This is a genomic window from Photobacterium sp. TY1-4 (assembly GCF_025398175.1).
Classification (GTDB): domain Bacteria; phylum Pseudomonadota; class Gammaproteobacteria; order Enterobacterales; family Vibrionaceae; genus Photobacterium.
Map to the genome: position 1 here is coordinate 2,242,474 of NZ_CP099734.1, position 57,671 is coordinate 2,300,144.

Consider the following 57,671-nt stretch of genomic DNA (forward strand, 5'->3'; position numbering starts at 1 on the left):
TCAACGGTCGTCGTTTGAGCCGCAGTGGCTGTTTCAGCAGACTGCTGCGCCGGGCAGTAACGGTAAATCGCCTGATACTCCCGCCACAGCGCACTGGCACTGAACTGAGTCTCCACCCGACGTTGCGCCCGGCGTTGAAAATCCTGCCACAAACCGGGCTCCCAACCGGCGATCACATCAATCAGCGCCGGGATCTGCTGCCAATCGGGCTCTGGCACCAGAAAGCGGTGATCGACCAGCTCACTGAGTTGCCCCACCTGCGTCGCGATCACCAAGGTGCCATGGGCCATTGCTTCAATCGCCGCCATCGGCAACCCTTCCTGGCGGGACGGCATGACCAGCACATCAATACCCGACCAGTACGTTTCCATGGAAGCCACAGCGCCGTGAACCATACAATTCTGTGCCTCGTTCAGCAGTTCAGCTTGTGGCCCATCGCCAAACACATGCCATTGATGCTCCGGAAACAGCCGGGCACAGGCCAGATAGCGGTCCAGCCCTTTTTCATGGCTCAGGCGGCCGACAAATGCAAATCGTAACGGGGACTGACCGCCGGTGCGCTCGGTGCACGGAAGCACCTGCCGGGTATCGATAAAGTTACGGACCACCTTGCAATCCCGGCCCACCCGCGTCCGGATCGACTCGCTCACCGCCAGGTTATCCGACAGCGGCGCGGTGAGGCGATTGAGCCATTCATAACAACGGACTTTACGATCGCCGGTTTCCCCGGCATGAAAGGTCGTCACCACCCGAGCAGCACACAGCGGCTTGAACAGCCGGGCCAGCACACTGGCTTTATAACCATGTGCATGCAGGGTATCCATCGCCGCCAACTCAGACAGCATCCGACGAACAACCCGCAGTGATCCCCGGGCAAAACGATAGCAAATTCCGGCCTGAGCCAAGCGGGCATACAGCGGATGGCGGGGATAGTGGCGGAAGAACATCACTTCAACCGCAACCTGCCGCTGGTGCAGCATCATGGCCAATTGCAGCACATGCGATTCAATTCCACCAAAACCCGACGAGTCCAAAAACAGCATCACTTTCATCACAACCTCCTGATCCCGAGCCCATCTTGTTGACCCAGAGCCGATGCGTCACCGCTGGGCGCTGACCAGCGCTGGATCATGGCCAGCAATTGCGCCTTGCGAACCGGTTTGGTCAGGTAGTCATCCATCCCGGCCGCCAGGCTCTGTTGCTGCTCTTCTTTCATCGCATGAGCTGACAATCCAATAATCGGACACTGGTGTGCTCCCGCCTGCGCTTGCATGGCTCGGATCGCTGCCGTCACTTCATAGCCGTTTTTGATCGGCATCGAAATATCCGTCAGCACCAAATCCGGCTCGACTTCAGCGTAGCGGGCAATCGCCTCTGCCCCATTTTCCGCCATCACCAGTTCAGCCGGTGTATGCGCCAGCATTTTCTCAACCAGCAGTCGGTTAATCGGACTGTCTTCAGCCAGCAAGATGGTTAACGGGCCGACCGCTTCCGGTACCTCGGTGTCACTGGGTTGCGTATCCGGCAGCCCCTGGCCCGTGCCTGACAGCTCTTGGCTCGTGCTTGACTGCCCGGGAAGCGATGGCCGGGTAAGCACCGTGTCTGCCAGCAAAGCGACCAGCTTGGCAGCCGTGACCGGCTGGTTGAGCACCCGCCAGGGCCCCTGTGGTACCTGTCCCTCGTCGACCGGTCCATGATTGAGAACGATCAACGGGATCTGTATCCCTGTGCGGCGACACCAGGGCATATTGCCGGTCAATGCCTGCTGACCGACCACCATGAAAGCAGCCTTGGTCACCGCACCAGCCTGCTCTGCCGCTTCCACCGACGGGAACGACGCAACGTCAGCCCCCAAGCGCTCCAGAACTTGCCGGGTCACCTGTTGCCGCGGCGCATACGCATCAACTACCACCACGGATTGTTCGGCCAGGATCGGCGCTTCCCGGCCAACGGTCTCGCCGTCATGCGTCAGGGTCATTTGAAATGAAAAACACGATCCTTGTCCCGGTGTGGAGCGCACCGTCAGTTGTCCCCCGAACAAGCCAACCAGGCGCTTACAAATCGCCAGGCCCAGTCCGGTGCCCTGATATTCCCGAGTGGCAGAATTATCCACCTGCTCAAATTTATCCATAATATGCGGCAGGCGATCAGCAGGGATCCCAATGCCGGTATCTTCCACCGCAATGCAGTAGCGGCTTTGGTGCCGGCTGCTCACTTCCTCTGTCACACTCAATTTGACATGGCCGGATTCGGTAAACTTGATCGCATTGCCAAGCAGATTGATCAGCACTTGATTAATCCGGCCTTTATCGCCCATCACCCGACCCGGGAAGGCCGCTGGCAACGACAACAACAAATGCAGCCCTTTCTGCCCGGCCTGATAAGCGCACAGCGCAAGCGCATGCTCACACACCTGCGGTAAATCGAATGGCTCATGCTGCAAGGTCAGCTTACCGGCTTCAATTTTGCTGTAGTCGAGAATGTCATTGATAATGGCGACCAGATTATCCGCGGACTGGTGGATCAACCGGAGCTGAGCCTGGTGATGGGGCTCGGTGATTTCTTCCAGCAAGAGCTCACTGATCCCCATGACTGCATTCATCGGCGTACGGATCTCATGGCTCATATTAGCGAGAAATTCAGACTTGGCCTGAGTCGCTTTGGTCGCACTCTCCAGCGCCGCTTCCAATTGACGTTCGACCCGGTACCGCTCGGTGACATCCCGCTGCACGGCGATAAACCGCTCCACCCCCCCTTGTTCATTGAACACCGGTGAGATATCCAGCTCGACCCAATACGGCATCCCGCGCTTGTGATAATTGAGGATTTCGACCCGCACCGGTTGGTTGTCGGCCAAACTGCGGCGAATCTTCGCCACGGTCTCCGGATCTGTGTTTTGCCCCTGCAACAGCCGCCCGGGTGTTTGACCATCCAGCTCCGCCAAGCGGTACCCGGTCAGTTGCTCAAAGGCACCGTTGACCCAGGTGATCTCCCCGTCAGCATTGGTAATGACAATGGCATCCCGGGCGCACTCCGCGACCTGAGCCAGTTCTTTCACCTTGGCAGCTAACGCGAGCTGATGGCGGTGCTCCAACTCCAGCGCCTGCTGGGCTTCCGCCAGAGAGCGGGACATCCGGTTAAATGCCTCGCCGACCCGGCTGACCTCATCGTTGCCGTTGATTTCAATTTGCGTTCCCGGTCCACAGCGCCCGACTTCCTCCACCCCGCACTTCAGGCGATCCAACCGGGTCATCAGGTACGTCCCTAAAGCAAGAGAAAACAGGGCGACCAGCACCATTTCAACTCCGGCCAGAATTAAGCTGGACTGGGCGACATGATTCAGCAACTGCTGCAACCCATCGACCCGAACCCCCATTTCGACCAGGCCGAAGCTGTGACTGCCGACTCGGATCTCACTGGCGACATCATAAACCTCATCCTGAGCATCAACAGGCTTCACCTGCCGATCGACCCCCTGATAGTCACCGTGAACCGCCAGCTCCGTCCCGTCGCCATCTGTGATACGGATATAAGCCAGATTATGCTCACTGACAATCGAGGCCGCGAAACTGTCCAGATACGCCAGGTCGGATGCCAGCACCGCATCGCGAGTCGCTTTGGCAAACACACTAACCAACTGCCGACTACTGGTTTCCAGCCGTTGCTCATTGGAATCTTTCAGCCAGTGCATTCCGGAAACAATCAGTACCGCCAACACCAGCGCCTCGATCAGTGCGATCCCGAGGATCGTCTTCATTCGCAGGGTCATTGTTCATCCTTCTTGCTAGCGCTGGATCCCAAGTGCGGCCACATCATCCCAGTCGTGATCCGCGGCCAATTGCCAGCCCTTGATATTGAGCTGGGAGAAAGCCATCGCAGCCCCCGCCTGCTGATCCAAGAGCGCAATACTTTGCCGAAGCCGGGAGACCGTCGCGGCGTCCAGTTTGGGGTGATACGCGACAGCGTGAGGGGTATAGCGCGCAGTATGGTGGATCACCATCAATTCGCTCCGGAGCGCATCCGGCAAACTGTTGAAAGTGCGGATCACCCCGCCCCCGGCGGGAAACAGTCCTTTTGCGACCGAGAAGTAAACCGAATCATGAGAACCAACATACTGAGGCTGGTAGTGGATCCCGGCGGCATCGAGCTCAGACTGAGTCAGCACGGTGGCCGCAAAAGCCCGGGGCGCCGGGAAGGCCAGGGTCTGGCCTTCCAGCTGTGTTAAATCCCCCTGCCAGCTTTTTTTCGCCACCAGAATCCCGGTGATCCGCTTATCCCTGGCCCGTGCCAGCGCCCGGTAACCCGGCGATTGATGGAACAAGGTGAAGTGATAAGGGTTCATATACGCCAGATCGTACTCGCCGGCCTTTAATCGGGCTTCAAAAGTCGGAATATCCGGCGCCGTGGCAAACCGAAATTCGACGCCGACCATGTCCCCCCACACATCCAGCAGCGGCATCCACTGGGCTGCCAGCCGGGCCGCCGACTGCTGCGGCACCACCCCAAACACCAGAACCGGCCGCACCGCCAGCACCGGAAGTGACAGCAGTGCCACCAATAGCAGAGAAAATCTCAAAATCCAGCGTCGGTATTGCCTATACATGTGCATGTTGCTCTCCTGTCTTGAGCGGCCAGCGGACCGGCGTCGTTCGCGCCAGGCGGCGGTGATTCAATTCTATTCAGGAAAGTCTCAATTTCTGTGCCAATCTGGCTGAGGTAGATAACTCGCTCTATTCAGGAAATATCACAATGATTTAGGCCCGAAAGAAAACCGGGGGATAGAAATAGAGTATTTGCACTTCAATATTGCGAACTGTCTCGCACTGAAGCGGCAATTTGCAACAAGATTTTCAACGTGATCCATCGTGCTCAAATTCAGATTTTCACTTGATATCACCCCTAGCTGTTACTTTTCCATGGTCCATTCTTGCATTTTCATGCAATTATCCTTTTTGTTATTGCATTATGATGGAAGAGATATCGAAGAATATTCCTTCCGTTGATTATTTTCTGGAATATTCCGGGCAATATCGATTTTTGTATATACACTATATATACAACGTAAAGACATATTGCAGAGGCTTGGCTGCCATGGCCGAAAAGACGAAACGCATCAAATTTGGCAAGAAAGACAGCCAGCTGGTGATCAGAATTAACAGTGAAGAGCGGGACACCTTCATCTCGCTATGTGAACAATTGGATACGAGTGCTGCACGCGAAATTCGCCGCTTTATTCGCGGGTTTCTCGCTGAGCACCAGGAGGATGCGCCGCCCTCATTGAGACCATAAATGGCGGTGTCCCCGTATGATTCGCATCCGCCGGCCTGGGGATCCATACATCCCGCGGGCTCGCGGCAGTCGCGAACTTGACCGGCCATCGGGCCGATTTACTCACGAAGAAAGGAGATACAACAATGGCAAAAGTATCAAAGAAAGTGAAGTCACTGAAAAAAGAGATCAAATCACGCAAAGCTAAAGTTGCCAAGCAGCAAGGCAAACTGAAGAAGCTGAAAAAAGCGCTGAAAAAAGCCGCTTAAGTAGATCTCTTACCATCACCTCGGCATGCAGTGCCTCTGCCGAGGTGATGGTACTGGAACCGGCCAAGGTCCCAGTTGTCGCGATTACAACCGCAATCCCCAGGCGTCATTAGCCTGAGTTTTCACCTCAACCTTCGCGCATTTTCTCACCATCTGTTGTCATCCTCAAACCGTTGCAACTTACGTGTCACAATTCCCGCATACAATGCGTCTCGCCTTAAAGAGTTAGCCATTGAACCGTAGCGAGATCACGTAGGTATGTGCAACGCCCGAAACGAAACACTGAAAGAAGCAATCACTCGAATTTACTCAGCATTTCCGAATCTGAGCTACAAGCCGCGTCCCGATGACGTGAAGTTACTGGCAGCCTATATGAAAAGCCAGAACAATGATTACCCGGCCAGCCTGGACTTTCTGCTCAACGTCAGCAACCGGGAAATCGAGCTGGAGCTGCTGCGGCATAAGCGCCATTGACCGCTATCGTCACGTCCCTTAGTGCCCGCGACACACTTCCCTCCTGCGAACTTGTGAAGTGACTCCCAAGATCTGTATTTCTTACTGTCGCGGCTTTCCCCGCCACTCTTTTCTATCGCTTTTCCACCATACGTCCCCGCCGGAAAAAACCTGAACAGGTTCGTCCGGGTTTATCTCCGCTGATTTATTTAATTTGATGAAAAATATGTTCACCTTTTACACGTAAAATTGAAAAAATACGCCAAAGGAATGACATGAAGCGCTTTAACGGTAAAAGAAATATTATCAAGCCTGTTAATAAAGGCGAATTGAAATATATTAATTTCACCTATTGAAATTAATATACAACGAGACCAAAATACCTCTCTAGCAAACCCAAGCAATAACTTCAGACAGTATTCCAAATAAATTGAATTGTGCCTTCAAACAGCTATTCACTTTATTTTCAAACAGTTTTAAACCTGCAACCTCAATGGAGTTAACAAGCCATGAAAAAACGTATTTTTGATCTTACCCGCCAGGACATTGCGACCATGGGCCGGAAAGAAATCGTCAATTGCATCAAGATTTCTGAAGGTCGGACCATGATGGTCGAGAATGTGGTGTCGATGGAGCCCCCTCTGGATCTGGTCTCCGGGGCTGAAATCGCCGCTGCGTTCGGGGCAGATATGATCACGTTGAACGTGCTGGACCTGATGGATCCACGAGCGGCCGTAAACGGTGCCGAAGCACATGGCGTGGCTGACCACTTTACGGTTGCCGATCTGAAACAACTGTCCGGCCGTATTCTGGGGTGTAATCTGGAGCCGGTCCCTCAGGGCTTCACCGACATCACACCGGGACGTGCGCTAAGTGCCGAGACCGTTGAGCGTGCCGTGGAGCTCGGCCTGAACTACATTATGCTCACCGGGAACCCGGGGATGGCTGTATCCCAGGAAACCATCCTGGATGCGATTGCCCTGACCCGCTCAATCTCGCAAGACATCGTGATCATTGCCGGTAAGATGCACGGTGGCGGTGTCGGCAACGACTACAACACTGACTTTATTCCGCAGTTCGCCGAAGCCGGTGCCGATATCATGATGTTCCCGGCGCCGTTCACCACCCCGGGGATGAATCCGGCCCTGGCGACCTCACTGATGACTGCCGTCCACGAAGCGGGCATGCTGGGCATGCTGGCGATCGGAACTTCCCAGGAAGGGGCGAGTGAGAGCTTCATCGAGAAAGTAGCTTCCGAATCCAAAGGTGCAGGTGCCGATATCGTCCATATTGGTGACGGCGGCTACGGCGGTCTGGCGGTGCTGGAAAATATCATGCGGATGGGCATTACCATCCGAGGCCGTCGCCATCAGTTCAAACGTATGGCGAACCGCCGCTAATCGCGATCTAAGAACCGCATGCTCCAACACAAAAAACGCCTCCGGTTTCGGAGGCGTTTTTTATGGGCCGTGTGCCTTGGCCGAGCACAGTGAGCCAAGAGGATAATACGACTAGAAGCTGATGGGCTTGCGTCCAGTGGTCTGATCCGCGGGGCCGGATTTTTTCGGCGACGATTGTTTACGTCCGGCCGATTTCGACGCCGGTTTAGATTTCGACGTCGATTTGGGTTTAGACGGCTTTGATGGTTTCGGCTGCTGTTGCGATTTTGTCACTTTCTCGACTTTAGGAGTCAATGGCGCCTCAGCCACCGGCTGATCACAAATCACCAGGTAGAACTCTTCATTAAACTCAATCACATCCCCGTCATAGACTTTACGTCGCTTGCGTAGTTCGAGTTCGCCGTTGACCGCCACATAGCCTTCTGCAATGGCAAACTTGGCTTCTCCCCCACCGCTCACGGCATTGGCAATTTTCAAGACTTTGTAGAGTTCAATCGGTTGACTGGAGACTTCAACCCCTAACGCTTCTACTTCGTATTCATTTTCATGATCAGACATAGGATTAACCGGAATAAATAGTTTCGCCGTAGTTTACCCTATTCAAGCCAGACCGCACACGGAGAATTCCCAACCGAAGACGCGGGCCGATCGACATCGCATTGACATCGGATTGACATTGTATCACCGTCAAAATCGACCAGCTCAGCATCTACGCCTCCCTCCGCCTCCCTCCTCCTCCCTATCCGTCGCAATCGAGGGTGATGTTTTTTTAACCACATTGCGACAGCATAAGCGCCACATCCATTGTAAGAGGCCCCGACCATGCTGATTTTCAATAAAGCCTATGTATTGATCCCCTCCCTGACGGAAACCTCTCCGGCGCATGCTGCGACTGGGCACATACCAAGAACTGCTGCTCATATCCCAGCAAGCGATACATTATCAGCCAACGTTCAACCGACCATCACTCAAACGACCACCGCTCAATCGACCGCCGTCCAAGCTGCCGCCGTGCATCATCAAACGCTGCATCGCGAAGCGCTGCGACAAACCCTGCTTGCCCAGGCCCAGCTGGCCGGCGGCTGCGAACGACCGACGGTATCCGCATTGGCTGGCGTATAACACCTTATTCATCCGGAGGTTACTGACTTAATGGCGGACTTTTCACAGGCGGTGCCTCGCATTTCAGTCAAGAGATCTGATAGGCTGGGTCAGATTGAAGATGTTATCAAAATGAAATGAAAGGATTATGTGATGACCCGATGGCTTTGGTCTTGCCTGCTCATTGTCCTGCTGGCCCTGCCGGCTTGGGGAGAGGAAAGGTATGCAGAGGAAAGTATTTACGATAAACCCCTGATGGAGCGATACGTTCTGGATGAACTCAAATCCCTGCGCCAGGACCAACAGGATTTAGAGCGGCGGCTGACGATTCAGATCACTGACCGCGAACTCGGCGTTGCCGATAAGTCCATGAACTATGCCAACGTCACGGTTACCTACTTCTTCTATCTGATCGCCGGTGCCGCATCACTGTTCGCCCTGATCGGCTGGCAATCCTTCCGGGAAATCAAAGAAAACACCAAACAAATGGCCGACCGGCAATTGCAGGAAGTGGCCCAGCAGTACGAAAAGAAATTCCAGTTGCTGGAGCGGGATCTGAAACGAAAAACCCGGATCATTGCCCAGAACAACAAGGAAATTGAAATCATCAACGAAGTCCATAACCTCTGGCTCCGGGCACAAAGCTCACAAACCGCCGAACAGAAAATCGAGATCTATGATGAGATCCTGAAAATCCGTCCCGGCGATTTGGAAGCCCTAACCTACAAAGCCGATGCTGCGATGGAAATCCGCGAGTTCCACTGGGCACTGAGCATCTGTAACCGGGTGCTGGAGGTCGACAATACCAACGCGCACGCGCTCTATCAGCGCGCCTGTGCTTATGCGTGCCTGGGGGTCGAGGAACAGGCGATTTCTGATCTCGAGCGGGCAATTCTTGGCAGTGCATCCCTGCGCGAGCTGGCCAGCGAAGAGCAGGACTTCGAGTCACTGCGTGGCAATGAGCGATTTGAAGAGCTGATCAACGCCTCAGAGTAACGCCCTGAGGAGCACCAAACGACACTGAACGGCCCCCTGCAGACGAGCTCAGAATCTTCAGGGGGCCGGCCCGTTCACACATCAAAGTTTATCTTCACGACAAAATTTATTCGTTAGACTCCCGCACCGTTTTGCCCGTTAATACGCGCGACGCAACAGGCGTCAGGTGTGGCTCAACTTGTGCTTTCAGGTTGGGCCTTGTTTATGGCTATGCCCCGATGTGGCAATCCACCGGGCATCTGCTGACTGAGAAGATAAGTGGAAAACGTATCCAAACTAGATAGCGTTCGTGCAGATTACAACGTTGATTACTGGAGCCAGGGATTCTTTGGCATTGATGACACCGGCGAAGTCTATTTTTCGCCTACCTGTGACAAAACACGCGGACTGGCACTGAGCAAAATCGCCAAACAAATCGAAGCAACCGGCCTAAGCATGCCGGCTTTGGTACGTTTCCCACAGATCTTACACCAACGCGTGCATAACATCTGCCAGGCATTCAATCAAGCGATTGAAGCGTATGACTACCCGAATCACTACCTGTTGGTGTATCCGATCAAGGTCAACCAGCAGCGTGAAGTCGTAGATGAGATTCTGGCCAGCCAGGCGCAGTTGGAAACCAAGCAGCTGGGTCTGGAAGCCGGCAGTAAACCAGAACTGTTGGCCGTGTTGGCGATGGCGCAAAAAGCCAGCTCGGTGATCGTGTGCAACGGCTATAAAGATCGCGAATATATCCGTCTGGCACTGATTGGCGAAAAGCTCGGCCACAAAGTGTTTATCGTGCTGGAGAAGATGTCCGAACTTGATTTGGTGCTGCGTGAAGCAGCCAGCCTGGGGGTCAAACCCCGGCTGGGGATCCGGATCCGCCTTGCTTCTCAAGGTGCCGGAAAATGGCAGGCCAGTGGTGGTGAAAAATCCAAATTCGGCCTGTCGGCCTCGCAAGTGCTGCAAGTGATCGCGCGCCTGAAAGAAGAAGATCAGCTGGATGCGCTGCAACTGGTGCACTTCCACCTCGGCTCGCAAATGGCGAATATTCGCGATGTGCGTAACGGCGTGAACGAGTCGGCGCGCTTTTACTGTGAGCTTCGGGCCATGGGCGCGAAAATCCAGTATTTCGACATCGGCGGCGGGCTTGCGGTCGACTATGACGGTACCCGCAGCCAGTCGTCCAACTCGATGAACTACGGGCTGGATGAGTATGCACGCAATGTGGTCAGCACCGTCAGTGATGTCTGTCAGCATTATGAGCAGCCGATGCCGGTGATTATCTCCGAATCCGGCCGCTCGCTGACCGCGCATCACGCCGTGCTGATCACCAATGTGATCGGAACAGAAAGCTATCAGCCGGAAACGGTGGTTGAGCCGCTGATTGAAGATCCGGTCCTGCTCCAGAATATGTGGCGGAACTGGGAGATCCTGCAGGATGACAGCAATGCGCGAGCACTGATCGAGATCTACAACGACACCCAGAGCGATTTGTCTGAAGTCCACAGCCAGTTTGCCATGGGGCTGCTCAACCTGGAACAGCGCGCCTGGGCTGAACAGTTGTCACTGCGGATTTATTTCGAGCTGAGCCGGAAAATGAATACCCGGAACCGCTTCCACCGCCCGATCCTGGATCAGCTTCATGAGCGACTGGCGGACAAGTTCTTCGTCAATTTCTCCCTGTTCCAGTCCCTGCCGGATGCCTGGGGGATCGATCAGGTGTTCCCGGTGCTGCCGCTCTCCGGACTTGAGCGACTGGATGATCGCCGAGCGGTGATCCTGGACATCACTTGTGACTCAGATGGTGCCGTGGAGCAATATGTTGAAGGGCAAGGCATTGAAACGACGTTGCCGGTGCCGGCCTGGACCAAAGACGAAGCGTACCTGATGGGCTTTTTCCTGGTCGGCGCCTATCAGGAAATTCTGGGCGACATGCACAACCTGTTCGGGGACACCCACAGTGTGGTGGTCAACATTGACTCGGACGGTGAAGCGGAGCTGACCCTGATCAACGAAGGCGACAGCGTAGAAGACATGCTGCGTTACGTTCACATTGACGTCGAGCAAATCCGCGGCCATTACCGCGAGCTGGTTGCAGCGCGCGTGTGCTCGCATGAACAACAGGCAATTCTGGATGAGCTGGAACACGGCTTGAACGGATATACCTATTTAGAGGACTTTTAAATGAATGATTTGTTTACAAAAACTGATTATTCTCTGTACTCAAACGCCATGAGTTTTCTGCGCCGTCCATACGTGCGCAACCCCATCGACACCGATGCTGATCTCGTGGTGCTCGGTGTTCCGTTGGACATGGCCACCTCGGGCCGCCCGGGCGCGCGCCTGGGGCCCGATGCGATCCGCCGCGCGTCGGTCAACCTGGCGTGGGAGAGCAAGAAGTACCCGTGGGACTTCAACTTGTTCGAAAAGGCCAACGTGATTGATGCCGGCGATCTGGTGTTTGATTGCGGGGATGCCGAAGATTTTACTTATCGGCTGGAAGCGGCAACCGGTGAAATTTTAAAGAGCGGCAAAACCCTACTGGCGCTGGGCGGTGATCACTTTATCACCCTGCCGATCCTGCGTGCCTCCGCCAAGCATTATGGCGAGATGGCTCTGGTGCATTTTGATGCCCACACGGATACGTATGCCAACGGCAGCGCCTATGATCACGGCACCATGTTTTATCATGCGCCCAAAGAAGGGCTGATCTGTCCGAAGCATTCGATTCAAATCGGGATCCGGACGCAATATGAGCAGAAGCAACACGGGTTCAACGTCATTGATGCAAGCCAGGCCAATCAGATGAGCGCCGACAGCATCGTGGCACAAATCCGCGATGTGGTTGGCGATAAACCGATCTATGTCACTTTTGACATCGACTGCCTGGACCCGGCGTTTGCACCGGGCACCGGCACACCGGTCTGTGGCGGACTCAATTCCGACAAAGTGCTCAATATCATCCGCGGCCTCGCCGGGATGAACATTGTCGGCATGGATGTGGTCGAGGTCTCGCCGCCGTTTGACCAAAGTGACGTCACGGCCCTGGCCGGGGCCACCATCGCTCTTGAGCTGATGTACGCCTGGGCCAGCGGACGGGAAACCGCAGCGTAATCACTCGCATCGGTCTCTTGAGCACACCGTGCTCAAGAGACCTTTCCGGTTCAGCAACGCTATGTAGCGAAGCTATCGCTTTACAACTGACCCAACTGCGCTGGCTGCTCGAACAGATACGTGGGCGCAACCTGGCTGAGCTCTGCAACCGAGCCATAACCCCACAAAACCCCGGCGGTTTGCAGGCCATTGCGCTGACCGGCCGTGATATCCACCGCCCGATCCCCGATCATCACCGCCTGCTGTGAAATCACGCCATCCCGACGCAATGCTGCCAGCTGTTGCCATTTCTCGATGCCGATATCCCCGCCGCTGACAAACTCAAACCGCTCACGAAGGCCGAACATTTCAAGAATTTTATCGGCAAAATCTGCCCGCTTGGAGGTACAAACCCCAAGCCGATACTGACCGGCGTCCGCCAGCTGCGCCAGCACTTGCGCGATCCCCGGATACAACCGGTTCTCGCGATAGCCGATCTCGGCATAACGCTCGCGGTATTTCGCCACCAGCAGCTGGATCAGGTCCAGCTCATGGCTGCCGACCAACTGGATAAACGTCTGATCGAGCGGCGGACCGATATAGGCGGCAATGTCTGCATCGGGGCGAACCGGCAGATCAAACGCTTGCAACGCATAGTTAAACGAGCGAACAATCCCGTCTTTGGGATCGCTGATGGTGCCGTCCAAATCAAAAATCAACCACTCATGTTTCACACCACACTCCTTGTTATTCGCAGTTTTTATTCTTCACGGTTTTCGTGCTTATTTCTTGTCCGTTTCTTTCGTACTGCTTTGTCGTGCCCGTTAGGAATCAGGCGTCTGGCTGCTATCCGGCGCTCCGGTGCCGAATGCTGCATTCAGCGCCTCGCAAGCCGCTTCAAACGCCGCGGGCAACCGGGCGATCAGCCCATCCCGTAACTCGCCCTGCTTGGCCGTCACTTCCAAGTCGAGGCACAGGTGATAGAGTTGTTTGAGCCCCAGGCTCCCGGCCGCCCCTTTGAGGGTGTGGGCCAGGTCTGCCACCAGCGGCGTCTTGCCTTCGTCCGCCGCAACCTGCAATTTGGCCACCGTCTGAGCAGACGAATCCTCAAACAGCGTGATCAGCTTCAGCACCTGCTTCGGGCCCAGCACTTTGGCATCCGCGGCCAGCACTGCAGGGTCCAAAACCGGGGCTTCCGGCTCACGCATCCGCTCCGGCTTATCATCATGGGTCTCTGTCATCACTTCGTCCTGCGGTAAAGGTTGTTCCACATCAAGTACCCGGTGCTCCCCGGACAGGACGCTGGCCATGGTTTCCACCAGCTGAATTTCGGTCAGCGGCTTGGGCAGAAATCCGGCGAACCCGGCGGCCAGATACGATTCGACCTCTTCACGGAACACATGGGCGGAAAACGCAATCATCGGGGTATGCGGGCCTTTCTGTTCATCTTCGAGAGCGCGCAAGGCTTTCAGCAAACTCACGCCGTCGGTATCCGGCAAATTAATGTCCAGAATCGCCACATCAAACGCCTGCGCGGCAAACAGCGCCCTGGCTTGCTCTCCCGTTTCAGCCACCACCACGTGATGGCCCAGTCGGTGCAAAAAGCCCTCGGCAATCAGGCAGTTCACCGGGTTATCTTCCACCAGCAGGACCCGGGCCGCCGCGATGTCCTGAATCGAAGCCAGTGACCGGCTCACTTGCTGCCCCTGAGCCAGACGCAAGCGGAACCAGAAACAGCTCCCGGCGCCGGGCAGGGAACGCACCCCGATTTCGCCGCCCATCGCCTCCACCAGCCGCTTGCTAATCGCCAGCCCGAGCCCGGTGCCGCCCAGTGTCTGCTGCCCGGTTTCCGATTGCTGAAAGGCTTCAAACAAGCCCCGTTGTTCATCGGTGGCGATCCCAACCCCGGTATCTTCTACCAGGAACAGCAATTGCTCGGCATCATCCGAATCGGCTTCGACGCGAATGGTAATCTGTCCCTGCTCGGTAAACTTGACCGCATTACCAACCAGGTTGGTGAGGATCTGCCGCAACCGTACCCGATCGCCGACCCAGAACGCCGGCAGTTCAGCACTGATTTCCGTTTCAATCCGGATCCCTTTCTCCAGCGCCCGGCTTTCAAATAGCTGATAAACATCCGACACCACTTCCGGCAGGGAAAAGTCCGCCGGGCGGATCTCCAGATGGCCCGCTTCGATTTTCGAGTAATCCAGCACGTCATTGAGGATATCCATCAACGCTTCACCGCTGCGGTTGATCACGTCCAGATATTTTTCCTGTTGCGCGGTCAGCCCGGTATCGGCCAGCAGGGAGGCGGTTCCCAGTACCCCGTTCATCGGCGTGCGGATCTCATGGCTCATGGTCGCCAGGAAGGCGGATTTGGCCCGGTTGGCCCGCTCGGCTTCGGCCCGGGCCTTGGCATGATTCACCACTTCCAGGTTCAACTGATTGTTGGCCAGCTCCAGCTCGCTGGTCCGCTGGGCCACCAGCCGCTCCAGGCTGGCTTTATGTTGTTGCAACTCAGCCCGGATTTTGGCCTCGGCCTGGGCCAGACGGTGACGCTCGGCAGCCGTGTCCCGCGCCACCATGATCGCCCGCCCCATCTGGGCCAACTCGTCATCCCCCTGCACCGTCAGCTGAACATTCAAATCACCGCGAGCAATGGACAGCAGCACCTCACTGTAAAGGTTCATCCGCCGGATCACCCGGGCATACACATACCGCCAGGTGATCAACACCAGCGCCAGCAAACCGGCCACGGAGATCCCGATCAGGCTGTTGCGGGCCACCGTTAAAGTCCCTTCCACCACAGCAACCGCCTGCTGCGTGCCCCAGTTCGCCGCCGCAATCAGATCACCGACCGTCTGGTTCAACTGCTGGAACAGCACCAGATTCTGCTGCTCCATCCGCTCCACATCCTGTCGGGCACTCAGCAACTCGCGGGTCAGGGTAAATAGCGGATCTTCACGGGCCAGAATATCGGTCTGCGTCACCAGCAGTGCCGAGCGGCTCGGATCTTCCACGGCGCGAACCCGATGCTGCATGATCGTGGTGGCTTGCCGGTACCGTTCATGCAGCACTTCCAGCGCGCCCTGGTTCTCCACGCGGCTGATTTCGTCGAGCATGTTGATCAGTTGCTGCGACATAAACCGCAGCTCGAACAACCGCTCCGTCAGGTCCATATCGACCTCGACCAGGGTGTCCAGCGCACGAAACGCCGCCGGTTTATCGCCGCCGTCCACCAAATCATAGATCCGCGCCACATTGGCCACCGCCGTGGTACTGGCGTTAGACACCTGAGACTGCGAGAGCACGTCGATTTGCTGGGTGGCTGCCGTCAGGACCTTGATCAAATCCGCCGTCGAGGCTTCCAATTTGATTTTTCGCCCGACCAGCCAGCCCAGCTGCGCCAGGTTATCGACAATATTGCGCACGTCCTGATGCAACTGGTCCATCAACTCCGGGGCAAAGGCATACTGCTCCAAATCCGCCAAGCTCTGCGTCAACTGTTCAATGTGGATCGTCAGGGCCCTCCCCTGGCGATCCCGCTCTGTCTCGGTGGTTGACTTCGCCAGCACCTGCGCGGTGAAAATGATCCGGGTACTGAGATCCGACAGCTTACGGGCTTCGGCCAACGCCGGGACCGCCGTGTTAATCACGGTCCGCTCAGTTTTGGCCACCAGCGAGAATCCGGCCACCCCGATGACCGCAGCGGCGATCATCAACCCGGCCATCATCGAAAAGGCAATCAGCAATTTCCGGCCGATGCTGCGCGGCGTGAATGTCATGAATCGACCCAAAGTGTGACACTCCAAAATAACGGCTTTCATTCAGATCATGGCAGATCAATCCCGGTTCGGGCGAACACCTAATCCGGAAGCGTCCCGGGCATTCCCCGCAGGAACCCCATCATCTGTATGGCGCCCTAACCAATAAAGCTTTACTATTTTGCCAGCGATAACTGTTGGGATGCTACGAATCATGACAAAAAGGCCGTTATTTTCTCTGTTTTTCAGCCTGTTGTCCTTCTCCGCCTCGGCCGAGGTCTGGGTGGAGGCCAACCGTCCGCCGTTTCATGAGCCCCGACAACCGCAGCAAATCCATTACCAGCCCCTGACGCAGGCCTCCCGGCCATGGAAACTGTGTGCGGTCTATCCGCACCTGAAAGACTCCTACTGGCTCTCTGTCAACTACGGAATGGTGCGCCATGCCCGGCAACTGGGCGTTCAACTCAAGGTGCTCGAAGCCGGCGGCTATCCCAACCTGACCCACCAGCAGGTGCAACTGCAACAATGCCGCCAGTGGCAGGCCGATGCGATCATCCTCGGCGCCGTGGATCGCCACGCCTACGCCGGCCAGCTCAGCCAACTGGTCGCCGACATCCCGGTGTTTGCCACCATCAATGATCTGGACATGACCGACCCCGACCAGCTCCGGCAGGTCGTCGGTAAAGTCGGCGTCGACTGGTCGAAGATGGGCCAGGCCGCCGGGGAGTTTCTGGCCAAGCGCCATCCGGCCGGCAGCGGCATTGTGAATATTGCCTGGCTGCCGGGTCCCAAATGGCGCGGCGGTACCCACCCGGTCAACCAGGGATTTCGCCAGGCAATTGAAGGCAGTGATGTTCGTATTGTCGCGACCCTGTGGGCCGACAACAGCAAAGAGCTCCAGCGCAACCTGATCCAACAGCTGTTTGCCGAGCGGCAGGACATCGATTATATCGTCGGCGGGGCGGTTGCCGCGGAGGTGGCGATCAGCGAGCTGCGCTCAATGGATAAACTGAAAGAGATTGGGATCGTTTCAACCTATCTCAGTCACGGCGTCTATCGCGGTCTGCTGCGCGGCCGGGTCCTGTTTGCTCCAACGGACAAAATGGCTCAGCAAGCAATGCTGTCCGTCGACCAGGCCGTCCGCTATCTGGATAAACGTCCGGTCGAACGGGATCTGGCGACCATCATCGAACCACTGACCCCCGATCATCTGCCCGCTCAGGTGATCAGCGCTTCATTGTCACCGGCTGAATTTCGACCCACTTTCCGGATTTCACCCACCACCCATTCACATCCGTAACGCGGGGAAAGATCGGGGAAAATACTGTTACCAATGCGAAATTTCACGATATTGCCATTGTACATCTCCGGTGGCCTCTGATATTAATGACTACAATTTTACCTATCAGTAATACCCGACCCTACCCCAACGTGGAGCGCTGAATGCACGTAACAACCCGTAAAATGAAAGCCAGCAAGCATATTGCACTGGTTGCTCATGATAATTGCAAAACCCACCTGTTGCGCTGGGCATCTGAACATCAGGAAAAACTACAACACCATACCCTGTATGCGACAGGCACCACCGGCCACTTGATTTCCCGCGAAACCGGTTTGAACGTCAATTGCCTGCTGAGCGGCCCGATGGGCGGCGACCAGCAGCTCGGCGCACTGATTTCGGAAGGCAAAATCGACATGATGATTTTCTTCTGGGATCCACTGAATGCCGTCCCGCACGACCCGGATGTCAAAGCCCTGCTGCGTATTTCGGCGGTCTGGAATATTCCGGTGGCGACCAACCGTGCCAGTGCCAACTTCATGATTTCTTCGCCGAAGCTCAATGAGGAAGTCGATATCGAAATTCCGGATTACGATGCTTACCTGACCGAACGTCTCGGGTAATCACGCACCTTAGGCAACACCCAAGCCTTCCCTCACCGGAAGGCTTTTTCTTTGCCACCCCGCCCAGGCCGCTGTGTTTGGTATATCTTTATCAAATCATAATGATAAAAACATAAAGTAGGGGTGGATATGAAAGCATGGATCTTAAATCAACCAGAGGGACCGGATAGCCTCACCCTCACCCGCGCGGTCAAACCCAAACCTGCTGCCGATGAAGTCCGCGTTCAAGTCGCGGCGGCCGGCTTAAATCCCTTCGATCACAAGCTGCTCCACTGGGGGTATGCGACCTGGACTTATCCGCAAATCGTCGGGCTGGATATTGCCGGGACTGTCGATCAGGTCGGGCGCAACGTCAGCCACCTGCGTCCGGGCGACCGGGTCATGTGTTTTACCGATCCGCGCCGGGCCGGCGGATTTGCCGAATACGCCTGTGTCAAAGCCTCGACCCTGAGCCGGATCCCCGACACCGTCACGTTCGAGCAGGCCGCGGCCTTGCCGTGTGCCGGTTTCAGTGCCTGGCAGGCGGTCTATGACAAACTCCGCCTCCAGCCCGGCCATAAGGTCGCGATTACCGGTGCCGGTGGTGGTGTCGGCGGATTTGCCGTCCAGCTGGCAAAACTGGCCGGCGCGACCGTCTATGCCATCGCCTCAAGTCGCCATCACCCGCGCTTACTGGGCTACGGTGCTGACGCGGTCATTGACCCGGAAACGGAGAACGTGGCCATGCGGTTGATCGAACTGACCGAAGATCAACTGATCCACGCGGTGATCGACTGTATATCCGCCAAATCCGGCAGCATCATGAGTGCGCTGATCCGATATAACGGCGAGATTGTGATGATTGCCGATCAATTCAACCAGGTCCCGCTGCTGGCGACCACCAAGGCCCTGAGCCTGCACGAAGTCGCCCTACATGGCACCTACGCCCACGGCACCCTGGATCATGTTCACCACCTGACGGATATCGGCAATTCCCTCAGCGATCTGGTGGCTGACGGCAAGCTCGACCCGATGATTGGTGAAGTGTTTGCGTTCGAGGAGTTAAAATCCGGGCTGGATACCCTGAGAATGGGCCTGCACAGCGGCAAGCTGGTGCTGCGTATCAGCGCCACGGACACGCAGCGCTGATGCAGGCGGATGGCAGAAAACCGTCCTAACTGCGGGCGGCTTTCATCCGTTTGATTTTGTTCATCACCGGATAGCGTTCATCAATCAGTTCATTGACAAACGGCGAGGTTTTTTCCGGATCGGCACAGACCCAGACATGATGCCGCGCCCGGGTCAGGGCAACATAGAACAACCGCCGCTCTTCGGCATCAGCAAAATGCTCATGCCGTGACTGCAAACAGCCCGCCAGCCCGGTTTCCCGATCCGGCGCCGGGAACACGCCCCGGTTCACATCCAGGATAAACACATAATCGGCTTCACGCCCTTTGCTGGCATGGCAGGTCATGAAGTTCAGCCCCAGCTGCGGCCACTGTTTTTGCCAGGCTTTGAGCTTGTCCGGACGCTGATTGTTATTCCGTCCCAGCAACAGCACGGTGGTCTGCTCACTGTTTTGAGCTGCCAGCTGCACCAGTTCCTGCTCCAGCAGATCCTGGCACAGCAGGGTGACTGCCTTGCGCTTTTGCTTTTTGAAGCTGTTCAGCTGCTTTTTCAACTGTTGCGGGTTCTGCTGCACAAAAAGATTCGCCACTTCCCCGATCATGCTGTTAAAGCGATACGTGGTATCCAGCTCGGTGAGGTGACACGCGCCGAAGCGCTGCTCAAACCCCGTGGTCAGGTTCACATCCGCCCCGGCGAAGCGGTAGATCGCCTGCCAGTCATCCCCCACCGCAAACAGGCTGGGTTTGACCTGGCCGCTAACCGGACGGCACAAGGCTTCAATCAAGGCCAGACGGTGGGGCGAGATATCCTGATATTCATCCACCATGATAAATTGCCAGGGCGGGGTAAATTTTCCGTCGGTGACATACTCCGTTGCTTTCTGGATCATGGTGTTAAAGTCAATTTGTTTCTGGTTTTTCAGCTGCTGCTGATAAGCCCGGAAACAGGGCCATAACAACGCCAGTTCACTTTTCATCCGTGCCTGGCTGGCTTCATGGGCCTCGCTTTGCTCGATGCTCTGCGCCAGCTCGGACTTATTCGCCCCGCGCTGACCCAGCAGCTCGATATGACGCCAGATCCAGGCCGCCAGCTGTTCACTGCGGGCCTGCTTCTCCATCGAATTATCGGCTTTGAATCCAGGGATCCGCCATTGGGTCAGGTGTTTTTGCCAGCGCTTGGCCGATGCTGCCGTTTCCCACTGCTCGGTCAACATGTCGGCAATCCACGCGGCACGGGCTTTTTCATCCAGCGCCAATGGGGTAACGTTCGGCCGCTCCCCTTCAACCGCCTGGATGATCTGGGTGCCCAGACTATGAAACGTCGCCACTTTGATCTGCTTATTCACCTTCTGGCTCAGGCGCTCGCTCATCTCTTCCGCCGCTTTGCGGCCAAAGGCCAGCATCAGGATCGCTTCCGGCTGCGCCACCTGATTGGCCACCAGATATCCGGCCCGGGCCACCAGCACGCTGGTTTTCCCGGAACCGGCACCGGCCAGCACCAGGTTATGGTCCTGATTAATCAGCACCGCTTCCCGCTGCGAGGCATTGAGCGGCGAGGATTCAAACGTGTCGAACCAGGAAGACCATTTCTCGGCTTCCTGTCGCAACCATTGCTGATTGGTTTCCTCGACCCAGTCCTGGTTGCCGGCCAACCAGGGAGAGACTTTCTCAAATGCCATCGGGCGGAATGACGCCGCCAGCTCCTGAGTCAGCCCGGTCATGGCCAGCGACTTTTCCAGGAAGCGAGTCAGCTTATGGTATTCCGAGGTCCGTAAATAAGTGTGCTGGGTTGCAAACTGATCAATTCGCGCCAGCATTTCAGGCAGCTGCTGGTCGAGGGTTTCCACGCGTCCCTGCGCCCAGTGACGATAAGCCTCAAGCAGCACAGCGGCAAATTGCTTGCACTGCCGCCAGGGCAGCCCATGGACGGTCCAACAAAACTGCTGATCGGCCGAGGTGATTTCCAACGCGCCCCACAAGACCCCACGATGCACAGCAATGGCCCCGTCCCAATCGTCAAACGGGATCTCTTCTGTTGCAGTCTGACTGTCCAGGATCAAGCAGTTCTCGCCTAATGCGATGCTGCAAAAATCCCCCTGCACTAACCACTGTGCGAGCCAACCGGCTGTTAAACGCATTGCTGTAACCCAACCCTAACTTCAAACGTCCGTAAGAGTAGCAAGAAGTGTTTTGCTGCCAAAGCGCCGAAACCGTCTTTTGCGTAAAATTTCTGCTAAGAAATCGCTATCTCACTATTTTGAATAGGGGTTTATAGCCCTGTTACGGGCAATTCTGGTATCTTTAACTCTCTATCTGATAAATTGAGCCGCCATGCACACCAGCCGACTGAAATTTACGCTACGCCGTTATTGGGCCAATGAACGCATTAACTACTGTATTCGGGTTCTGATTGCTTTGGTCGGCGTGGCCCTGCCCTGTTGGTATTTCCAGGCCAGTACCGAAGTGACGCCACTGGTACTGGGGATCATCGCTGCCGCCCTGGCGGAAACCGACGACAGTCTGCAAGGACGGCTCAAAGGGCTGGCCATGACGCTGATCTGTTTCATGGTGGCTGCATTTTCCATCGAACTGCTGTTTGATTTCCCCTGGCTGTTTGCCGTTGGCCTGTTCTGCTCGACCTTCGGGTTTATCATGCTCGGCGCAATTGGCGCCCGATACGCCAGTATTGCGTTCGCCTCTTTGCTACTGGCGGTCTATACCATGCTGGGGGCCGCAAACAGCCCGAACCTCTGGTATCAGCCGACGCTGCTGTTAGCCGGGGCATCCTGGTACGGCCTGCTGTCCATCAGTTGGCAACTGCTGTGGCCCAACCATCCGGTACAACAAAGCCTGGCGGCCGTGTTCAGTGAGTTCTCCGATTATCTGGAATGCAAAAGTCGCCTGTTCGACCCGGTCGGTAACCTCAATCCCCAGCCGTTGCGGCTGGCTGCGGCAAGCCAGAATGCGCGGGTCGTCACGGCACTGAACAATGCCAAGGCCACCCTGTTGAGTCGGGCCCGGCGCGCCCAGCCTAACCAACGCGGCGACCGGTTCCTGCAAATCTACTTCCTGGCCCAGGATATTCACGAACGAGCCAGCTCATCCCATTACCGCTATCAGGATCTGGCTGCAGCCTTCCAGCGCAGCGACGTGCTGTTTCGCTTTCAACGTCTGCTGACCCATCAGGCGCAAGCCTGCCGGGATATCTCGTATGCGCTGGCGATGGGCAAGCCCTACCACCACAGCGCCGACAGCGTCAAGGCGCTGGATGAATTACAGGAATCGCTGCTATATCTGAAAAACCAGCACAATGTTGAATGGCGCTCTTTCCTGACCCAACTGGAGTATCTGTTTCAGAACCTGGCCACGGTCGAGCGCCAGCTGTCGAACGTCAGTAACCCGGATGTGGCACAAACCGGCAGCGACACTGAGCTGGCCGATACTGAAGCCCGCAGCATGCAGGATCGCTGGGCACGCCTGAAAAGCCAGCTCAAGCCCGATTCCATGCTGTTTCGCCATGCGATCCGAATGGCCGTGGCTCTGACCGTCGGCTACGGCTGTATTCAAGCACTGGAACTGGAGCGTGGCTACTGGATTTTGCTGACGACTCTATTTGTCTGCCAGCCGAATTATGGCGCGACCCGGCAGAAGCTGGTGCAGCGGGTGGTCGGTACGCTGGCCGGGCTGCTGATCGGTATGCCGCTGCTGTATCTGTTTCCGGGCCAGGAAGGCCAGCTGGTGCTGATGGTGCTGGCCGGGGTGCTGTTCTTTGCGTTTCGGACCGTACGTTACGATCTGGCGACCGGCTTTATTACCCTGCTGGTGCTGTTCTGCTTTAACCAGCTCGGCGAAGGCTATGCGGTGATCCTGCCGCGTCTGGGCGATACCCTGCTCGGCTGCCTGCTGGCCGTTCTGGCCGTCAGCTTCATCCTCCCGGACTGGCAGGCCAAGCGACTGCACAAGGTAATGGCCGCGGCAATCGCCACCAACCGGGATTACCTGGGACAGATTATCGGCCAGTACCGGATCGGTAAGAAAGACAGCCTGAGCTACCGGATCGCCCGACGCGAAGCCCATAACACCGATGCCCAGCTCAGCACCGCAATCAGCAATATGCTGGCCGAGCCGGGTCGCTACCGCATGGCTACCGAGGAATGTTTCCGCTTCCTGACTTTAAACCATGCCATGCTGAGTTACATCTCGGCGCTGGGCGCCCATCGCACTCAGCTTAATGATGAGCAAACCCACTATCTGGTGGCCCAGGCCCACCGCCAAATCCACGGCCACCTGGACTGTCTGGCCGAGCAGCTCAACGGCAACCACTGTGTTCAGGCCCCGCAGTCTGATCTCGAACTGGAGCAACGCTTAGCCCAATGGCGAGACGAGGACAACACCTCGGTGACAATGGTATTGCAGCAACTGCACCTAATCCAGCGCATGCTGCCGGAACTGCATTCTCTGGCCAATAAACTGGCCGCCCGCACCCGCAAAGATGCGCAGCCACCGGCCCACTCTGACCAACCGGGGCAGGCATAGCTCCCCCCCTCCCCATTGCATCAGTTCATCAGGTCCCGAACGCCCGGGGCCTGAGGGGTCACCACAACACGATTGCTTCATACTTCCCCAAACTACGCTTAAGCGGTACTCAGCAAGCGCTGTACCTGCTGCTGGAGCCCAAGTGCCGTGACAGTGTCCGGCGCAACCTTAGGTGCGGCAACTATTTCCACTTTGGACCAGAAGCGTCGCGGCAGTTTGCTGAACGCCGTGCCATCACGATGACTGAAGAACGAGCCCCAAATTCCCTTAAGGGCCATCGGCACCACCGGGACCGGGTTGCGGCTGATGATCCGCTCAATCCCTTTTTTAAATTCATTCATCTCGCCAGTCCGGGTCAATTTGCCTTCCGGAAAAATACACACCAGATCGCCTTGCTCAAGTGCCTCACTGATGGCCTCAAACGCCTGATGATAGATTTTAGGCGACTTGCCATGGGCGCAAATCGGAATGGCTTTGATCCATTTGAAGAAGTATTTCACCAGCGGCAGGTTGGCGATGTCTTTATCCATCACAAACCGGACCGGGCGACGGCTCACCCCGGCAATCAGCAGCGCATCAACGTAACTGACATGGTTGCACACCAGCACCGCAGGCCCTTCTTCCGGAATATGTGAGAGTTGGGTATGTTTGACCCGGTACATCACGTGAGTCAGGCTCCAGACCAGAAAACGGAGCAGGAACTCATGCACCTGAGAAAACACATAACAGGCCACGGCAATATTGACCACCGCGACCACCAGAAACAGTTGCAGCACCGACAATCCGAGCCCGTTGATCAACACCACCGAAACCAGTGCGCTCAGGACCATCAGCAGCGCATTCATCACATTGTTGGCGGCAATCGTCCGGGCACGGCTGCGAGCATCACTGCGCTGCTGGATCAGGGCATTGAGCGGCACCACATACACGCCACCAAAGACGCTGACCATCGCCAAATCAAACAGCAACCTGAGATTTTCCCCGGCACTGAGAAACGCCATCACACCAATGTCTTGTGCCGCCACAACTTGTTGTCCGGCAAAATAGAGGTCGATCCCGAAGACACTGATCCCGATGGCACCGAGCGGGATCAGGCCCAACTCCACCTGCCCACCGGATAACTTCTCACACACCAGCGACCCACAGGCGATCCCGACCGAGAACACCGTCAGCAGCAGCGTCACCAGTTGCGGATTTCCCCCCAAAACATCGCGGGCAAAGTGCGGTAATTGGGTGAGATACGTCGCGCCGATAAACCAGAACCAGCTGATGGCCAGAATCGACAGAAAAATCGTTCGGTTGCGGCGAGCCTGACGGATGGTGCGAACCAACTGGGTCAGCGGGTTCCAGTTCACGGTCAAAGCCGGATCGCCTGCTTGCGTGGCCGGAATTGCCCGGCTGCTGAGATAACCCAACCCCGCCAGTCCCAGAATCAGTCCCATCACCAGCATCGTGGCATGCTCGGAAGAGAACAACAGTCCGGCAGTAACCGTCCCGCCGAGGATCGCGACGAAAGTACCCATCTCCACCATCGCGTTGCCGCCCACCAGTTCATGCTCACGCAGTTGTTGGGGCATCAGGGAGAATTTGACCGGACCGAACAGTGCCGACTGGGCTCCCATCAAAAACAACACCGCCAGCAAGCCCGGCATAGACTGCAAATACAGCGCCAGCGCCCCCGCGGCCATAATGGCGATTTCGGCCAGTTTCAGCCGCCGGATCAGGGCTGATTTTTCATACTTGTCAGCCAGCTGACCGCCAATCGGCGAGAGCAGGAAAAACGGCAGGATAAACAAACCCGCCGCCAGGTTGACCATCGCAACACCGGCTTGCTGGGAATACAGGCCGGAAAACGCAATCATCAACAATAAAACATTCTTGAACAAATTATCATTAAATGCGCCCAGTGCCTGGGTCAGGAAAAAGGGCAAAAAGCGCCGGGTGGTCATTAATCTGAACTGGTTCATGTGTCGCCTCGCCATCCATTCGAAGTTGATAGACGGTACTCTACGCCACAATTGAACACTGTACAATTAATTATTTCAATCACGCATCAAAGATTGCGCCACGATTGCAGTATAAAAATCCACCAACAAAATCAATTAAGGGAAAATCGGCCACAATATACCCATACACTATTTTATTCGTCCAAATTTACCGCTAGAATCCAGCCCTTCTTTCTGTAGTTCGAATATCCCATGATCGATTTTTCCATCTTACCGTTATACCTGACAGCGGTGATTGCCCTGTTGCTGATCCCCGGCCCTGACATGTTGCTCATCGCCAGCTCAAGCCTAAGCTACGGCAAAAAAGTGGGTGTGTTCGCCAGTTTTGGCAATGCCACTTCCGGGATCATCCTGACCCTGCTGGCCGCACTGGGTGTGTCAGCCCTGATTGCCATGAATCCACTGGCGCTGGAAGTGCTCCGCTTGCTGGGCGGTGCCTACCTGCTGAAGATGGGCTGGGACTGTATACGCACCCAGCCGGCGGATGCGCCGGATGTTGCGCAATCTTCCGGCCTGGCGATGACGCTGTACCGCCGGGCGGTGATCAGCAACCTGCTGAATCCGAAAGCACTGATTTTCTTTGTATTGTTCCTGCCGCAATTCGTCTCGCCGCAGATCGGCGCTTCCTCCGGCGAGCAAATGCTGGTGTTAGGTTTGTTACTCAATGTGCTCGGTCTGCTGTTTAACCTGTTTTTGGTGACCATGGTCGGCAGCCTGGGCAAACCGCTGCTGAAAAATGAAAAATTCCGCACCAACCAGCACAAGTTCATGGGACTGATCTTTTTCGTACTGGCGATCTGGCTGCTGGCCTCACAAGTACCGACGCCCTAGCCCTTCCCGGACTCACACCGCACCAATAAAAAGAGCGCCATCGGCGCTCTTTTAGTCTCAGATTGTTGCTCAATACTTAACTTATGAATCAACACCCTATTTGTGGATCAACACAATCCGGCTCTCATAAGGCCGCAGGGTGAACCGGGATACCGGGCGCTGCATCGACACATCCGAATAGTTGCTCAGGACATATTCAGCAGTCGTCAGGTCGATGCTTTCCGGCAGCAGGCACTCGACCGGCTCACCGTAATAGTTGTTGATACACAACAGGATCTGCGTCTCGGACTCCCGCTTGTAACAGAAAATCTGATCATGCTGCGGCATCAGGTCGGTGTAATCGCCGGTGGTGATCACCTCAATCTCTTTGCGCATCGCAATCAGCTGACGGTAGAAATGAAACACCGAATGCTCATCCGCAACCGCCTGCCGGGCGTTAATCTCCAGGTAATTGTCCGCGACCGCCAGCCAGGGCTCTCCGACAGAGAATCCGGCATTACGGCTGTCATCCCACTGCATCGGCGTGCGCGAGTTATCGCGGGACTTCTGCGCCAGGATCGCCAGCATCTCCTGCTCTGAGATGCCTTGCTGATTGACCATGATGTCGTACATGTTAATGCTTTCCACATCCCGGTACTGATCAATCGAGTCATAGCCCGGATTGGTCATGCCGATCTCTTCCCCCTGGTAGACGTACGGGGTGCCCTGCATCATGTGTACCGAAGCACCCAGCATTTTGGCTGATTCGACCCGGTATTGCTGATCATTGCCCAGGCGGCTGACCACCCGCGGTTGATCATGGTTACACCAGAACAGCGCCCCCCAGCCCTGGTCGTGCAACCCCTGCTGCCAGTGGTTCAAAATCGATTTCAGCTGGCGGAAATCAAACGGTGCCCGGGTCCACTTATCGCCATTCGGATAATCCACTTTCAGGTGATGAAAGTTAAACACCATCGACAGCTCTTTGCCGTCAGGCACCGAATACTGCTGACAGTGTTCCAGTGTGGTCGATGACATCTCCCCCACCGTCACCGAACCATATTTCCGGAACACCGCTTCGCTGATCTCCTGCAGGTATTCATGCACCCGCGGGCCATCAGTGTAGAAACGGCGACCGTCGCCCTGATGATCGTCCGGGAAATCCTGTTGTTTGGAGATCAGATTGATCACATCGAGGCGAAAGCCATCGACCCCTTTTTCCGCCCAGAAACCGATGATGGCTTTAACTTCTTCCCGAACTTTCGGATTCTCCCAGTTCAGGTCGGCCTGCTCTTGGGCAAACAGGTGAAGATAATATTGCTCAGTCGCCGGATCCAGCGCCCAGGCTGAGCCGCCGAATTTTGACTGCCAGTTATTCGGCACTCCGCCGTCGACCGGATCTTTCCAGATATAGTAATCCCGGTACGGGCTGTGCCGGTCGCCCAGCGCCGACTGGAACCAGGCATGCTCGGTGGACGTGTGGTTCACCACGATGTCCATCACCACCCGGATCCCACGCTGATGGGCCTGCGCCAGCAACTGATCAAAATCGGCCATGGTGCCGAAATCCGGATTAATGTCGTAATAGTCAGAAATATCATAGCCATTATCGATCATTGGTGAGCAGTACACCGGGGTCAGCCAAATCGCATCAACCCCAAGGGTTTTCAGGTAATCCAGCTTCGAGATAATCCCCTGCAAATCACCGGTGCCCTTGTTACCGCTGTCGCAGAAACTTTTGGGATAAATCTGATAAATCGTCGCGGTGCGCCACCATTCCAATTGCTGTTTCATTGTCTCTAGCCTGACGTTGTTTGTTTTATAAGCACGGCCGCCAGCATGTGGCGGCCGATCTGTGGGAATTATGCAGTTTGCGGCGATTGCTCAAGCTCACCTTTGGCCTGGGCACGCTTGTAGAGCAGCACGGTCAAAGTGATTGGCACCACCACGGCCACCAACATCGCCAGCAGATATACCATCCAGTATTGCGGCTGAATGGAGAGGATCCCCGGCAACCCGCCAACACCAATACCGTTCGCCATCACGCCCACGCTGCCACAGATAGCGGCGGCAAGCGCTGAACCAATCATGGCGCTCAGCATCGGGAATTTGTATTTCAGGTTAATCCCGTACATCGCCGGTTCCGTAACCCCCAGGTAGGCTGAAATTGCTGCCGGCACCGAGATTTCGCGTTCATTGTGCTTCTTGCTGATCCAGATGATGCCGACCACCGCCGATGCCTGAGCAATATTCGACAGCGCAATCAGCGGCCAGATTGGGGTGCCGCCCATATCCTGCATTAGTTGCAAGTCAACGGCGTTGGTGGTGTGGTGCACCCCGGTGATCACCAGCGGCGCATACAGGAAACCAAACACCATGGCCCCCAGAATCGCAAAGTCACCGGTCATCGCTGCTTTGGCAGCATAGCCGACAGCATCACCCAGCATCCGACCGAACGGGCCGATCAGGGCATGGGCCAGGATCACCGACAGGATGATGGACACGAACGGGACAATCACCAGGTAGAGATAGTCCGGAATGATCCGCTTGAGGTTGGTCTCAATAAAGGCCAGCGCAATCCCCGCCAGCATTGCCGGGATCACCTGTGCCTGATAACCGACTTTTTCAATCACTAACCAGCCGAAATCCCAGGTTTCGGGAATTTCTTTGCCGATCAAATAGGCATTCATCAACTGCGGCGAGACCAGCGTCACCCCGAGCACAATGCCGAGAATCGGCGTCCCGCCCAGTTTCTTCACCGTCGACCAACACACCCCGACCGGCAGAAAGAAGAAAATCGCTTCGCCAATCAGCCACAGGAAAGAATGGACCGTGGCCCAGAATTGACTGATTTCGGTCAGGGTCTGGCCGTCGAACATCCGGATGTCACCGATGACATTGCGAAAGCCCAGGATCAGACCCCCGGTGATAATGGCAGGCAGCAGCGGCACAAAGATTTCTGCAAGGTGGGAGATGCCGCGCTCAAGCAGGTTCATGTTCTGGCGAGCCGCGACTTTCGCTTCTTCCTTGCTGGCTCCTTTGTCGCCGGTCAGCTCTGCCAGCAGCTTGTATACCTGGTCAACTTCGGTGCCGATCACCACCTGAAATTGTCCGGCGTTGGTGAAACACCCCTTCACCATAGGGATGTCCTCAATATCCTTTACCTTGGCCTTGTCTGTATCACTCAAAACAAAGCGTAGTCGGGTCAGACAGTGGCTGACGCTGGCGATATTGTCGCCGCCACCGATCAACGCCACCAGGCGCTCGACTTGTTGCCGATCTATCTTACTCATGCCGATGTCCATCTTTTCATTGAAGGGAAGGTCTTATCGTTATCATGAAATGGGAATGTTCCCATTACTTGACCATGATAATGGCAAACCCTGATGGAATTTAAAATGGGAACATTCCCACTCCGTGAATCAGCTCACACTCATTGACGGGGTGAATCTGAAGGATCACATGGCCGAAAGGCTTGTTACGAGTGTAGTTGCCGGGTCACAAGCTTGCCTGCTGGGTCAGGTGAGTAATGGCTTGCTCACCGGCCAGCTGGCGAATCAGCAGGGTCGCAGAGGCATGACCGGCCTGATAATAGCCCGGATCAATGCTGAAGGTATTGGGAAAAATGAAAGACAGCAGATCGGTCGCACCGACGCCGGAGACCTGGATATCCGTTCGTCCCAGCTCCTGAAGCCGCTTGGCCACCCCCATTGCCAGGGTATCACTGGCGCAAACAATGGCTTCGGTGTCAGGACCAACCACCCGCTCGGTGAGCTGATAGGCACTCTCATGGCTCAACTGCCCGGTTTGATAGCAAGGAACCAGACCTGCCGCCTCACAGCTGGCAAGATAGGCGTTCAGCCGCATCAAACCAGTCGTTTTATCCTCAGCCCCCACACCGATATAGCTGATCTGTCGTTTATCCTGTTGCAGCAGGTGATTCATCGCCAGGGTAATCATGCCGTGATTATCGTAACCCACCGAAGACACTTGATCGGTATCGGTCGCAATGACCACGGCGCGCTGCCCCAGCGCTTCAATCGGCGCCAAATCACAGCCCGAGAACCCGAACACAATCACCCCGTCCACCTGACGCTTTTGCAAGACGGCCAGGTGCTCATTGGTCTTCTCGGCGCTGAACTGGCTTTCCATAATCACCGCGTCGTAACCGGCCTGATAAATGACTTCCAGGATCCCACGGACCGCCTTGTTTTCTGACGGCGAGTCCAGACGGGAGAGAATAATCCCAACTACTTTGGCACTGCCGCCACGCATCGCCTGCGCCGACTTGGATGGCACGTAGCCCGATTCCCGGATCACCTGCTCGACTTTGCTGCGGGTTTCCGGTTTCACCTTGGGATCATTGGTCAGGACACGGGAGACGGTGGATTTCCCTACCCCGGCCAGTTTGGCAATATCTAAAATTGTGAGCTTTTGCGTCATATCTCGGTACAGGCTGGAACAATCTCCCCTATTGTCACCGTAAGCGTCAGGATTTCAATCCTTTTTCCCGCACAGTCCGACGCAACCCCGCGCGCAAGCGCCCAATGCCGCCCCGGAAAAATCCAGGTTTCCAAGCACCGAATGATGAGAAATACTTACAGTATGCGGACATTTATTGAAGCGGAATCAGATATGTTGCCTTTAGTGCCTGTATTTACTTGAATTTATTCTTTGCAGGCCCCATTTGTATCATCAGGCCGGACAGGGTTTGACTTCAATCCCAGCCCGGTACTCGACAATAACAATAGCAATCATTGCTGAACGTCGTGTGTTGGCCCTTATCTTCTGGATGACCCTTTTTGTGCCAACCTTGATAAAGCATAAGGATGATTATGATTACTCATGTTGGCATTATCGATCAGGATCCGGTACGACTGATCACCCCTTTACTCGACCACGGCGTGCCCGCTGAGCGCATGATTTTTATCGGCACCGAGGCTGAGCAGGAGCAATACGAACGCCTGGCTTCGATTCTCACACCACGCAATATCAAAGCCGAATTCTTTACCATTCCCAGCTCCATTAATATCGCCTCGATCCGCCGCCGCCTTGATGAACTGGCTGCGACGCTCAAGCAGCAGCAATCTGAGGTCTGGTTCAATGCCAGCTGCGGGCTGCGTCACCGCCTGTTATCGGCATACGAAGTGTTCCGCACCTACCACTGGCCGATTTACGTGATTGAGCCGTTCAGCGATGAAATGTGCTGGCTCTATCCGGCCGATCGCGAACAACAACAAGTGGAAGACCGCATCCAGCTGACGGATTACCTGACGATTTTCGGTGCCCGCTGTGAGCTGCCCGAATCCAGTGTGCCGGAAGCCCTGAACGATCAGCTCTGGGAGCTGGGCCAGCGCTGGGCCAGCTCCGCGCTGGAACTCGGTCCGGGCCTGGCGACCCTGAACTATCTGGCCACCACTTGCCGCAAAGAGCAAAAACTGGATGTCGCCCTGAGCGAGAAACAACAGGGGTATAAAGAGCTGGGGATCCTGCTGAAAGATTTGGAAGAAACCGGACTGGCCAGCTACAAAAATGGCATTTTAACCTTCAAACATGAAGAAGCCCGCCGCTTTGCCAACGGGGAGTGGCTGGAGAATCTGGTGCACAGCACCGTACGGGCCATTCAGAATGAGCTGCCGACCATTCAGGATCACTCCCTCGGTGTTCAGGTCTATCGCCAGATTGGCGATCGCGAAGTACGCAATGAACTGGACGTCGCGACCGTGGTGAATAACAAGCTGCACATCATCGAATGTAAAACCAAAGGCATGCGTGATGACGGCGACGATACCCTGTATAAACTGGAATCACTGCGTGACCTGCTCGGCGGCCTGCAAGCCCGCGCCATGCTGGTCAGCTTCCGTCCGCTTCGCCACCATGATTTAGTACGTGCTCAGGATCTGGGGCTGGCGATCATCGGCCCGGAACAGCTGGGCGATCTGCAATTGCACCTGCACAACTGGTTTAAAGATGCCGGGGGCCATCGGCACAACATCGCCTGATCACTGTTGCTGATCAGTCGTCCCTGCCCTGTCGGTCCGTGATTACCAACGGACCGGCACCTTCTTTCCTGCAAAATATTTTCCGACAAAAGCCCAGCACTAAAAACTCCAGCGCAGCTGCCAGTAGAGCAAAGTTGCAGCCGATTGGCCAAACAAGCTGTCGGTACTGCCGTCAAAGCGTTGCAAGACCGTCAACATTTGCCAGTCATCCGCCAGGGAATAAGTATTGCTGACCCCGAGAAAGAACGAGCCGTCGTTATAATAGGTCGCCGATAATCCCACCCGGCTCAGTGCTGACCAGTCAAAATCAAGTCCGGCATAGCTGCCCAGTTCGGTAAAACTCAGCGTCCGGGCGGTCAGGGGCAAATTCAGAAACAGCACCGCATCTTGCCGCGGCTGCGGCGTGGAGGTATACAACAGCGCGGCCCGGGCCAGCCAGTTGCGAACGCCCCCGAAGCTGTAATCGACTTCCGCACTGGCGACTGCCGTTGCCTTCAGGGTGATCCCCTGCCACTGATCCCGGCTCGGCTCAAACCAGGAAAATTCCCCCCGCACCCCGGCCCCGACGACTTCCCCGGCCAGACCGGCGCCAATCACCCGATCCAGACCGGATTTCCCGGCCAACAGCTGATAGTCCCACCCCTGATGATTGAAACCATAACGTCCGGCGTAACTGTCCAGCGCAGAATCGCGCGCCGGGCTGTACACCACTTCCACTGAGCTGGCAAACCCCAATTTGCGGCTGATCCGCACCGCATCAGTGCCCCGGCGCTCTTCATAATCCACATCGTAAATGGAGTAGGCATTAAAAATATCGTTGGGATTCCAGACCGTGGCCATGCCCCAGTTGACCCGAAATCGCCCGGCCTGAAGTTGCCAGTCCGTCGGCTGCCAGGTCAGATACAAGCGATCGAACTGGCTGGTGCCGACCACACCGTTTTTCTCCAACCAGTTATACGTCAAATCCATGTAGCCGGTATCGGCCCCCACCAGACGCGCAAACCCCGGCAGTTCAGCGCTGTCGCCAAACAACAGCCGATTGCGCATCCCGGCATTCAGCCGCAGCACCGGCGTAAACCGATATTCCGCGTTAAAACGTTGATGGATCAGGTGATCCAAACCTGTATCGGCTGCATCCGGCCAGCTGGCGGTGGCCAGATAAGTCACGTAGCCGCCGAAGTCCCAGTTTGCCTCGGGCACCAGACCCGGAATTGCGCTGGGTTCTGAGCCCGGCACTGCACCCTGTCCCCCGGACAGCCCGGGGATCGGCTCGGTATTCAAATCAGAAGCGGGCTCAGACACGGGGACTGTACTATCAACCTGCACCGGGTCTTGCACCGAATCTCTCTGGTCTTGCGCCGAAGCTACTGGGTCTTGTGCAGAATCTATTGCGGCCGCAACGTCTGCAATCACCGCGACAGCACCGAACATTCCGAGACCGACCATTACCCACTTCACTGCTGAAGATCCTCCGTCAGGGCCCCGTCCTCAAACACAATCACCCTTTTGGCCCGGGTGATCACCCGGGGATCATGAGTGGAAAAAATGAAAGTGGTCCCTTCCCGCTCATTGAGCTGCTGCATGATATCCAGCAATTCCGCCGTACTTTGGGCATCGAGATTGGCGGTCGGCTCATCCGCCATAATAAAGCGCGGGCTCGGCGCCAGCGCCCGCGCCACGGCCACTCGTTGCTGCTGACCGCCGGACAACTTGGCCGGAAATTTATCCTGCTGCGCAGATAACCCGACCTGGCGCAGTAATGCTTCGGCCCGCTGGCGGCACACCTGCTCACTTTGGCCCTGTAACTGCATCACAAACTCAACATTCTCCAGTGCGGTCAGCACCGGCAGCAGACTGTAATCCTGAAAAATAAACCCGATATGATCGCGCCGAAAAGCGATTCTGGCTCTGTCCGACAACTGGCAGATATCACAACCGTCAATCAACACCGAGCCGGATGTCGGCCGGTCGATCCCGCCCAGCAGGTTGAGCAAGGTGGTTTTCCCTGAGCCCGACGGCCCCATCACGGCCACAAACTCGCCCTGCTCAATGGTGAGATCCAGGCTTTTCACGGCCTGAACCGGGAAGTCTGACTCAGGGTTATAGGTTTTACACAATTGTTTGGTTTGGATGGTCATGCTTAATGCTTCTCCGCCATGGCTTCCACCGGTTGTTTTTTCAGGATCTGCCGGGCCGGATACAGCGCCGCCAGCAGGCTGGCCGTCACCACCGTCAGTAAGATCATCTGATAGTCTGACACGCTCACTGCCGGGTAGAGTACGGTATCGACCCCGAAAGCGCCCAGCCCCTCGGCCAACCCGCCCAGCGGCACCCCGGTATATTGCAACAATCGGATCACCGCGAGACTGCTGATCAGACCGGCCACTGCCCCCGCAATGCCGAGCCACCCCGCTTCCATCAGGATCAACAGAAATATCTGCCGCTTGGGCATGCCCACCGCCATCAGCACCCCGAATTCCCGGGTACGCTCAAACACTGACATCAGCATGATATTGACGATGCCAAACCCCAAGGCCACCACGAAAATCGTCAGCATAATGGCGTTACTCACCCCCATCTGGTTAATCATCGTCGCCAGCACCGGCTGAACCTGAGTCCAATCCCGCACCCGGTTTTGTGCCGAGGTACTGGCCTGCAAGACCTCGCGAAACGCGAAAGCGTTATTTTCATCGTCCAATAACACGGCCAGCTCATGACTGCCGTTGATGCCAGCGAGCGGCACTAAATCAGTGCGACGGACAAACACGTTGCCTTCATCAAACCCCGAGGCCGGGGTGCGAAACAGTCCGCGGATCCGAAACGCAGCCCCGACCACATCCCCCGCGGCATTGGTAAAGGTCAGTACCACTTTCGAGCCCACTTTGACCTTCAAGCGTGCTGCGGTTTTCACCGAGATCAGCACCGGGTTGTGCCCCGGCCCGGACAGCCACTGGCCTTCCCGCAGGCTCCGGGCCAACGGGGTGACCGCCGCTTCATCCGCCGGATCAATACCGTTGATCCTTACCCCCCGGGCACTGCGGGCGGAAGCCACCATCCCGGTCGCGACGAAACGGGCCGACCAGGCTTTCACCTGCGGAGAACGTTTCAGGGTTTCAATCAGCGTCTCCGGGTGATCCAGCACCGAACGAATATCCGGGTGGGTCAGGTAGTCACGGTGGTGAACCTGAAGATGGCTGGTCTGCCAGGCAATCGCATTGTCGATCATGCTGCGATACATCCCGGTTGTCAGTCCCATCATGGTGACCGCGCCCATCAGGCCGAACACCATAGCCGTCAGCATGATCCCGGTCCGCAGCCAGTTGCGCCACAGGTTACGCCAGGCCAGTTTAGCCAGCATGGGTACCTCCTTTCAGCGCGCTGACGACATCGAGCCGGTACACCCGCCACATCGGGTACAACAGGCACAGCAGCAACAGGCCCAGCATGATGAGGATTTGATCGCCCATCAGCCCCGGAGACAGCAACACCGGCATCACCGGGTCCCAACCCATTTCCAGGATCATTTCAGCGGTTTCGCCGGTCAGCTCGATCGGATCGAAGTAGAGCCAGATCAGGATCGGGATCACCACCACCAGCCCGAGTACAGTCCCCATTCCGGCAATCAGCACGGACTCAATGGAAATCAGGTACAACAACTTGCGCCGCAACAGACCGGTTGCCAACATCACCCCGAACTCCCGCTGGCGCTCCAGAGTCATCATCAGCAGGGTCGCAAACAACCCAAAGCCCACCACTCCGTACAGCAGGTACATCATGATGATACCGCCGGCTTTATCCATCACGATTTGTTGGGCCATCTCCGGCGACAGATCCTGCCAGTCACGCACCTGGGCTCGGCCGTGATAGCTGGCGGACAGCTCGGCCACGGTCTGCGGCAGCCTATCCAAGTGGCGGGTATGGAGCACCCAGGCAGTCACTTGCGGCCCGGTGCCGTACAAGGTCTGCGCCAATGCCAGCGGCATGTACACCAGCTGGTTATCGAGCTGAGGCATGGGAAATTTCAGGATCCCTTTCACCGGATACAGACCGGCAGCTGTCTGGCCATGATAGCCCTGACCATAGAGGATGATCTCATCCCCCACCTTGAGGTTCAGAAAACGTGCCAGCCCTTCCCCGATCAGCACCTGCTGATCATCAGCGTTCAGGAACGCACCGGTTTTGACCCGCGCCGCGATGCCCGAATAGTCAGCTTCCTGCTCGGGAAGCACCCCCATCACCATCACGCCTTTCGACTTATTTCCGGCAGCAGCCAGGGCAAACGACTCAATTCGGGGCAAATAAAGGGCGATATTGGCGTGGGTGGCCAGCGGCTCAGTAAAGGCGGGATCAGCCGGGAGCACATCATCAATACTCTGGCTGTCGCGAAAATCAGGATTTTGGATCTGGATCAGCCCGGTATAAAACCGGGCAGCATTCTCGATATTATTGGCATAACTGCCTTCCTGGAGGCTGCGCATGAACAGTGACAGGGCCAGCGTCAGCGCCAAAGCCGAAGCGGTCAGCAGGGTCCGCCGCTTCTGTCGCCATAAATTTCGCCAGGCCAATTTCACTAACATACCGATTCCCGGTGCGGCTAATCGCGCAGCGCTTTCATCTGGCTGATGGAAAAGAAACTGTCTTTGATCGCAAAGTTAAATTGCGCCTGGTGGGTCACGATCTCAGTTTTATTGCCGGGCTTGTCAACCGGTAGCATTTCCAGTCGAGTCGCCAACTGGCGGCCGCCGAGCATTTTCACATCATAGGTTTTCATGATGTTGACCAGTTCATCGAACTCATCGTAAAACTCGACCTGGCGTTCAAGGTAGGTGCGCTTTGAAATCCACATCCGGACCTTATTCCACACCACCGGTGCATTCGGTTTGGCATAGGCATCGATCACCCAGCAGGGATCGCCGTCAAAGACTTCGGTGCCGACCATATCGTGGCGATAGTCCACCACAATCGATGACTGATTAATCAAATCATCATTGGTGAAGTCCGAGCCCATCCAGGACTGGCTGAGCATCGACGGCGCAATTTTCACCACCCGCTCAATGCTCGGGACCCAACTCCACATTTCCCGCTGGCGCTTGAGCGACGCACTGCCTTTCTCTTTTGCCGGTGCCGTGACCAGCACCATCGACAGATCCCGCCCCTTGGTCCAGGCTTTCATTCGCATGGTCCGGGTCCAGCTCGGACGAATGATCCGCATCGTGGCTTCGCTGTAACTGGAATCCCCGCGCAGTTGCAAGTCGGCCTTGCGGACGATTTCCGTCGCGCTTTCAGCATGCAGCCAGCCGGAAAACAGCACGGCAACCCCTATCCACAACAACGTCAGTACGCGCATCGTGACCCCCAGTTTCAGCTCGGATACCTATGATATTGACACAACAACCGTTCTTCTTGATCAAATCCCCGTCACGAAACAGAGAAAGTCAGCCATGTGGGACAAAGCCATGCGCTCGGGCGGACGTAAAACGAAATGAAATGAAATGAAGCGAAGTGAATTTTGAAACCGAGCAGATATAACAATCCCCCGGGCCAACGGCACCGGGGGACCATGCACACATCAGTGCAGCAGGGAATTGGATTAGTTGCCCCAGATTGCTCCGACAAACTCAGGGTGATCGATAAACGGGTTCCGGTTGCCCTGGAACTCAAACACCGCCTGGTTGCGGTCGATCTCTTTCTGGCTGACCGGATCATTCTGGTGCCAGCGTTTCAGCATATTCAGCATCCAGGGTTCAAACACCGTGGTATTGGTACCATCCAGAATGGCGTCAGCATTGGTCGTATTACCCTCCCAGGACGCAATTTCATTTTCGTAGCGGGTCGCCATATAGAAATAGGCCCGGGCAAAGTCCCCTTTAAAAGCATCCAGGGGCTCAAACACCGTTCCGGTATAACCCAGACCGGATTCGGCCACGCCCAGTTTCGAGCCATTGCCCGAAGTATAGGTCGCGCTGCCCACTTCCCCGAACGGCCAATTGCTGCGCTTGGCGTTGACATAACCATCGGTGGCAAAGATATGGTGACCGTCAGAATTCATCGGCTCGACTTTACCGCCAAACCAGCTTTTCGGGAACGAATGCTCCCGGTTGTAGCAATCTCCTTCACCACTGTACTGACCGCACTGGTCGGTCACTTTGGTGAAATGCACTGCATCGCTCGTTGCAGGCTGCTCAGAATACATGTCGAGGACGGAACCGTCGTTTTCGTAGTAGTGGTCCAAATCGGCCACCTTGACCAGGTCCCAGATCGCCGAATAGCCGCGGCTGTTGTGTTGATTGATGATGTTATATAAGGCTGTTTTCAGCGCAAAACCGGTTTTCCCTGCTGCGGACTGGTAGTATTCGTCCAGGTCTGAAGGCGGCGGGGCTTCAGTGTCGCCCAAGGTGAAAGGAAACGCCTGGCTGTGCTGGAATTGACCGCCGGAAGCAAGCGTTTGACCGTCGACCGTCAGCGCAAAGGAGCCGTTTCCGGCACGACAGCAGAGGCCATCCCCGTACGAATCGTTGATCGTGAAGGTGTAATCCCCATCGGCCAGACACATTTCCCGGGTGTTTGTGGTCTCGTTGGCATAGCCGGCTCCCTCAAACAACACGGCACCGCCGGCATTGGCCAGTCGCCAGCTGGTTTCAGAAGCATACTGATCGGTCACCAAAGTCAGCGTTGCAATCGTGTCATTGCAGGCAGGTGTCGGCGGCTCACTCGTGTCTGTCGGCAGGAAGTGATCGACATAAACGACTTCGGAACCATCAAAACCGGACTCATCGTAGAATCGCAGCCCCACCTGAATCTCTTTCGTCATTGTGGCGGTATAGGTATAACTGATCGTCTGCCACTGGTTAATCTGTTGCGGGTTCGAATATCCCTGATAGCCATCAACCACCAGACGGGCTTTCACATGCCCCTCAGTATGATAGAGCGACACGGTAAACGGATAGGTTTGGCCCTGCTCGACATGCACCGTCTGCTGCAGGTCGGTATTGCCCTGAGTCCCGGTATTCACCGTGACCTGTGCGGCCAGCCCGCCCTGAATCACCGGCGCCGACACTGGGGAGAGCGCAATGCCGGTATCAATCACACTCCAGCCAGCAGGCGCATTATCATTCCATTGTTCGAAATCGCCATTAGTAACCTGAGCCCAGCCGCTCTGTGAGACCAGCAACGCTGCCGCGGTGAGAGTCATTACTCTAATATCCATATAACCTTCTGTTTAATGATGAAAAAGTCAGCTAAGGGTAATGAGTAATGCATCATTAAAAGTTATCAGTGATCACATCCTCATGTTGCAAACGAATTCATTGTGTTAACTTTTTGCTGCATATCACACAGTTTGAACGTCGGTAACAAAAGATAACACAAGGTGACCCTCATCGGTTGGCGTCAATCTTTCACATCCATTTCAATGTCGCAGACATAAAAAAACCGATGCCGCAGCATCGGTTTTTATGAAGCACCACGGCTGATCCCAGACCAGCCAGGCTTGGATTATGCCGCCAGCATGCGGCGTGCCGCTTCAACCACCACTTTGATTGAGCGTGCTTCGGTCTCTTTCAGTGTCGCGTGATCCGGGGTCTCTTTCTGAGTCCGGTTGATGATGACGCCGGCAACACAGCCTGCGCGCAGACCAGAGCTGGCACACATGGTCAGCAGGGTCGCTGATTCCATTTCAAAGTTCAGCACGCCCATTTGCTGCCACTCTTCCATCGAACCCTGGAAACGACGCACCACACGACCGGTGTAAGTGTCGTAACGCTCCTGGCCTGGGTAGAAGGTATCGGATGAAGCCGTCACACCGGTGTGAACCGTTGCGCCGTCGGCATCACAGGCGGCTTTCATCGCTGTCGCGACAGAGAAGTCCGCAACTGCCGGGAATTCCATCGGTGCAAAGTGCAGGCTGGCACCGTCCAGACGGACAGAGCCGGTGGTCACAATCATGTCACCAACATTGATGTGCGGCTGAATCGCACCCGTCGTGCCGACACGCAGGAACGTACGAACACCCAGTTGCGCCAGCTCTTCAACCGCAATCGACGTTGACGGGCCACCGATACCGGTTGAACAAACCACCACTGGCTTGCCGTCCAGCTTGGCACGGTACACGGTGTACTCACGTGAGCTTGCCAGGAACTCAGGGTTATCCATCAGGTTGGCAATTTTTTCAACACGGGCAGGATCACCCGGAATAATCGCCAGCTCAGCACCGTTAAGATCGGCTTTATTTACACCCAAATGGAACACTGCGTTGTCAGACATAATTTTATCCTTTTTATACCATGCCGCTTGTTAGGGACGATGAGGTCTGCGGCTATTGATTGGAAATCAAAATGTTTTGAGCGTGCTGTCCGGCAAAACAGCACGCTCAAAACACCTGATAACGATAGCTGATAGCACAAGAAGTTTTAGTGATTCACGTCACATCAATTGAAATACAAAAAATGAAACGTTACAAAATTAAGTGATTAATATCACAAATAAACGTTTGCTTTTGCCCTTCTTCACACTTTTTACTCAAAACACGGCGCGCTGCGTAGGCGTCATCCCGGAAAGCCCTGGTTCCCTGGAAAACATTGCCCCCTTGAAAGCCTTGTCTACTTGATAAACCTGCTCCCTTGAAAACATTGCCCAGTGAAAGCACTGCCCCCTGAAAAGAATGCTCACTCTGAAAAACCTGTCACCTTGAAAAGATTTCCCCCTGAAAACACGGTGCCCCGGACATCCGGGGCACAGGTTTTATCGGCTAGCGTTCAAACCGGGGTTTAAACCGCAGCAGGCGCAAAGCATTCAGGGTAACCAGTGCGGTGGCACCGCTATCTGCCAGGACCGCGACCCACAAGCCAGTAAAGCCCAGTAAGGTGGTGACCAGAAACAGCGCTTTCAAGCCGAGAGCCAAGCCAATGTTCTGACGGATATTGGCCAACGTCGCACGTGAAAGGGCAATCATGGCGGGCAACTCCGCCACCCGATCATGGGTCAATGCAGCGTCGGCCGTTTCCAGTGCGACATCGGTTCCCCCCCCCATCGCGATCCCGATGGCGGCAGTTTTCATCGCCGGCGCATCGTTGATGCCATCCCCAACCATCGCCACCTTAGCGTGCTGGTTGGCCAGTTCCACTTCCCGGACTTTGTCTGCCGGCAAGAGACCGGCGCGGTAATCAATCTTGATCTCGCCGGCAATTGCCGCGGCGGCCCGAGGGTTGTCACCAGTCAGCATCACGGAGCGGATCCCCATCGCATGCAGTTGCCGAACCGCTTGCGGTGTTTCTTCGCGCAAATTGTCCCGCCAGGCAATCAGACCCACCGGCTCACGGTTACGAATCGCCACCACCAGCGTCTTGCCTTGTGCCTCCAGAGCCTCGGCCTCAGCCTGCTGCGCCACGGTCAGCTGAATCTCTTCCGGCAGCCGGTCTGCAGCGACCAACAGCAGAGAATCACCGTCAACGACCCCCATGATCCCGCGCCCGGGTAATGCTTCCCGGTGTTCAGCGTGCGGGACAGGCAGCCCGCGCGATGCCGCAGCTTTGACCACAGCCTGTGCCAGCGGGTGCATGGAGCCGTCTTCAACCGCTGCCGCTTGTTGCAACAGACGTGCCTCATCACCGTCCCAGCTGACCAGATCGGTCATCACAGGTTTGCCCTGCGTCAAGGTGCCGGTTTTATCAAAGGCCACCAGGTCAATTCGTCCCAGTTGCTCCAGTGCTGCGCCGCCTTTAATCAGCGCCCCGCGTCGGGCCGCCGCTGCCAGACCAGAAGTGATCGCCGCCGGAATGGAAATCACCAGGGCACACGGGCAGGCAATCAGCAACAAGGTCAGTCCTTTATACAGCCAGGCTTCCCAGGACTGGGCAAAGAACATTGGCGGGATCACGATCACCAGCGCCGCGAGAGCAATCATGGCCGGGGTATACCAGCGGCTGAAGCGGTCGATAAAACGCTCCAACGGCGCTTTGCGCGACTCGGCATCTTCGATCAGGTGCAAGATCCGATCGATGGCATTTTCCCCCTGGGCGGAGACAATTTTCAGCCGGACCACCTTATCGGCAACCAAGGAGCCAGCCATCACCGACTCGCCCGGTAACCGCTCGACCGGCACGGACTCACCCGTCAATGCACTTTCATCAAAGCTGGCGCTGATATCCATCAACTCGCCGTCTGCTGGCAATCGTCCGCCTGGGGCCACTTCAATCACATCGCCCGGGGCCAGGGCCTCCGCAGCGACTTTAACTTTGGTGCCGTCCGGACGAACTAAGGTGGCTTGCTCCGGCACCAGATCCATCAGCGCCTTCACGCCACTTCGTGCCCGGGCAGAAGCATATCCTTCCAGCTGTTCACCCAGCAGGAACAGTAAGAGCACCATTGCGGCTTCTGCCGTTTCCCCGAGATACAATGCCCCGATCGCTGCCACACTCATCAGGGTTTCGATTGAAAACGGCGAACCGCCTTTGGCCAGAGCCACGGCCTTGCGGACAATCGGGATCAGGCCCAGGATCGTGGTCGCGGTAAATGCCGCCAACCCGAAAGTCTCCGATACCTGGCTAACCAAAAACGAGGCTAGCATCATGAAGGCGATAGAAAGAATGGCGGCATTGCGACGCCAGAAGCCTTGCGGAGCAGGCTCGGACGATTGCTGCGAAGAGATCAACGGAAATCCAGTGTCACTGGCTTTGCTTTCAATCACCGTCGCCAGCGCCTGATCGCCGCAACTCACCATCAGCTTCTCGGTCGCAAACATCACTTTGACGGTATACACGCCCTCAATCGCCGAAATCGCTTTTTCCAGCTTTCCGGCACAGCTCGGGCAATCCATATTCTGGATTTTCCAGCTCAGGCTATGGCTGTCTGCCGACGCCTGGAACAAAGACTCCGGCTCGTTCTCCTCGGCTGTGTGCGAGGTACTGCAACAGGTGCCTGATTTTCCGTGGTCATGGGGAACTGATGAGTGGTGTGCGTGATCAGTCTCTGGCCCGGTGTTCAGGGCAGCCGGAGAGCACTTAAAAGCAGCAGGCTGAAGGACATTGGCAGATGGGTGAATGGCCGAAATTCGGGGCCGCCCGGCAGGCTCTTCATCGCCACCGGAATCACTCCCCGACGCCTCGCTGCCCTGGTCGGCAGACACAGTCTGCACTGATGCGGACGCACAACAGCCTTGTGGATCTCGCCCGGCCTCAACACGGACCGAACCGGTCTGAGCCCCTATTGGCTTGACGGTATGGATATGGGATTTCTTGTTGTTACACTGAGCACACATGGCACACTCCTCAGGTTGGTTTGTAGGATGAATATCCTAACTATAAACCTTGGAGCTAAGTCTAAGGTCAAGCCATGCATGAAAAAAGGTTCTTATTTTCTTCTTCCGCGCTCACCAATCCCGGAAAGACTGCAACAGACCACTCCCAAACCAACTTTCAACGGCATGGGTGTCCATCCATCGAAACAGCCAACCCTCAGCGTTCAGGTAAACCGCTTAACTCTTGCTGCCCGGCAGATTCTTCCGGTGTTTGTTGCTCTCGGGCCTGCTTGTCATGCAGCGCTTTAATGAGCTGACGATCGCGCTCTGCAAAATACAGATCTTCCTCAGCTTTCCCTCGCAGACGCATGTGCTCAAGAAAATCAACCATGATATTTGCCTCACACCAACCGATTCACTTTAATCATAGTTGATGCGTGGCTGGCAGCTCACCGCGAGCTGGCAACCTTTGATTTCGCGCAAATTGCCGGTCAATAATCTTGCGCCACATGAAAAACCATCATCGACACAACACATCCCCTCCCTAACGCAGACGCCGAAGCACCACACTGTTATCCAGCACATCGGCCCACGCCTGATAATCCAACCCGCTGTCGAAAATATACTCCGTGATTAAGCTTCTGACGGTGGTCAGCAGCGCTTCCGCAGTCCAGGGTTTCTCGAAATAGCTCTCGATCCGAGCCCGATTGATCGCTTCAATCGTATCCTGGTGGGTTGCCTGACCGGTCAGCAGAACCTTCTTGGTCTGAGTAAAGCGCTGATCCTGCGACACCCGACTCAACAGCTCGACCCCGGTCATGCCGGGCATCACGTGGTCTGAAATCACCACCGCGATATGCTCCCCTTCGGCGTCCAACTCGTCCATCAGCTCCAGCGCTTCGTCAGCCGACTCACAGTCTTCAACCTGAAAATAATCATTGAGCGGCGCCAGATCTTTCAGCACCGCACTCAGCACTTCCCGCTGATCATCCACACAAATGATATTTAACTTTTCCATCAGCTTTCCCTTAAGCAATTGGTAAATGAATTCGAAACTGCGTGTTGTCCGGATTGCTCCGAAGCGAGATCGAGCCGCCGTAACTGTGGACAATCCGCTGCACGATCGACAGCCCCAGCCCGAGCCCGAACGACAAGCCGCCTTTTTTGGTGGTGAAGTTCGGGTGAAACACCTTGTGGCGAATCGCGTCGTCGATCATCGGACCGTTATTGCTGATGATGACGCTGATCCGACGTCGCGAACTGCGCGTCACAATCTCCAGCTCCGGTGCCTGGGTCTCAGCCATGGCGTCACAAGCATTTTTGATGATGTTGACCCAAATCTGCACCAGCTCGGTGGTACTGGCAGTCAGGGACGGTAACTCGGCGGGTTGCAGTACCACGTTCACCCGGCGCAGATTACTTTGCAGCAACGATAAGGACTTGTGCAGCGTGTCGTTCACATCCACGCCCGGCTGCCGGGTTTGATCGACACCGCCCAGTTGCTTCACCGAGCGGACAATGCCCGCTGCGTGCCGGGCGGCAAGGCGCATGTCATGCAGATCGCGCCCCATCTCCCAGTACGCCAGCGCATCCTCTAAGTTGCCCAGCCATGCAGGCGGCACTTCCCCGTCCGGCACCGCCCGAGCCAGTTGCCGGGCCGACTCGCGTGCCAGGCCATACGTTTGCTGTAACGCCCGGGACCGCTGGCGCACCTGCGACGATGTCGCCGCCTGCCCCTCGTCGATCCCGCTGATCAGGAACGGGCAGAGCTCAGGCTGGTGCTGCGCCAGGTACTGGCGTACCGCCGATTCCACCCCTTCCGTTTTGCTGCTCAGCACACCGATGGCATTGTTCAGCTCATGGGCGATTCCTGCGGCCAACTGACCCAGCGTCGTCATCTGCTCAGCGGCATAAAGCTTCTGCAAGGCTTTCTCTTTGGCGATCGCCTGCTGACCCGCCAGTACTTGCCGCTTTGCCAGCTCATGCACCATCACCGGCATAAACTGCTCGGTCAATGACCCGAATTGCGCGGCATCCACCGCCGTGGTGGTACTGTCAATCCAGGCCAGCTCGCTGTCTTCCTCAGCAATCACGGTAGTCGAAGCCACCAGCGTTCTGGAAAAGAAACTGTGAACACCGAAAAACATCCCGGGATCGACCCGAAAAATCCTCGCTGTCTGTTCGCCGCTTTCATTATGCATGTAACCGGCCAGCTTCCCGGATTTCACCCAGTACAGCCGGTCGTTAAAACCATCCTGGCGCAGCACCTGGGTGCCGGATTTCACCCTCAGGGTTCTTGCCGGGTCGCCGAAATACACTTCAATAATGCGTTGCAGTGCCATGGGTTGTTGCATGTCATCTCCGTGTATTGACCACTTAAATATGATCGATCAGATGCAGGATCCAAATCATCACAAAACTCAGCAGCACACCGACCACGCCGACAATCACCCCGACCCGTGCCATCTGCTGACTTTCCACATGACCCGTTGCATGAGCCAGGGCATTCGGCGGCGTACTGATCGGCAGGGACATTCCCAAAGAGGCAGCAAAGGTCACCACCAGGATCAGGGTGATCTCACCGCCAAGCGGTACCAGGGACGCCATCGATGTTCCTAAAGCCGCCATAATCGGCATCAGCAGGTTGGCCGTCGCCGTATGCGACATGAAATTCGCCATCAACAGACACAGGACCGCCGAACCGCCGAGAACCACGTAAGGGGAATAACTGTCAAACGGGATACTATGCACCATCAGCCGGGCCAGACCGGTTTGGTCCAGCGCCAGCCCCAGAGCGATCCCGCCGGAAACCAGCCACAACACGTCCCAGGAAATTTTCTTCAAATCTTCTTTGTTGATAATGCCGGTCAGCGAAAAGACCGCAACCGGGATCAGCGCCACCGTATAGGCATTCATGCCGTGGGCCGATCCCATCAGCCACAGCACAATGGTCAGCGCAAAAGTGACATACACCGTAATCGCCTTCGGCGTCTTGAGAAATTTGCCCTGAATGGTCAGCTCAATTTTTTCCTGCTTCGCCGGGTAGAACCCGTTGATCAGGGCCCAGGCAAAACACAGCAAGACTGCAACGAACGGCACACCGAAGAACATCCACTCGCCAAAAGTGATCAGATTCTCACCGGTCAGGTATTTCAGCGCGATGGCATTGGGCGGCGTGCCGATTGGTGTGCCAATCCCGCCAATATTGGCGGCCACCGGAATGCACAGGGCGAAGGCAATTTTGCCCGGATCTTTGGCACCGAACAGAGCGATCACCGGGGCCAGGATCGACAACATCATGGCTGTGGTGGCCGTGTTGGACATAAACATCGAAAAAACAGCGGTGATCAACATCAACCCGAACATCACATGGCTGGGCCGGGTGCCGAACGGTTTCAGCAACACCCGGGCCAAGTTGACATCCAACCGGTACTTGGTTGCAGCCATCGCGAGGAAAAATCCGCCAAGAAACAGCATGATGATCGGGCTGGCAAAGGTTGCCATAATGGCTTTATGACTCAGCAGCTCACCAAACGCTGCCTGGCCTTCCCCACCGCGAAACAGCACCAATCCTTTGTCGGACAGCATCAGCAGTTCCAGCACAATAATCACCACCGAGGTGGCGTAAATCGGGATCGGCTCAAACACCCAGCACAAAGCGGCCAGCAGAAAAATGGCGATCACCCGTTGTTGGATCACAGTCAGTCCTTCAACCGGAAATGCTGTGGCCGGTAGCAGCAGGATCACCAGCGGGATCAATATCGGTACGAGATACCTCAGAGATTGGCGCATCATGGATCTATTCCCTAACAACAAATAAAAATCGGTCTGATACCTAGGGCCTTCTGGGTGACGGATGATGCATGTCGCAAGCATAAGGGGCACACGGCCAGGTATCCGGCTCTGCCGTCGGTTTCCGCAGCCACCAGCGGCAGTTCGAACGCTGTTTCCAGAGCGATGTCAAAAGCAACTCTGGTCATTCTGCGACCGGCAACGGGGCATTTCTTAGCCGCAGATCAATAAATAAGCCGATGAAATTCAACCAAATGTTGTAAACCTGCGCTATCGCACATTCACTCACAGGGGGACATCCGGCGGGAGGCACAATAGTGCAGCGTGAAAATAAGGTCGGCACAAGCCAGGCAGTTTCAGGCCGGAGGGATGAGATCAAAACAGCCACAGGCGCCGAAGCGTCTGTGGCTGCTATTTCAGAGTTGGTATTTCATGATTGGTGTGTCAGGAGCGGTGTTCCAGGATCAGCGTACCCGTGCTGCGATTCCGCCCAATTGTCAGACCGGATGTTTAAAGCAATCTACAATCTGGTTACTGATCGCGGTCAGCACATCACGCCGGGTGATAATGCCTACCAACCGCCCGTTATCCACCACCGGATAAATTTTCGGCTTTTGGCCGGTCATGACTTCCGCCAGCTCAATAATCGAGTCTTCCGGTGTGACCGTCAGCACCTCTGAACGCATACAATCCTGCACATTATGGGTATCCTGGCAGTGATAGCCGACTTTCAGCAGCTTATGGATCATATCCTGCTCAGAAATAAAGCCGACCACTTTGCGTTGCTCGTCGACAACCGGACCACCGATCTGTTTCGATACCAGCAATTTATCCAGCGCCTGCGACAAGGACATTTTCGGATCAAATGTGACCGGGCGCATATTCATGTAATCTTTAACTTTCAGCGACTCCATGCATCCCCCTAAACGAAATTTACAAACCAAAACAGGCGCTTCATCTTGTTCTACCTGCTGTATGTCTTAAGTGTTACCCATTTCTCTGAAATTACTAAATGGAAATAAGCAATTTCATTAATAGGTATGACCGATACATGGCGGCCGACGATCAAAAAAGCCGCACGGCAACGGTGCGGCTTGGGTTGGGGTCGTTTTGGGGTTACCGATGACGGCCGTGTTGCGTCAACAGCCTATTTCATCAACAACAGTCTTACATAAACAGCATCATCAGCATCGCCAGCGGCAACTGATCGCCCGATGCCAGAATGATTTGATCGCCATCCACCTTGACCTTCAGGTCGTAAAACTCAGACCCTTTTTCAATGATGCCGTTTTGCTCCATCATGTTCGCTTTGTCCAGCAGCTCAGGATTCGCTTCGACCAGCGCAATCGGCAACTGTAAACTGAAATCGCCCTGAAGTTTATCCGTAATCAACGCCAGATTCTCTGACGCCCTGGCAATGCCCGGCGCCAGTTCAAGGTTCAGATTGCTGGTCACCGCCCCTTTCGGCGTCACCACGCTCAGTTGCTCAATCGCAAACTTCATTCCTTTCGCCACCAGCAGATCCAGCGCCAGAGCTGCTTCTTCCGCCTGTGCCTGGGTCATCTGCTGTTCAATCCCTTCAGCTACATGGCCAAGACGGGTGATGGCCGGATAATCAAGCTCCGAGAGTGCCACCTGGAAGTGAAGGTCCTGGTATTCCTGACCATCCATCGCGACAACACGTGCAATGCGCACGCTGTTGGTATTGGTCAGCTTCGGATCCGCCGCTTCTGCAGCCGGTTCCGGCTGACTCAAGCTGTTCTGCATCGCGACCACCAACTTGTCCAGCGCCACGCCCTGATCGGCTTCCAGGTTATGGAAGCTCAGGTGCGCCACAGCCAGGTTCTGGCTGCCAATCCAGAACTGACCATCCATCACGCCCTGGCCGCCCCCCTCCAGCCCGTTCAGGACCATGGTTTCGCGGGCCGTGGTGGTCAGGGATGCTTTCGGCAACCGGTAGTGGAACTCTCCGGCCCCTTTGCTATCCACCGAGCCGGTCATCTCAAACGATGTCACATCAGCCGTGGCCCCTTGCTCATCCTTGAAGGCAATCGGGTTCATGGTGATGGAAAATTCCGTCGCCCGGGTCAGGGCGGTCGAGGTGGTGAAGCGGATCGGCGTCACCCCGTCACCCCACAACTTGTCCGCCACCGGCTTGAACGTCTCATCCAGCACCAGCTCGCTGGTCGATGTCACGCCCAACACGCCGTGCTCAACTTTATGATGGACATACCAGACTGTCGGCAAGCCTTCATCATCGAACATCGGTTTCCAGTCATCTTTCACTTCGAGGCGGGACACCACATCCGAGCTCAGATAACCCCGGTCATAACTTTCATTGCTGATCGTCAGGTAAGGATTTTCATACTTCCCGACCGTATCCAGGTAGATACGCTCACCAATTTGCCCGGTCGCCAGCGGCCAGCATAAGATGATTGACACGGCACCGCCGATGGCGCCAATTTTCTTCAACATGTTGTGTCCCAGTTGCTACTTATTCAGCGCTCAGTCTACCACATTGCACGATAACCTCTGCGTATATTGTCGTTGAATCAACAACTAATGGCATCAGTTTGTAATCCGTCTCTCACTCTTGATTGATGATTTCTTATACACTTGAAGCAAAGGCACCCACGGAAGCGAGGCAAGGTTGAACAGTTTTGTCATTGTCTGTCTGGATGACGACCCCTGTATTATTGAACGGCTTAACCAGGAGCTGGCGGAATTCGCCGGGCTGTTTGATCTCTGTAACGCCTACAGTATCCGCGAAGCCTACAAGATCCTAGATCTCGTTGGACGGCAGGGACAACAAGTCGCGGCGGTGATCTGCGATAACCGCCTCGGCCAGGATAACGGCGTGGATTTTCTGATCCAACTTGAGGCCCATCCGGCCACCCGCCACGCCCGCTCGATATTGCTCAATGACAAACCCCAGCTCGACAGCATCATGCAGGCGGTCAACGAAGGCAGGCTGCATTACTGCCTCAACAAACCCTGGCCCCGCGATGAGTTAAAGCAGGTGTTGACCAAGGAACTCACGACCTTCGTACTCAAACATCCCGGCGAAGACTGGCTGCGATATAGCCAGGTGCTGGATCACCGCCGGATCCTCAATGCCCATATCGATCGGCAAATGGCCAACTTCCGTTCCGGCTTTATTCAAAATACCAATGATCTGGACGACGCCAGTCTGGCCCGTCAGGTTACCGATGCCCTGCACGACTTTTTTGACGGCAACGATGAGAGCCGGGCCTGCCGGACCTACAGTGCCAACCACCTGCTGACCCAGGAAGGCCAGCCCAACCGCTTCCTGTGGTTTATCACCGAAGGGGAAGTAGTCCTGTTCAAAAAAGATGAACACGGCAACCGGCACGAAGTGGTCCGGGTCGGGCCAGGCAACCTGGTCGGCGGGATGTCGTTTGTCTCGGGCGAACCGTCGTTTTCGACCGGGATCACGCTGGGCAAAACCGACGTCATCAAGCTTGATCGCACCCTGTTCAATAAGGTGATGAATTCCCGCAGCGAACTACTGCCCTTATTCACCAACCTGCTGCTGCGGAACTTCAACCGCCGCCTGCAAGGCAGTATCCGCACCGAAATGCAACTGCAGCAAACCCTGCAATCGCTGGATGCCGCCTACCAGCAGCTAATTGAAAAAGAAAAAATGGCCATGCTGGGCCAACTGGTCGCCGGGGTGGCCCATGAGCTCAATAACCCGGTATCGGCCATCCTGCGGGGCAGCGATACCCTCAAACACACCATCGGCAAACTGACCGAAACACAACTGAGCCCGGAAAACCAGACCCGTGGCAATGTCATCCTGCAACAGGCCATGCAGTCGCGACCGCTGTCGACCTCGGAAACCCGGCGTCGGGCCAAAGCCCTGGAGCCGGTGCTGGGGGATCGCCAGCTGGCCCGCAAGGCGGTCCAGATGGGCATTGACGGGCCGGTGCACCTCGACAGTTGGATGCTCGGCCAGAAAAAAGAACTCAAACCGGTGATGGAAGAGTGGGACAATTACTACCAGGTGGGCAGTTTTCTACGTTCGATGCACGTGTGCGCCCAGCGCATTGCCGATCTGGTCAAGAGCCTGAAAAGCTATGCCCGCCAGGATGATGAAACCTTCCACCAGGTCGACATCCATGAAGGGCTGGAAGATACGCTGGTGATTTTCGAAAATCGCCTGAAACGCCACCTCGTCACCAAAGAGTATGCAACGCTGCCCCCCGTCACCTGCCAGCCCATCGCCTTGCAGCAGGTGTGGACCAATCTGATTGCCAATGCGCTGGACGCGGTGGATGAGCCCGGGGAAATCCAGATCATTACCCGATTCACGCCTGGTACGGAAAGCCTGAGCCCCGGCAACCAAAGCGTGGATGTGATCGTCGAAGATAACGGCAAAGGGATTGCCCCGGCGCAGCAGGAGAAAATCTTCGAACTCAATTACACCACCAAGCGTGAAGGCAACTTCGGCTTAGGCATCGGCTTATCAGTCTGTCAGCAAATTATCCACCATCACCATGGCCAGATCCGGGTTGAATCCGAGCCCGGGCAATTTACCCGAATGATTGTCACGCTCCCGCTGAACGGCGGCGTCTCCCGCCCCGGGCCGGCAGCACATTCCACCGCGCCACAGGAGGCCCTATGAACAAATATCTGATCCTTTGCGTCGATGATGAACGGGAAGTGCTCGACAGCGTCATCCATGACCTCAGCAGCCTGGAAGAGCATTTTGTCATTGAAGCGGCGGAATCGGTCGATGAGGCCAAGGAAGTACTGGCCGAGTCGATCGCCGATCATGTCCCGCTCGCCCTGATCCTGTGTGACCATATCATGCCGGGCGAAACCGGGATTGATTTCCTGATTGAACTGAAGCACTGGTCGGAAACCGAAACCTCTCGCCGGGTCCTGCTGACCGGCCAAGCCGGGCTGGAAGAGACCGTGCAGGCCGTCAACCAGGCCAGCCTGGACTATTACATCGCCAAACCCTGGGACGGCGATCAGCTCAAACAAGTGGCGATCGATCAACTGACCAGCTATGTCATTGAGCATGAAACGGATCTGATGCCCTGGGCCCGGGTGTTAGACACCAACCGGATCATGGCTGCGCTCAGTGATCGGCGCCTGTCACTGTCCGACCGCTAAATCACAGGCACCGCTTTGCGGGATCGGGTAAAAGTGTTATGTTTCTCACATAATCAGTTCCCCGAAACGGTGACCTATGAAAGTTGCAGTCTTCAGCACAAAAAAATACGACCAGCAGTCATTCGAGCGCATTAATGCCCACTACCAGCATGAGTTGACTTACTTTGAATTCCGGCTGACCGAGCAGACCGCCCGGATGGCGCACGGTTTTGACGCCATCTGTGCGTTCGTCAACGACGATCTGAGCCGTCCGGTGTTGCAAGTTCTGGCCGATCACCAGGTCAAGATCATTGCCATGCGCTGCGCTGGCTTTGACAAGGTTGATCTGGATGCGGCCGCTGAGCTGGGCATCCAGGTGGTTCGCGTTCCTGCCTATTCGCCGGAAGCTATTGCCGAGCATACCCTGGGCCTGATGCTCAGCCTGAACCGCCGGATCCACCGTGCGTACCAACGCACCCGCGACGCCAACTTCTCTCTGGAAGGACTGACCGGATTCAACTTCTACGGGAAAACCGTGGGTGTCATCGGCACCGGTAAGATTGGCATCGCCACCATTCGTATCCTCAAAGGCCTCGGAATGAACATTCTGGCCTACGACCCGTATGAAAACCCGATCGCTCTTGAACTGGGTGTCGTCTACACCACCCTGGATGAGATTTATGCCCAGGCGGATGTGATCACCCTGCACTGCCCGATGACCGAAGAAAATTACCATATGCTTGATGCCGAAGCATTTGGCAAAATGCGCGACGGTGTGATGATCATCAACACCAGCCGGGGTGAACTGCTTAACTCCAAAGATGCCATTGAAGCGCTGAAAAACCGTAAAATCGGCTCGCTGGGGATTGATGTGTATGAAAACGAAAAAGACCTGTTTTTCGAAGACAAGTCGAATGATGTCATCGTCGATGATGTCTTCCGCCGTCTGTCTTCCTGCCACAACGTCCTGTTCACCGGGCACCAGGCGTTTCTCACCGAAGAAGCGCTGGGGAACATCGCCGACACCACCCTGAACAACCTCAAGCAGTTTGAGGCCGGGCAACGCTCCGGCAACGAACTCATTCAGGCTTAATCCGATCCAGCGGGCGCAGACCCGCTGGCTCCCTGTATAATACGCTGAGTAACAATTCGCGCTACAGATCACATTTTTTTGTGATTTTTGCTGCATTTTTACCCGACCAATCGTCAAAATAATCACTTCTCATGGCAAAAATCTATGATTAGCCGGCTTTGTCCATTAAGATGCTCCTAATCTTTTGAAAGCTCCACGGACTAATTTTCATGCGTAAAACATTTATTGCCACCGGCATCATCCTGGCATCACTTTCTTCGGTGGCTCACGCGAACAATCAAGCGACCATGAGTAACTTTAGTTACGACTACGCCGAAGCGCGTATTGGGATTAGCCCGCTGACTTATGGCGCAGGCTTTAGCAAGTCGATTCACCCGAATGCTCACCTGACCGGCAGCATCGACACTGAGTTTGATAATGACTGGGATATGGCGTTCGGGGTCGGCTTCCACGCCCCGGTCAATAACTGGGCCGATATTACCGGTGAAATTAAAGCCCGCAATGCCAAAAAAGACGAAGGTCCCCTGAGCAGCTCAAGCGGCAAACTGGGCATGGAAGTCAACATTGGTGTCCGCCAGTGGTTAGGCCCGCAACTGGAAGTCGGCGGTCTGCTAGGCCACCTGAATATTGACGATAGCGAAAAAACCATCGGTTCGATTTATGGTCGCTTCCATGCCACCGAACTGTTCTCGATTGGTGTCCAGGCGCGCTTCAACGATATCTATGATGATCAAATCATGCTCACCACTCGCTTTAAATACTGAGTCGGTTATTTAAAGACTCAGTCGGTTTCAGGCACTTCCTGCTCCGGGAAGTGCCTTTTCAGTGCGCAGTATCTTCGCAGAGCTGTACATCAGTACAACGCCATACCGGTCAAACGTCACGCCCAGATTGTCTCAAATCCATCCTCACATCCTCAGCCGATTTCGCTTCTCAGCCAGCTCATAAACGCCTCGAATCGTGGCGACAATGCCATCTCACGCCGACAGACAATGAAATAGCTCAGCGGTGACTGAACCGCCATCGCGAACGGCGCCACCAAGCGTTTATTGTCCAGCTGATGGGCCACAAATGACTGGCGCCCCATGGCGACGCCAATCCCCTGTTCGGCCGCCTGCAGGGCCAAATCGGCCCGGTCGAAAGTGCAACCGGCCTCAGGCAACATCACGCCATGGCGTTGAGCCCAGTACTGCCACTCATCATTCTGGCCGGCCCGGGCCCAGGGAGCAGCGTCGTGTAGCAGCAGGCAGGCGCTGAGTTTCTCGGGATTGCCATACAGGTCATGAGTCAGCGCATACTCATGGCTGCACACCGGCAACATGCTTTCATCCATCAGTTTGGCAGTATGCAGCCCAGGATATTTCCCGTGACCGAAATAAATCGCGCAATCGAACGTTTCCGTCTGAAAGTCCACCAATTCATTGCGGGTCCGCAAATGGAACCGCAGCGCCGGGTACTGGTCGATAAAGCGTTTCAGTCTGGGCAACAGCCAGGTTTGCGCAAAGGTCGGCGGTACCGCAACGTTAAAATCACCACTGAGCTCCACGGTCTTCAAATCACGAATTTCGTGGGCAATGTCCCCGAAGTTATGGGCTACAACCGCTTTGAGCCGCTTGCCCTCTTCCGTCAACACCAATTTGCGCGGCTGGCGAATGAACAACTGTACCCCGAGGTTTTGTTCAAGGTTCTTGATTTTATGGCTGACGGCACTTTGGGTCAGGCACAGAATTTCTGCGGCCCGGGTAAAACTCATTTGATCGGCTGCAATCAAAAAGCAGTGGAGTCCGGACAGCACTTGACCCGTCAGTTTTGGTAGTTGCATAAAGGGCTAATTTTTATGATGAAATTGTTGCCATCATACAATAAAAAAGACCACCGACATACGGTGGCCAGATTCTGAAAGCCAGAAAAGGAGATAGTGCACTGAGTATTGGTTTCGCTTACTCGAGCGACTGGAGCAAATGTTGTTTCCGCTCTTCTTCAAGCAAGGTCCAGTGGCAGCCCTCAATCGCGCCGGCAAACATCCAGAGCAATTTGAGGTCAATGTCCTTACCGTGGGAGTGTCGGACTTTTCGGTAGACTTCGGCAGCGCCGAGGGAAACAAAGCTACTGACATCCGGGATCCCTGCTTTCTTCACCATCCGCTCCAGCGTCAAGCGCATATTGGGCAGATCTCGTAGACGCTTCCCCTGAGAAGAGGATTTCTGGGCTTTTTCTTCTGTAGACAGGCGAATCGACTCGCGAATGATCTCATCACACAGCACCCGATCCTGAAGGTACAAATACGTAATATCGTAGTAATTCACAATGGCCGTTGTGCTCCGCTTGATGTGTTTGAATTTCTCGCATCCCAGCGAGGCCAGTCGGCCATCCAGTGTTTCACCGCCGCGTAAAAACATCGACTGCTCGGTCAGGATGGCGTACATGGCCCCATGGATGAAAATTCCTGTACCACCAAACATGGAACGTTTTTCATACTTGCCAAATTCGCGCAAATAATTAAATAAGTCTTCCTTGATCGATTGCACAATCTTCCCCTCGCTAACCGTGAAAAGTTCGTTTAAGTAGCCGTAAATTCAAGCAAAATCTTTCGATGCAGAGACAATGACACAGCGGTTATATATTGTCCACATATGAAACCATGAACACTTGAAACTGAGATTTTCGGCATATTATACGAGGCGAAATAAGTTAAATGAGACAAAATTTACCCCAAATGATGTGCTGACCGTATAATTCACAGTCAACACAATAAGTCCGAACATCCCTGTCGTGTATCTGCCGCCTGACGACTATGGTTATTAATAGGGAGGAGATGATATGGCTGACATCGCACTGTATCCGTCATCCAAGCACCTATTGCCAGAGGGGCGGTTAGAACTTTCGATCACCGAAGAGCGGTTCATACGGATGATCAAACAATCTCTGGCCGGGGAACGATGTTTTGCGCTTTGTATGCTGAATGAATTCGAAACCCATGATGATGTGAAGAAAATTCCGGCCATCGCCACCGAAGCAAAGATTGTCGACTTCAATGCCGATGAGAATGGTTTGCTGAGTATCATCGTCGAAGGCGTCCGGCTGATCCGGATCCTGTCGATTGAAATTGATGAAGACGGCCTGCTGCATGGGCCCAGCCAAGCCCACCCACAGTGGCCAGAAGCCGAGATTGACGACAAAACGGCTTGCCTGGCAGATAAACTCGAGCTGTTTTATCACACCATGCCGGAAGTCGGCGCCCTGTTCCCCACTCCAAATTTGCACAGCCTGACCTGGGTATGCCTGCGCTGGCTTGAAGTCCTGCCGCTTGAAGTCCATTACAAGCAGCTGCTGCTCACCCAGGAGACGGTAACGCTGGCCACCCGATTCTTGCTTAAATTACTGGATACAGATGCCGAACCATCAACAGAGCTGGCATAAAGATCGAAAAAATTCGAACTATTTGACTATTTTTGCCCATCAATACTGTCTATCAGACAGCGCTCAAGATAGAATCTTATCTTCAATTTCAATCAAATAACCATCATGGCACACGTATCTTTTTTCTGGCTCAAGCCGGAGAATGACAAAATAGTCAAAGGCATACAGTCCGAGTTCTGCGCACGGGTAAAAGACGCGATCGCCAACAATCGCCTGAGCCTGCCACCGATCCCGGAAGTCCTTGCCAGACTTCAGCGGCTCTGTGAACTGGAAGACACCACCATTCGTGATGTGGCTGATGTCCTGCTCGACGAC

Annotated in this window: 47 protein-coding genes (2 of these 47 only partly in view); 19 read left to right on the forward strand and 28 right to left on the reverse strand. The window is 55.5% G+C overall.

The window, feature by feature from the left end; all coding sequences use genetic code 11:
- The 3 genes in view from NH461_RS10520 to NH461_RS10530 are tightly spaced (at most 15 nt apart) and all read right to left on the reverse strand, a layout consistent with a single transcriptional unit that may run on beyond the window.
- A protein-coding gene (locus tag NH461_RS10520; protein ID WP_261600303.1) for a glycosyltransferase family 4 protein crosses the window boundary here: on the reverse strand, nucleotides 1-1,052 show its 5' portion. It extends 4 nt beyond the left edge of the window; the window shows 1,052 of its 1,056 coding nt (coding positions 1-1,052); it begins with the start codon at nucleotides 1,050-1,052; the stop codon falls past the left edge of the window.
- Nucleotides 1,052-3,769: an ATP-binding protein gene (locus NH461_RS10525; protein WP_261600304.1), complete on the reverse strand. Its 2,718-nt coding sequence runs from the start codon at nucleotides 3,767-3,769 to the stop codon at nucleotides 1,052-1,054. The genes NH461_RS10520 and NH461_RS10525 overlap by 1 nt, the downstream gene beginning before the upstream one ends.
- A 15-nt stretch (nucleotides 3,770-3,784) precedes the next feature.
- Nucleotides 3,785-4,609, reverse strand: coding sequence for a phosphate/phosphite/phosphonate ABC transporter substrate-binding protein (locus tag NH461_RS10530; protein WP_261600305.1), 825 nt, complete (start codon nucleotides 4,607-4,609; stop codon nucleotides 3,785-3,787).
- A 482-nt stretch (nucleotides 4,610-5,091) separates the two neighbouring features.
- On the opposite strand from NH461_RS10530, the gene NH461_RS10535 reads away from it, so the two are divergent.
- The 4 genes from NH461_RS10535 to NH461_RS10550 all read left to right on the forward strand — a co-directional run bounded on the left by NH461_RS10535 (nucleotide 5,092) and on the right by NH461_RS10550 (nucleotide 7,390).
- On the forward strand, nucleotides 5,092-5,289 hold the full coding sequence (locus NH461_RS10535) for a hypothetical protein (RefSeq protein ID WP_261600306.1): 198 nt from the start codon (nucleotides 5,092-5,094) through the stop codon (nucleotides 5,287-5,289).
- 125 nt (nucleotides 5,290-5,414) lie between these two features.
- Nucleotides 5,415-5,537, forward strand: coding sequence for a hypothetical protein (locus NH461_RS10540; protein WP_261600307.1), 123 nt, complete (start codon nucleotides 5,415-5,417; stop codon nucleotides 5,535-5,537).
- A 258-nt stretch (nucleotides 5,538-5,795) separates the two neighbouring features.
- Entirely contained in the window at nucleotides 5,796-6,011 is a 216-nt protein-coding gene (locus NH461_RS10545) for a hypothetical protein (RefSeq protein WP_261600308.1), read from the forward strand.
- 488 nt (nucleotides 6,012-6,499) lie between these two features.
- Nucleotides 6,500-7,390: a dihydrodipicolinate synthase gene (locus NH461_RS10550; protein WP_261600309.1), complete on the forward strand. Its 891-nt coding sequence runs from the start codon at nucleotides 6,500-6,502 to the stop codon at nucleotides 7,388-7,390.
- A gap of 111 nt (nucleotides 7,391-7,501) precedes the next feature.
- Here the strand turns inward: NH461_RS10550 and NH461_RS10555 are convergent, their stop codons facing one another.
- A complete protein-coding gene (locus tag NH461_RS10555; RefSeq protein ID WP_261600310.1) occupies nucleotides 7,502-7,948 on the reverse strand; it encodes an RNA-binding S4 domain-containing protein in 447 nt (148 codons plus the stop codon).
- Nucleotides 7,949-8,332: 384 nt separating this feature from the next.
- Nucleotides 8,333-8,524, reverse strand: coding sequence for a hypothetical protein (locus NH461_RS10560; RefSeq protein WP_261600311.1), 192 nt, complete (start codon nucleotides 8,522-8,524; stop codon nucleotides 8,333-8,335).
- Between the two features lie 120 nt (nucleotides 8,525-8,644).
- Here NH461_RS10560 and NH461_RS10565 point away from each other — a divergent pair, with 120 nt between their 5' ends.
- From NH461_RS10565 to speB, 3 genes are all read left to right on the forward strand, one after another.
- Nucleotides 8,645-9,487: a TPR end-of-group domain-containing protein gene (locus tag NH461_RS10565; protein ID WP_261600312.1), complete on the forward strand. Its 843-nt coding sequence runs from the start codon at nucleotides 8,645-8,647 to the stop codon at nucleotides 9,485-9,487.
- 258 nt (nucleotides 9,488-9,745) lie between these two features.
- Nucleotides 9,746-11,656: an arginine decarboxylase gene (gene speA, locus NH461_RS10570; protein WP_261600313.1), complete on the forward strand. Its 1,911-nt coding sequence runs from the start codon at nucleotides 9,746-9,748 to the stop codon at nucleotides 11,654-11,656.
- A complete protein-coding gene (gene speB / locus NH461_RS10575) occupies nucleotides 11,657-12,586 on the forward strand; it encodes an agmatinase (RefSeq protein WP_261600314.1) in 930 nt (309 codons plus the stop codon).
- An 80-nt stretch (nucleotides 12,587-12,666) separates the two neighbouring features.
- Here the strand turns inward: speB and NH461_RS10580 are convergent, their stop codons facing one another.
- Together NH461_RS10580 and torS are read right to left on the reverse strand one after the other, a co-directional pair.
- Nucleotides 12,667-13,299 carry an HAD hydrolase-like protein gene (locus tag NH461_RS10580; protein WP_261600315.1) on the reverse strand — a complete coding sequence of 211 codons (633 nt, stop codon included), beginning with the start codon at nucleotides 13,297-13,299 and terminating at the stop codon, nucleotides 12,667-12,669.
- 90 nt (nucleotides 13,300-13,389) lie between these two features.
- On the reverse strand, nucleotides 13,390-16,353 hold the full coding sequence (torS, locus tag NH461_RS10585) for a TMAO reductase system sensor histidine kinase/response regulator TorS (RefSeq protein WP_261600316.1): 2,964 nt from the start codon (nucleotides 16,351-16,353) through the stop codon (nucleotides 13,390-13,392).
- A 193-nt stretch (nucleotides 16,354-16,546) separates the two neighbouring features.
- On the opposite strand from torS, the gene torT reads away from it, so the two are divergent.
- The 3 genes from torT to NH461_RS10600 all read left to right on the forward strand — a co-directional run bounded on the left by torT (nucleotide 16,547) and on the right by NH461_RS10600 (nucleotide 19,362).
- A complete protein-coding gene (torT, locus tag NH461_RS10590; RefSeq protein ID WP_261600317.1) occupies nucleotides 16,547-17,632 on the forward strand; it encodes a TMAO reductase system periplasmic protein TorT in 1,086 nt (361 codons plus the stop codon).
- Between the two features lie 143 nt (nucleotides 17,633-17,775).
- Nucleotides 17,776-18,234, forward strand: coding sequence for a methylglyoxal synthase (locus NH461_RS10595; protein ID WP_261600318.1), 459 nt, complete (start codon nucleotides 17,776-17,778; stop codon nucleotides 18,232-18,234).
- A 129-nt stretch (nucleotides 18,235-18,363) separates the two neighbouring features.
- On the forward strand, nucleotides 18,364-19,362 hold the full coding sequence (locus NH461_RS10600) for an alcohol dehydrogenase catalytic domain-containing protein (protein WP_261600319.1): 999 nt from the start codon (nucleotides 18,364-18,366) through the stop codon (nucleotides 19,360-19,362).
- Between the two features lie 25 nt (nucleotides 19,363-19,387).
- Here NH461_RS10600 and helD read toward each other — a convergent pair whose 3' ends face one another.
- Nucleotides 19,388-21,478 carry a DNA helicase IV gene (gene helD, locus NH461_RS10605; protein WP_261600320.1) on the reverse strand — a complete coding sequence of 697 codons (2,091 nt, stop codon included), beginning with the start codon at nucleotides 21,476-21,478 and terminating at the stop codon, nucleotides 19,388-19,390.
- A 193-nt stretch (nucleotides 21,479-21,671) separates the two neighbouring features.
- Here helD and yccS point away from each other — a divergent pair, with 193 nt between their 5' ends.
- The gene (gene yccS, locus NH461_RS10610; RefSeq protein WP_261600321.1) at nucleotides 21,672-23,876 is read left to right on the forward strand and encodes a YccS family putative transporter; all 2,205 of its coding nucleotides are present in this window, start codon (nucleotides 21,672-21,674) and stop codon (nucleotides 23,874-23,876) included.
- A gap of 98 nt (nucleotides 23,877-23,974) precedes the next feature.
- On the opposite strand, the gene NH461_RS10615 is transcribed toward yccS, so the two are convergent.
- Nucleotides 23,975-25,843: an MFS transporter gene (locus tag NH461_RS10615; RefSeq protein ID WP_261600322.1), complete on the reverse strand. Its 1,869-nt coding sequence runs from the start codon at nucleotides 25,841-25,843 to the stop codon at nucleotides 23,975-23,977.
- A 231-nt stretch (nucleotides 25,844-26,074) separates the two neighbouring features.
- Here NH461_RS10615 and NH461_RS10620 point away from each other — a divergent pair, with 231 nt between their 5' ends.
- Nucleotides 26,075-26,713, forward strand: coding sequence for a LysE family translocator (locus NH461_RS10620; RefSeq protein WP_261600323.1), 639 nt, complete (start codon nucleotides 26,075-26,077; stop codon nucleotides 26,711-26,713).
- A gap of 96 nt (nucleotides 26,714-26,809) precedes the next feature.
- Here NH461_RS10620 and treC read toward each other — a convergent pair whose 3' ends face one another.
- The 3 genes from treC to treR form a co-directional block, all read right to left on the reverse strand.
- Entirely contained in the window at nucleotides 26,810-28,486 is a 1,677-nt protein-coding gene (gene treC, locus NH461_RS10625) for an alpha,alpha-phosphotrehalase (protein WP_261600324.1), read from the reverse strand.
- 68 nt (nucleotides 28,487-28,554) lie between these two features.
- Nucleotides 28,555-29,985: a PTS trehalose transporter subunit IIBC gene (gene treB / locus NH461_RS10630; RefSeq protein WP_261600325.1), complete on the reverse strand. Its 1,431-nt coding sequence runs from the start codon at nucleotides 29,983-29,985 to the stop codon at nucleotides 28,555-28,557.
- 205 nt (nucleotides 29,986-30,190) lie between these two features.
- Nucleotides 30,191-31,135 (reverse strand): trehalose operon repressor TreR, encoded by a 945-nt coding sequence (gene treR / locus NH461_RS10635; RefSeq protein WP_261600326.1) that lies wholly within the window; start codon nucleotides 31,133-31,135, stop codon nucleotides 30,191-30,193.
- A 392-nt stretch (nucleotides 31,136-31,527) separates the two neighbouring features.
- Here treR and NH461_RS10640 point away from each other — a divergent pair, with 392 nt between their 5' ends.
- Nucleotides 31,528-32,694: a DUF1887 family protein gene (locus NH461_RS10640; RefSeq protein WP_261600327.1), complete on the forward strand. Its 1,167-nt coding sequence runs from the start codon at nucleotides 31,528-31,530 to the stop codon at nucleotides 32,692-32,694.
- Between the two features lie 99 nt (nucleotides 32,695-32,793).
- Here NH461_RS10640 and NH461_RS10645 read toward each other — a convergent pair whose 3' ends face one another.
- The 14 genes from NH461_RS10645 to NH461_RS10710 all read right to left on the reverse strand — a co-directional run bounded on the left by NH461_RS10645 (nucleotide 32,794) and on the right by NH461_RS10710 (nucleotide 50,194).
- Nucleotides 32,794-34,152: a hypothetical protein gene (locus NH461_RS10645; RefSeq protein WP_261600328.1), complete on the reverse strand. Its 1,359-nt coding sequence runs from the start codon at nucleotides 34,150-34,152 to the stop codon at nucleotides 32,794-32,796.
- Nucleotides 34,149-34,832, reverse strand: a complete 684-nt coding sequence (locus NH461_RS10650) for an ABC transporter ATP-binding protein (RefSeq protein ID WP_261600329.1) — start codon at nucleotides 34,830-34,832, stop codon at nucleotides 34,149-34,151. Before NH461_RS10650 ends, NH461_RS10645 begins: the two co-directional genes overlap by 4 nt.
- Nucleotides 34,833-34,834: 2 nt before the next feature.
- Nucleotides 34,835-36,052 (reverse strand): ABC transporter permease, encoded by a 1,218-nt coding sequence (locus NH461_RS10655; RefSeq protein WP_261600330.1) that lies wholly within the window; start codon nucleotides 36,050-36,052, stop codon nucleotides 34,835-34,837.
- A complete protein-coding gene (locus NH461_RS10660; RefSeq protein WP_261600331.1) occupies nucleotides 36,042-37,271 on the reverse strand; it encodes an ABC transporter permease in 1,230 nt (409 codons plus the stop codon). The genes NH461_RS10655 and NH461_RS10660 overlap by 11 nt, the downstream gene beginning before the upstream one ends.
- Before the next feature lie 17 nt (nucleotides 37,272-37,288).
- Nucleotides 37,289-38,041 (reverse strand): outer membrane lipoprotein-sorting protein, encoded by a 753-nt coding sequence (locus NH461_RS10665; protein ID WP_261600332.1) that lies wholly within the window; start codon nucleotides 38,039-38,041, stop codon nucleotides 37,289-37,291.
- 243 nt (nucleotides 38,042-38,284) lie between these two features.
- A complete protein-coding gene (locus tag NH461_RS10670) occupies nucleotides 38,285-39,901 on the reverse strand; it encodes an endonuclease (protein WP_261600333.1) in 1,617 nt (538 codons plus the stop codon).
- A gap of 287 nt (nucleotides 39,902-40,188) precedes the next feature.
- The gene (gene udp / locus NH461_RS10675; RefSeq protein ID WP_261600334.1) at nucleotides 40,189-40,956 is read right to left on the reverse strand and encodes a uridine phosphorylase; all 768 of its coding nucleotides are present in this window, start codon (nucleotides 40,954-40,956) and stop codon (nucleotides 40,189-40,191) included.
- 484 nt (nucleotides 40,957-41,440) lie between these two features.
- Nucleotides 41,441-43,948, reverse strand: coding sequence for a zinc/cadmium/mercury/lead-transporting ATPase (locus NH461_RS10680; protein ID WP_261600335.1), 2,508 nt, complete (start codon nucleotides 43,946-43,948; stop codon nucleotides 41,441-41,443).
- 196 nt (nucleotides 43,949-44,144) lie between these two features.
- Nucleotides 44,145-44,318 carry a hypothetical protein gene (locus tag NH461_RS10685; protein WP_261600336.1) on the reverse strand — a complete coding sequence of 58 codons (174 nt, stop codon included), beginning with the start codon at nucleotides 44,316-44,318 and terminating at the stop codon, nucleotides 44,145-44,147.
- Between the two features lie 153 nt (nucleotides 44,319-44,471).
- A complete protein-coding gene (locus NH461_RS10690) occupies nucleotides 44,472-44,945 on the reverse strand; it encodes a response regulator (protein ID WP_261600337.1) in 474 nt (157 codons plus the stop codon).
- Between the two features lie 10 nt (nucleotides 44,946-44,955).
- Nucleotides 44,956-46,281: an ATP-binding protein gene (locus NH461_RS10695; RefSeq protein WP_261600338.1), complete on the reverse strand. Its 1,326-nt coding sequence runs from the start codon at nucleotides 46,279-46,281 to the stop codon at nucleotides 44,956-44,958.
- A 22-nt stretch (nucleotides 46,282-46,303) separates the two neighbouring features.
- A complete protein-coding gene (locus NH461_RS10700) occupies nucleotides 46,304-47,719 on the reverse strand; it encodes an SLC13 family permease (protein ID WP_261602886.1) in 1,416 nt (471 codons plus the stop codon).
- 497 nt (nucleotides 47,720-48,216) lie between these two features.
- Nucleotides 48,217-48,633 carry a CBS domain-containing protein gene (locus NH461_RS10705; RefSeq protein ID WP_261600339.1) on the reverse strand — a complete coding sequence of 139 codons (417 nt, stop codon included), beginning with the start codon at nucleotides 48,631-48,633 and terminating at the stop codon, nucleotides 48,217-48,219.
- A gap of 253 nt (nucleotides 48,634-48,886) precedes the next feature.
- Entirely contained in the window at nucleotides 48,887-50,194 is a 1,308-nt protein-coding gene (locus NH461_RS10710; RefSeq protein WP_261600340.1) for a YdgA family protein, read from the reverse strand.
- Between the two features lie 175 nt (nucleotides 50,195-50,369).
- On the opposite strand from NH461_RS10710, the gene NH461_RS10715 reads away from it, so the two are divergent.
- The 4 genes from NH461_RS10715 (at nucleotide 50,370) to NH461_RS10730 (ending at nucleotide 54,700) form a co-directional block, all read left to right on the forward strand.
- A complete protein-coding gene (locus NH461_RS10715) occupies nucleotides 50,370-52,367 on the forward strand; it encodes an ATP-binding protein (RefSeq protein WP_261600341.1) in 1,998 nt (665 codons plus the stop codon).
- Nucleotides 52,364-52,864 carry a response regulator gene (locus tag NH461_RS10720; RefSeq protein WP_261600342.1) on the forward strand — a complete coding sequence of 167 codons (501 nt, stop codon included), beginning with the start codon at nucleotides 52,364-52,366 and terminating at the stop codon, nucleotides 52,862-52,864. The genes NH461_RS10715 and NH461_RS10720 overlap by 4 nt, the downstream gene beginning before the upstream one ends.
- Nucleotides 52,865-52,940: 76 nt before the next feature.
- Nucleotides 52,941-53,936: a 2-hydroxyacid dehydrogenase gene (locus NH461_RS10725; protein ID WP_261600343.1), complete on the forward strand. Its 996-nt coding sequence runs from the start codon at nucleotides 52,941-52,943 to the stop codon at nucleotides 53,934-53,936.
- Between the two features lie 209 nt (nucleotides 53,937-54,145).
- The gene (locus tag NH461_RS10730; protein WP_261600344.1) at nucleotides 54,146-54,700 is read left to right on the forward strand and encodes a hypothetical protein; all 555 of its coding nucleotides are present in this window, start codon (nucleotides 54,146-54,148) and stop codon (nucleotides 54,698-54,700) included.
- A 152-nt stretch (nucleotides 54,701-54,852) separates the two neighbouring features.
- Here the strand turns inward: NH461_RS10730 and dsdC are convergent, their stop codons facing one another.
- Nucleotides 54,853-55,758 carry a DNA-binding transcriptional regulator DsdC gene (dsdC, locus tag NH461_RS10735; RefSeq protein ID WP_261600345.1) on the reverse strand — a complete coding sequence of 302 codons (906 nt, stop codon included), beginning with the start codon at nucleotides 55,756-55,758 and terminating at the stop codon, nucleotides 54,853-54,855.
- Nucleotides 55,759-55,876: 118 nt separating this feature from the next.
- The gene (locus NH461_RS10740; RefSeq protein ID WP_410000108.1) at nucleotides 55,877-56,398 is read right to left on the reverse strand and encodes a TfoX/Sxy family DNA transformation protein; all 522 of its coding nucleotides are present in this window, start codon (nucleotides 56,396-56,398) and stop codon (nucleotides 55,877-55,879) included.
- Nucleotides 56,399-56,756: 358 nt separating this feature from the next.
- On the opposite strand from NH461_RS10740, the gene NH461_RS10745 reads away from it, so the two are divergent.
- Nucleotides 56,757-57,356 (forward strand): LON peptidase substrate-binding domain-containing protein, encoded by a 600-nt coding sequence (locus tag NH461_RS10745; RefSeq protein WP_261600347.1) that lies wholly within the window; start codon nucleotides 56,757-56,759, stop codon nucleotides 57,354-57,356.
- Between the two features lie 105 nt (nucleotides 57,357-57,461).
- Nucleotides 57,462-57,671, forward strand: partial view of an HDOD domain-containing protein gene (locus tag NH461_RS10750; RefSeq protein WP_261600348.1) — the 5' end (the start) only. It continues 714 nt past the right edge of the window; only the first 210 of its 924 coding nucleotides appear in the window; its start codon is at nucleotides 57,462-57,464; its stop codon lies beyond the right edge, outside the window.

Coding starts and splice junctions, on each gene's coding strand:
- NH461_RS10525 (WP_261600304.1), bottom strand. CDS start 3,769: ATGACCCTGCGAATGAAGACGATCCTCGGGATCGCACTGATCGAGGCG.
- NH461_RS10530 (WP_261600305.1), bottom strand. CDS start 4,609: ATGCACATGTATAGGCAATACCGACGCTGGATTTTGAGATTTTCTCTG.
- NH461_RS10535 (WP_261600306.1), top strand. CDS start 5,092: ATGGCCGAAAAGACGAAACGCATCAAATTTGGCAAGAAAGACAGCCAG.
- NH461_RS10540 (WP_261600307.1), top strand. CDS start 5,415: ATGGCAAAAGTATCAAAGAAAGTGAAGTCACTGAAAAAAGAGATCAAA.
- NH461_RS10545 (WP_261600308.1), top strand. CDS start 5,796: ATGTGCAACGCCCGAAACGAAACACTGAAAGAAGCAATCACTCGAATT.
- NH461_RS10550 (WP_261600309.1), top strand. CDS start 6,500: ATGAAAAAACGTATTTTTGATCTTACCCGCCAGGACATTGCGACCATG.
- NH461_RS10555 (WP_261600310.1), bottom strand. CDS start 7,948: ATGTCTGATCATGAAAATGAATACGAAGTAGAAGCGTTAGGGGTTGAA.
- NH461_RS10560 (WP_261600311.1), bottom strand. CDS start 8,524: ATGAATAAGGTGTTATACGCCAGCCAATGCGGATACCGTCGGTCGTTC.
- NH461_RS10565 (WP_261600312.1), top strand. CDS start 8,645: ATGACCCGATGGCTTTGGTCTTGCCTGCTCATTGTCCTGCTGGCCCTG.
- speB (WP_261600314.1), top strand. CDS start 11,657: ATGAATGATTTGTTTACAAAAACTGATTATTCTCTGTACTCAAACGCC.
- torS (WP_261600316.1), bottom strand. CDS start 16,353: ATGACATTCACGCCGCGCAGCATCGGCCGGAAATTGCTGATTGCCTTT.
- torT (WP_261600317.1), top strand. CDS start 16,547: ATGACAAAAAGGCCGTTATTTTCTCTGTTTTTCAGCCTGTTGTCCTTC.
- NH461_RS10595 (WP_261600318.1), top strand. CDS start 17,776: ATGCACGTAACAACCCGTAAAATGAAAGCCAGCAAGCATATTGCACTG.
- NH461_RS10600 (WP_261600319.1), top strand. CDS start 18,364: ATGAAAGCATGGATCTTAAATCAACCAGAGGGACCGGATAGCCTCACC.
- helD (WP_261600320.1), bottom strand. CDS start 21,478: ATGCGTTTAACAGCCGGTTGGCTCGCACAGTGGTTAGTGCAGGGGGAT.
- yccS (WP_261600321.1), top strand. CDS start 21,672: ATGCACACCAGCCGACTGAAATTTACGCTACGCCGTTATTGGGCCAAT.
- NH461_RS10615 (WP_261600322.1), bottom strand. CDS start 25,843: ATGAACCAGTTCAGATTAATGACCACCCGGCGCTTTTTGCCCTTTTTC.
- NH461_RS10620 (WP_261600323.1), top strand. CDS start 26,075: ATGATCGATTTTTCCATCTTACCGTTATACCTGACAGCGGTGATTGCC.
- treC (WP_261600324.1), bottom strand. CDS start 28,486: ATGAAACAGCAATTGGAATGGTGGCGCACCGCGACGATTTATCAGATT.
- treB (WP_261600325.1), bottom strand. CDS start 29,985: ATGAGTAAGATAGATCGGCAACAAGTCGAGCGCCTGGTGGCGTTGATC.
- treR (WP_261600326.1), bottom strand. CDS start 31,135: ATGACGCAAAAGCTCACAATTTTAGATATTGCCAAACTGGCCGGGGTA.
- NH461_RS10640 (WP_261600327.1), top strand. CDS start 31,528: ATGATTACTCATGTTGGCATTATCGATCAGGATCCGGTACGACTGATC.
- NH461_RS10650 (WP_261600329.1), bottom strand. CDS start 34,832: ATGACCATCCAAACCAAACAATTGTGTAAAACCTATAACCCTGAGTCA.
- NH461_RS10655 (WP_261600330.1), bottom strand. CDS start 36,052: ATGCTGGCTAAACTGGCCTGGCGTAACCTGTGGCGCAACTGGCTGCGG.
- NH461_RS10660 (WP_261600331.1), bottom strand. CDS start 37,271: ATGTTAGTGAAATTGGCCTGGCGAAATTTATGGCGACAGAAGCGGCGG.
- NH461_RS10665 (WP_261600332.1), bottom strand. CDS start 38,041: ATGCGCGTACTGACGTTGTTGTGGATAGGGGTTGCCGTGCTGTTTTCC.
- NH461_RS10670 (WP_261600333.1), bottom strand. CDS start 39,901: ATGGATATTAGAGTAATGACTCTCACCGCGGCAGCGTTGCTGGTCTCA.
- udp (WP_261600334.1), bottom strand. CDS start 40,956: ATGTCTGACAACGCAGTGTTCCATTTGGGTGTAAATAAAGCCGATCTT.
- NH461_RS10680 (WP_261600335.1), bottom strand. CDS start 43,948: ATGTGTGCTCAGTGTAACAACAAGAAATCCCATATCCATACCGTCAAG.
- NH461_RS10685 (WP_261600336.1), bottom strand. CDS start 44,318: ATGGTTGATTTTCTTGAGCACATGCGTCTGCGAGGGAAAGCTGAGGAA.
- NH461_RS10690 (WP_261600337.1), bottom strand. CDS start 44,945: ATGGAAAAGTTAAATATCATTTGTGTGGATGATCAGCGGGAAGTGCTG.
- NH461_RS10695 (WP_261600338.1), bottom strand. CDS start 46,281: ATGCAACAACCCATGGCACTGCAACGCATTATTGAAGTGTATTTCGGC.
- NH461_RS10700 (WP_261602886.1), bottom strand. CDS start 47,719: ATGCGCCAATCTCTGAGGTATCTCGTACCGATATTGATCCCGCTGGTG.
- NH461_RS10705 (WP_261600339.1), bottom strand. CDS start 48,633: ATGGAGTCGCTGAAAGTTAAAGATTACATGAATATGCGCCCGGTCACA.
- NH461_RS10710 (WP_261600340.1), bottom strand. CDS start 50,194: ATGTTGAAGAAAATTGGCGCCATCGGCGGTGCCGTGTCAATCATCTTA.
- NH461_RS10720 (WP_261600342.1), top strand. CDS start 52,364: ATGAACAAATATCTGATCCTTTGCGTCGATGATGAACGGGAAGTGCTC.
- NH461_RS10725 (WP_261600343.1), top strand. CDS start 52,941: ATGAAAGTTGCAGTCTTCAGCACAAAAAAATACGACCAGCAGTCATTC.
- NH461_RS10730 (WP_261600344.1), top strand. CDS start 54,146: ATGCGTAAAACATTTATTGCCACCGGCATCATCCTGGCATCACTTTCT.
- dsdC (WP_261600345.1), bottom strand. CDS start 55,758: ATGCAACTACCAAAACTGACGGGTCAAGTGCTGTCCGGACTCCACTGC.
- NH461_RS10740 (WP_410000108.1), bottom strand. CDS start 56,398: ATGTTTGGTGGTACAGGAATTTTCATCCATGGGGCCATGTACGCCATC.
- NH461_RS10745 (WP_261600347.1), top strand. CDS start 56,757: ATGGCTGACATCGCACTGTATCCGTCATCCAAGCACCTATTGCCAGAG.